The organism is Spirosoma luteolum, from assembly GCF_054778875.1.
This window is the reverse complement of record NZ_BAAGZE010000020.1, coordinates 57,672-115,342: the sequence shown is the minus strand read 5'-3', so window position 1 is coordinate 115,342 and position 57,671 is coordinate 57,672. Positions and strand designations below refer to the sequence as shown.

At 58.5% G+C, this 57,671-nt stretch carries 43 protein-coding genes and 1 pseudogene (2 of these 44 cut by a window edge); 32 read left to right on the top strand and 12 right to left on the bottom strand.

All coding sequences use genetic code 11. The features are described from left to right. The 19 genes from ACYVAC_RS17805 to ACYVAC_RS17715 all read left to right on the top strand — a co-directional run. Positions 1 to 2,185, top strand: the 3' portion of a protein-coding gene (locus ACYVAC_RS17805) for a glycoside hydrolase family 127 protein (RefSeq protein WP_461099209.1). Its footprint begins 35 nt before the window's first position; 2,185 of the gene's 2,220 nt are visible here — the last part of the coding sequence; the start codon falls outside the window, past its left edge; its stop codon occupies positions 2,183 to 2,185. A 120-nt stretch (positions 2,186 to 2,305) separates the two neighbouring features. Next, a complete protein-coding gene (locus ACYVAC_RS17800; protein ID WP_461099121.1) occupies positions 2,306 to 2,827 on the top strand; it encodes a VOC family protein in 522 nt (173 codons plus the stop codon). Positions 2,828 to 2,857: 30 nt separating this feature from the next. Further along, entirely contained in the window at positions 2,858 to 4,432 is a 1,575-nt protein-coding gene (locus tag ACYVAC_RS17795; RefSeq protein WP_461099120.1) for a glycoside hydrolase family 43 protein, read from the top strand. A gap of 8 nt (positions 4,433 to 4,440) precedes the next feature. Next, positions 4,441 to 6,399, top strand: coding sequence for a glycoside hydrolase family 97 protein (locus ACYVAC_RS17790; RefSeq protein WP_461099119.1), 1,959 nt, complete (start codon positions 4,441 to 4,443; stop codon positions 6,397 to 6,399). 46 nt (positions 6,400 to 6,445) lie between these two features. After that, a complete protein-coding gene (locus tag ACYVAC_RS17785) occupies positions 6,446 to 8,422 on the top strand; it encodes a family 43 glycosylhydrolase (RefSeq protein ID WP_461099118.1) in 1,977 nt (658 codons plus the stop codon). A 33-nt stretch (positions 8,423 to 8,455) separates the two neighbouring features. Next, positions 8,456 to 9,754: a glycoside hydrolase gene (locus ACYVAC_RS17780; protein ID WP_461099117.1), complete on the top strand. Its 1,299-nt coding sequence runs from the start codon at positions 8,456 to 8,458 to the stop codon at positions 9,752 to 9,754. A 43-nt stretch (positions 9,755 to 9,797) separates the two neighbouring features. Next, the gene (locus tag ACYVAC_RS17775) at positions 9,798 to 10,652 is read left to right on the top strand and encodes a sialate O-acetylesterase (protein ID WP_461099116.1); all 855 of its coding nucleotides are present in this window, start codon (positions 9,798 to 9,800) and stop codon (positions 10,650 to 10,652) included. Between the two features lie 44 nt (positions 10,653 to 10,696). After that, positions 10,697 to 11,623 (top strand): alpha/beta hydrolase, encoded by a 927-nt coding sequence (locus ACYVAC_RS17770; protein ID WP_461099115.1) that lies wholly within the window; start codon positions 10,697 to 10,699, stop codon positions 11,621 to 11,623. A 21-nt stretch (positions 11,624 to 11,644) separates the two neighbouring features. Then, entirely contained in the window at positions 11,645 to 13,321 is a 1,677-nt protein-coding gene (locus ACYVAC_RS17765; RefSeq protein ID WP_461099113.1) for a GH39 family glycosyl hydrolase, read from the top strand. Between the two features lie 16 nt (positions 13,322 to 13,337). Then, positions 13,338 to 15,425, top strand: a complete 2,088-nt coding sequence (locus ACYVAC_RS17760; protein ID WP_461099112.1) for an alpha-L-fucosidase — start codon at positions 13,338 to 13,340, stop codon at positions 15,423 to 15,425. A 106-nt stretch (positions 15,426 to 15,531) separates the two neighbouring features. Further along, a complete protein-coding gene (locus tag ACYVAC_RS17755) occupies positions 15,532 to 16,692 on the top strand; it encodes an alpha/beta hydrolase-fold protein (RefSeq protein WP_461099111.1) in 1,161 nt (386 codons plus the stop codon). Positions 16,693 to 16,705: 13 nt separating this feature from the next. Further along, the gene (locus ACYVAC_RS17750; RefSeq protein ID WP_461099110.1) at positions 16,706 to 17,848 is read left to right on the top strand and encodes an alpha/beta hydrolase; all 1,143 of its coding nucleotides are present in this window, start codon (positions 16,706 to 16,708) and stop codon (positions 17,846 to 17,848) included. An 83-nt stretch (positions 17,849 to 17,931) separates the two neighbouring features. Further along, the gene (locus ACYVAC_RS17745) at positions 17,932 to 19,038 is read left to right on the top strand and encodes an alpha/beta hydrolase-fold protein (RefSeq protein ID WP_461099108.1); all 1,107 of its coding nucleotides are present in this window, start codon (positions 17,932 to 17,934) and stop codon (positions 19,036 to 19,038) included. Between the two features lie 27 nt (positions 19,039 to 19,065). Continuing rightward, complete coding sequence (locus ACYVAC_RS17740; RefSeq protein ID WP_461099106.1) at positions 19,066 to 20,313, top strand: glycosyl hydrolase family 8; 1,248 nt, start codon at positions 19,066 to 19,068, stop codon at positions 20,311 to 20,313. A 124-nt stretch (positions 20,314 to 20,437) separates the two neighbouring features. Continuing rightward, positions 20,438 to 21,589, top strand: a complete 1,152-nt coding sequence (locus tag ACYVAC_RS17735; RefSeq protein ID WP_461099104.1) for an alpha/beta hydrolase-fold protein — start codon at positions 20,438 to 20,440, stop codon at positions 21,587 to 21,589. A gap of 28 nt (positions 21,590 to 21,617) precedes the next feature. Next, complete coding sequence (locus ACYVAC_RS17730; protein ID WP_461099103.1) at positions 21,618 to 23,543, top strand: alpha/beta hydrolase-fold protein; 1,926 nt, start codon at positions 21,618 to 21,620, stop codon at positions 23,541 to 23,543. Positions 23,544 to 23,630: 87 nt separating this feature from the next. After that, complete coding sequence (locus ACYVAC_RS17725; protein WP_461099208.1) at positions 23,631 to 24,695, top strand: endo-1,4-beta-xylanase; 1,065 nt, start codon at positions 23,631 to 23,633, stop codon at positions 24,693 to 24,695. Positions 24,696 to 24,729: 34 nt separating this feature from the next. Next, a complete protein-coding gene (locus ACYVAC_RS17720) occupies positions 24,730 to 26,679 on the top strand; it encodes a sialate O-acetylesterase (protein WP_461099102.1) in 1,950 nt (649 codons plus the stop codon). 41 nt (positions 26,680 to 26,720) lie between these two features. Next, complete coding sequence (locus tag ACYVAC_RS17715; RefSeq protein ID WP_461099101.1) at positions 26,721 to 28,259, top strand: glucuronyl esterase domain-containing protein; 1,539 nt, start codon at positions 26,721 to 26,723, stop codon at positions 28,257 to 28,259. Between the two features lie 65 nt (positions 28,260 to 28,324). Here ACYVAC_RS17715 and ACYVAC_RS17710 read toward each other — a convergent pair whose 3' ends face one another. After that, positions 28,325 to 30,841: a glycoside hydrolase family 95 protein gene (locus tag ACYVAC_RS17710; RefSeq protein ID WP_461099100.1), complete on the bottom strand. Its 2,517-nt coding sequence runs from the start codon at positions 30,839 to 30,841 to the stop codon at positions 28,325 to 28,327. A gap of 636 nt (positions 30,842 to 31,477) precedes the next feature. Between ACYVAC_RS17710 and ACYVAC_RS17705 the strand changes: the two genes are divergently transcribed. The 5 genes and pseudogenes from ACYVAC_RS17705 (at position 31,478) to ACYVAC_RS17685 (ending at position 35,143) form a co-directional block, all read left to right on the top strand. Beyond that, positions 31,478 to 31,813, top strand: coding sequence for a hypothetical protein (locus ACYVAC_RS17705; RefSeq protein ID WP_461099099.1), 336 nt, complete (start codon positions 31,478 to 31,480; stop codon positions 31,811 to 31,813). 61 nt (positions 31,814 to 31,874) lie between these two features. After that, positions 31,875 to 32,262 (top strand): annotated as a pseudogene (locus ACYVAC_RS17700) (transposase); the annotation flags it as partial. Positions 32,263 to 32,746: 484 nt separating this feature from the next. Then, positions 32,747 to 33,055 (top strand): barstar family protein, encoded by a 309-nt coding sequence (locus ACYVAC_RS17695; protein WP_461099098.1) that lies wholly within the window; start codon positions 32,747 to 32,749, stop codon positions 33,053 to 33,055. 29 nt (positions 33,056 to 33,084) lie between these two features. Further along, a complete protein-coding gene (locus tag ACYVAC_RS17690) occupies positions 33,085 to 34,032 on the top strand; it encodes an SGNH/GDSL hydrolase family protein (protein WP_461099097.1) in 948 nt (315 codons plus the stop codon). A 13-nt stretch (positions 34,033 to 34,045) separates the two neighbouring features. Further along, entirely contained in the window at positions 34,046 to 35,143 is a 1,098-nt protein-coding gene (locus ACYVAC_RS17685) for a lactonase family protein (RefSeq protein ID WP_461099096.1), read from the top strand. 11 nt (positions 35,144 to 35,154) lie between these two features. Here the strand turns inward: ACYVAC_RS17685 and ACYVAC_RS17680 are convergent, their stop codons facing one another. Next, positions 35,155 to 35,544 (bottom strand): DoxX family protein, encoded by a 390-nt coding sequence (locus tag ACYVAC_RS17680; RefSeq protein ID WP_461099095.1) that lies wholly within the window; start codon positions 35,542 to 35,544, stop codon positions 35,155 to 35,157. A gap of 847 nt (positions 35,545 to 36,391) precedes the next feature. Between ACYVAC_RS17680 and ACYVAC_RS17675 the strand changes: the two genes are divergently transcribed. Next, complete coding sequence (locus tag ACYVAC_RS17675) at positions 36,392 to 36,790, top strand: hypothetical protein (protein ID WP_461099094.1); 399 nt, start codon at positions 36,392 to 36,394, stop codon at positions 36,788 to 36,790. Between the two features lie 146 nt (positions 36,791 to 36,936). Continuing rightward, complete coding sequence (locus ACYVAC_RS17670) at positions 36,937 to 37,218, top strand: hypothetical protein (RefSeq protein WP_461099092.1); 282 nt, start codon at positions 36,937 to 36,939, stop codon at positions 37,216 to 37,218. 47 nt (positions 37,219 to 37,265) lie between these two features. Here the strand turns inward: ACYVAC_RS17670 and ACYVAC_RS17665 are convergent, their stop codons facing one another. The 6 genes from ACYVAC_RS17665 to ACYVAC_RS17640 all read right to left on the bottom strand — a co-directional run bounded on the left by ACYVAC_RS17665 (position 37,266) and on the right by ACYVAC_RS17640 (position 45,949). Beyond that, positions 37,266 to 38,180 (bottom strand): glycosyltransferase family 2 protein, encoded by a 915-nt coding sequence (locus tag ACYVAC_RS17665; RefSeq protein WP_461099091.1) that lies wholly within the window; start codon positions 38,178 to 38,180, stop codon positions 37,266 to 37,268. A 318-nt stretch (positions 38,181 to 38,498) separates the two neighbouring features. Next, positions 38,499 to 39,830 (bottom strand): TolC family protein, encoded by a 1,332-nt coding sequence (locus tag ACYVAC_RS17660; protein ID WP_461099090.1) that lies wholly within the window; start codon positions 39,828 to 39,830, stop codon positions 38,499 to 38,501. Between the two features lie 11 nt (positions 39,831 to 39,841). Further along, on the bottom strand, positions 39,842 to 42,931 hold the full coding sequence (locus ACYVAC_RS17655) for an efflux RND transporter permease subunit (RefSeq protein ID WP_461099089.1): 3,090 nt from the start codon (positions 42,929 to 42,931) through the stop codon (positions 39,842 to 39,844). Next, positions 42,928 to 43,989 carry an efflux RND transporter periplasmic adaptor subunit gene (locus tag ACYVAC_RS17650; protein ID WP_461099088.1) on the bottom strand — a complete coding sequence of 354 codons (1,062 nt, stop codon included), beginning with the start codon at positions 43,987 to 43,989 and terminating at the stop codon, positions 42,928 to 42,930. The genes ACYVAC_RS17655 and ACYVAC_RS17650 overlap by 4 nt, the downstream gene beginning before the upstream one ends. 338 nt (positions 43,990 to 44,327) lie before the next feature. Continuing rightward, positions 44,328 to 45,383 (bottom strand): patatin-like phospholipase family protein, encoded by a 1,056-nt coding sequence (locus ACYVAC_RS17645; protein ID WP_461099087.1) that lies wholly within the window; start codon positions 45,381 to 45,383, stop codon positions 44,328 to 44,330. Continuing rightward, a complete protein-coding gene (locus ACYVAC_RS17640) occupies positions 45,380 to 45,949 on the bottom strand; it encodes a hypothetical protein (RefSeq protein WP_461099086.1) in 570 nt (189 codons plus the stop codon). The genes ACYVAC_RS17645 and ACYVAC_RS17640 overlap by 4 nt, the downstream gene beginning before the upstream one ends. A 295-nt stretch (positions 45,950 to 46,244) precedes the next feature. Between ACYVAC_RS17640 and ACYVAC_RS17635 the strand changes: the two genes are divergently transcribed. Next, on the top strand, positions 46,245 to 47,189 hold the full coding sequence (locus tag ACYVAC_RS17635) for a ParA family protein (protein WP_461099085.1): 945 nt from the start codon (positions 46,245 to 46,247) through the stop codon (positions 47,187 to 47,189). Position 47,190: 1 nt separating this feature from the next. Then, positions 47,191 to 47,994, top strand: coding sequence for a hypothetical protein (locus tag ACYVAC_RS17630; RefSeq protein ID WP_461099084.1), 804 nt, complete (start codon positions 47,191 to 47,193; stop codon positions 47,992 to 47,994). A 156-nt stretch (positions 47,995 to 48,150) separates the two neighbouring features. On the opposite strand, the gene ACYVAC_RS17625 is transcribed toward ACYVAC_RS17630, so the two are convergent. Beyond that, positions 48,151 to 48,921 (bottom strand): SDR family oxidoreductase, encoded by a 771-nt coding sequence (locus ACYVAC_RS17625; protein ID WP_461099083.1) that lies wholly within the window; start codon positions 48,919 to 48,921, stop codon positions 48,151 to 48,153. Between the two features lie 255 nt (positions 48,922 to 49,176). On the opposite strand from ACYVAC_RS17625, the gene ACYVAC_RS17620 reads away from it, so the two are divergent. Both ACYVAC_RS17620 and ACYVAC_RS17615 read left to right on the top strand, forming a co-directional pair. Beyond that, on the top strand, positions 49,177 to 49,581 hold the full coding sequence (locus tag ACYVAC_RS17620) for a hypothetical protein (RefSeq protein WP_461099082.1): 405 nt from the start codon (positions 49,177 to 49,179) through the stop codon (positions 49,579 to 49,581). A gap of 512 nt (positions 49,582 to 50,093) precedes the next feature. Beyond that, a complete protein-coding gene (locus tag ACYVAC_RS17615) occupies positions 50,094 to 51,359 on the top strand; it encodes a replication initiation protein (protein ID WP_461099081.1) in 1,266 nt (421 codons plus the stop codon). 339 nt (positions 51,360 to 51,698) lie between these two features. On the opposite strand, the gene ACYVAC_RS17610 is transcribed toward ACYVAC_RS17615, so the two are convergent. From ACYVAC_RS17610 to ACYVAC_RS17600, 3 genes are all read right to left on the bottom strand, one after another. Continuing rightward, positions 51,699 to 52,319 carry a response regulator gene (locus ACYVAC_RS17610; RefSeq protein WP_461099080.1) on the bottom strand — a complete coding sequence of 207 codons (621 nt, stop codon included), beginning with the start codon at positions 52,317 to 52,319 and terminating at the stop codon, positions 51,699 to 51,701. A 1-nt stretch (position 52,320) separates the two neighbouring features. Next, complete coding sequence (locus tag ACYVAC_RS17605) at positions 52,321 to 54,132, bottom strand: ATP-binding protein (RefSeq protein WP_461099079.1); 1,812 nt, start codon at positions 54,130 to 54,132, stop codon at positions 52,321 to 52,323. Positions 54,133 to 55,235: 1,103 nt separating this feature from the next. Continuing rightward, positions 55,236 to 56,471, bottom strand: coding sequence for a GTP-binding protein (locus tag ACYVAC_RS17600; protein WP_461099078.1), 1,236 nt, complete (start codon positions 56,469 to 56,471; stop codon positions 55,236 to 55,238). Between the two features lie 293 nt (positions 56,472 to 56,764). Between ACYVAC_RS17600 and ACYVAC_RS17595 the strand changes: the two genes are divergently transcribed. Together ACYVAC_RS17595 and ACYVAC_RS17590 are read left to right on the top strand one after the other, a co-directional pair. Beyond that, on the top strand, positions 56,765 to 57,565 hold the full coding sequence (locus ACYVAC_RS17595) for a 2Fe-2S iron-sulfur cluster-binding protein (protein ID WP_461099077.1): 801 nt from the start codon (positions 56,765 to 56,767) through the stop codon (positions 57,563 to 57,565). Positions 57,566 to 57,581: 16 nt separating this feature from the next. Then, positions 57,582 to 57,671, top strand: the beginning of a protein-coding gene (locus ACYVAC_RS17590; RefSeq protein WP_461099075.1) for an FAD binding domain-containing protein. Its footprint extends 918 nt past the window's final position; the window shows 90 of its 1,008 coding nt (coding positions 1-90); it begins with the start codon at positions 57,582 to 57,584; its stop codon lies beyond the right edge, outside the window.

The following is a 57,671-nucleotide window of genomic DNA, read 5'->3' as shown; positions in this document are numbered from 1 at the left end:
GGATGGGCCCTTTAAAAACGCGCAGGATGTCGACCTGCGCTATATACTGGCCCTCGATCCCGATAAGCTGCTGGCCCCCTACCGCATCGATGCCGGCCTGCCCCTGAAAGCCCCGCGCTACGGCAACTGGGAAAGTGCGGGGCTGGACGGTCATATTGGCGGACACTACCTGTCGGCGCTGGCAATGATGTATGCCTCAACTGGCCAGCCGGAACTGAAAAAACGGCTCGACTACATGATTGCCGAACTGGCTGCCTGTCAGGCTAAAAACGGCAACGGGTACGTGGGCGGCATCCCGCAGGGTAAGGTGTTCTGGGAGCGGATTCACAAAGGCGATATCGACGGTAGCAGCTTCGGACTTAATAATACCTGGGTACCCCTCTACAACATCCACAAGCTGTTTGCCGGTCTGCGCGACGCTTACGTCTACGCCGGCAGCGAGCCCGCCAAAAAAGTGCTGGTGGGGTTGGGCGACTGGTTTATCGACCTCATCAGGCCCCTGTCCGACGAGCAGATTCAGCAGGTGTTACGCACCGAACACGGCGGCATCAACGAAACCTTTGCCGACCTGTATGTGCTGACCAGCGACCCGAAATACCTGCAAACCGCCCAGCGCATCTCGCACCGGGCGCTGCTGGAACCGCTGCTCGCCAGGCAGGATAAGCTCACCGGCCTGCACGCCAATACGCAGATACCGAAAGTGATCGGCTTCGAAAAAATCGCCACGCTGACCGGCAACACCGACTGGTCGGAAGCGGCCGTGTATTTCTGGCAGACCGTATCGCAGAAACGAAGTGTGGCGTTCGGTGGCAACAGTGTGCGGGAGCACTTCAACCCGACCACCGATTTCAGCCAGGTACTGCGATCGAATCAGGGGCCCGAGACCTGCAACTCGTTCAACATGCTGCGGCTAAGCAAGGCCCTGTTTCTCGATAAAAACGACGTTAGCTACCTCGACTTCTACGAACGCACCCTGTACAACCATATCCTGTCGAGTCAGCACCCCGAGAAAGGCGGTTTCGTGTACTTCACGCCCATCCGGCCCAACCATTACCGGGTGTATTCGCAGCCCGAAACCAGCATGTGGTGCTGCGTGGGGTCGGGTCTGGAAAACCATACCAAATACGGCGAACTGATTTACAGCCATTCGGCCCGCGACCTCTACGTCAACCTGTTCATTCCGTCGACACTAAACTGGGCCGAGCAGCACATCCGGCTTACCCAGCGTACCGGATTCCCGTACCAGAACCAGACCGAACTGACCGTCGACCAGACGCGTTCGCAGCCGTATGCGATCAACATCCGCTACCCTGCCTGGGCCGAAAACCTGACCGTGCTGGTCAATGGAAAACCCCAGCCCGTCGATGCCGGGACAACCCGTTACGTAGCCATTCGCCGGACATGGAAAAAGGGCGATACCGTTACGGTGCGCTTCAACACGTCGACCCGGCTCGAGTACCTGCCCGATGGGTCCAACTGGGCCGCCTTTGTCAACGGCCCTATCGTGCTGGCCGCCAAAACAACGACGGCCGACTTGACCGGACTTTTTGCCGATGACAGCCGCATGGGCCACGAAACAAAAGGCCGGCTCTACCCACTCACGCGAGCCCATGCACTCGTGGGTGACTCAGCCACCTACCTGGCGCAGCTCAAACCCGTTGCCCCCCTCCGCTTCAGCCTCGATTCGCTGACGCTGCAGCCGTTCTACGAAGTGCACGATGCCCGCTATCAACTGTATTTTCAGACCTTCACGCCGGCAACCTTCACCGAGCAGCAGGCCCGGCAGAAACAGCAGGAAGCAGCGGCCCTGGCGCTCGATGCCAACACGGTCGATAAGGTGAACTGCGGGGAGCAGCAGCCCGAAGTGGACCACCAGTACAAAGGCGAACGAAGCGAATCGGGCTACGATGACGAGCAGTTCTGGCGCCGGACCCGGTCGTATATGACCTACCAGCTCCAGAACAAAGGTCGGGCGGGTAAGTACATCGACATTGTTGCTTTAGGAGATAGCCCAACCGAGCATGCGCGCTTTTTTATCAATGAGCAACCCGCCCACATTGTATCGGTTTCGGGAAAAACGATTCGGCTCGAAGCCGCCAGTCAGGACGTAGTGACGATAAAAATCGTTGCTCAGAACGGGACCAGTACCCCACGCTTTAATCAGATCAGACTAGTAACAAACTAACGGGCAAGCTTCACGAACCTGCTCATTAAGGGGATTTTACACGTGTAACTAAAAAAGTGTCAAAATGACACCATTTTGTATCAGGTTGTCCGGATGGTCGACCTTTATCGCTCAAACCGCATGAAAAACACACGAACAGCCTGGGTGCTGCTGGCAGTCTGCCTGCTGCTTACCCGTTATACCTGTGCCCAGTCGAATTTCGCCAGCAAGGCCATCGGGGTAGGTGTGGTCGTGGCCGACCTCGACCGTTCCATCGATTTTTATGTAAACGGCATTGGTATGGTCAAAACGGGCAGTTTTCCCATCACCGAGGAGTTCGGCAAACGCTCGGGCCTGTCCAACGGCGTACCGACCACCGTTACCCTGCTGAAACTCGACAACAGCCCCGACGCCACCGACTGGAAGCTGATGAGCTTTGGTAAAAAAGCGGGCCACCCCAAACCCCGCCATATCCAGGACGATACGGGTATGCAGTACATCACCATTCAGGTAAAGGCCCTGCAACCCATCATCGACCGGCTCACCCGCATGAACGTACCGTTTCTGGGCAGTACCCCAACGCCCCTCAACGACAAAGCGCACTTTGTGCTGGTGCAGGACCCCGACGGTACGTTTATCGAACTGATTGGCCCCCTCCAGTAGTCGCCCCCAACCAACGTCTGTTCTTTTCGCATGAGCACCAACTCGTTACCATACGGCCTGCTGATCCTCCTACTGCTGCTGGGACGCCTGGCGGCTGTTGGCCAGTCGGCCCGGAACCCCATCCTCTATGCCGATGTGCCCGACATGGCCATGATCCGGGTGGGCAACACCTATTACATGAGCAGCACGACCATGCACCTGAGTCCGGGCCTGCCGATCATGAAATCGACCGACCTCGTAAACTGGCGGCTGGTGGGCTACGCCTACGATACCCTCGCCAGCGTCGACGCGCTGAACCTGACCAACGGCAAGAGCACCTACGGACGGGGCTCGTGGGCGAGCAGCCTGCGGTATCATAACGGCCTGTACTATGTCACGACCTTTGCCCAGACCACCGGCAAAACGTACATCTATACCACCCGGGACATCGAGAAAGGCCCCTGGAAAGAAACATCGTTCGCACCCTCGTACCACGACCACAGCCTGTTTTTCGACGATGATGGCCGAACGTACCTGATCTACGGGGCGGGCCGGCTGAAACTGGTGGAACTAACGCCCGATGCCTCGGGGGTGAAACCGGGGGCCACCGAGCAGGTGCTGATCGACAATGCCAGCACGCCCTCAGGAACGGGTGGCGGTCTGCCCGCAGAAGGGTCGCAGCTGTTTAAAGTGAAAGGCAACTATTACCTGTTCAACGTCACCTGGCCCAAAGGCGGCATGCGCACGGTAGTCATTCACCGCGCCGACAAACTGACTGGCCCCTGGGAAGGGCGCGTGGCGCTGCAGGATAAGGGCGTGGCCCAGGGCGGGCTGATCGACACGCCCGATGGCACGTGGTATGCATACCTGTTCCGCGACTCGGGCGGGGTGGGCCGGATTCCGTATCTGGTGCCGGTGCGCTGGGCGGATGGCTGGCCGGTATTGGGCGACAACGGGAAGGTGCCCGAAGCGCTGAACCTGCCCGCCAGCAAGGGTTTAATACCCGGCATCGTAGCGTCGGATGAGTTTACGCGCAAAACCGGCGATGCGGCCCTGCCGCTGGTCTGGCAGTGGAACCACAACCCCGACAACCGCCTGTGGTCGGTAAGGGAGCGGAACGGGTTTCTGCGCCTGAAAACCGGCCGCATCGACACCTCGTTCGTCATGGCCCGCAACACGCTCACCCAGCGTACTATAGGCCCCGCCAGTACGGGAGTCACCCGACTCGATGCGGCAAACCTGCACGAGGGCGACTTCGCCGGTCTGGGACTGTTGCAGAAAAACTACGGACTGGTGGGCATACAGGTCAGCAACGGCGCCCGGTCGGTGGTCATGGTCAGTGCCGCGTCAGGAAAACCGGTCGATGTGCAGCGGGTACCGCTCAACCAGCAGACGGTTTACCTCAAAGCCGAGTGCGACTTCCGCGACCGTACCGATACCGCCCATTTCTTCTACAGTCTCGACGGCAAAACCTGGACCGCCATCGGCGAACCGTTGAAAATGCCCTACACCATTCCGCACTTTATGGGCTACCGCTTTGGCCTGTTTACCTACGCCACCCAGCAGCCGGGCGGCTATGCCGATTTCGATTATTTCCGGATAACGCCCAGCCTGTCGGGTAAGTAACCCCTCACATGAAACACAGTACGCACTACCTGATTCTGATTTTCCTGCTCACCGTCGGCCGGGTAAAGGCCCAGCCGACGGGTACGGTCATTACCAGCCCCGATGGCAACCTGGTGGTCACGCTATCGCTCGAAGCCGGCAAACCGGCTTACGCGGTTTCGTTGAACGGCAAGCCCTATCTGACGACCTCTCCGCTGGGCCTTAAAACAAACGTGGGCGATTTTACCGAAGGGTTGACGCTCGCCGGGGCGCGCACGAGCCGCAAAATCGACACCACCTATGCCCTGCCGACCATCAAAAAAAGTCAGGTTCATTACGTAGCGAATGAGGGGGTAATTGCCTACTCGAAAGACAATGCGCCCGCCATCGACATTACGTTCAGGGTCAGCAACAACGATGTTGCGTTCCGGTACAAAGTCTACCCGCAGAAGGCCTCCCGGTCGTGCGTTGTCAATGAAGAAAAAACCGGCTTCGTGTTGCCGACCGGCACGACCACGTTTCTGTCGGCGCAGAGCAAAGCAATGGTGGGGTTTGCCCGCACCATGCCGAGCTACGAAATACCCTACACGGTCGATGATACACTGGGCGAGAACGGTCGTGGCAACGGCTACACCTTTCCGTGCCTCTTCAGGGTCAGTACCGGTGGCTGGGTGCTTCTTTCGGAAACGGGCGTCGACAGTCGGTACTGCGGCAGCCGGCTGATTGGGCATAGCGGGGGATTATACACCATCGGCTTTCCCATGCCCGACGAAAACAACGGCATTGGCACCCCGGCTCCCGGCCTTCCGCTACCGGGCGAAACACCCTGGCGCACGATCACCGTCGGCGAAACCCTCGCCCCCATTGTCGAAACCACCGTGCCCTTCGATGTGGTCGAGCCCCGCTATGCAGCTTCGCAACCGTACGAATATACCAAGGGCAGCTGGAGCTGGATCATCGGTATGGACGGTCGAACGGTGTATGACGAACAGATCCGATACATCGACTTCAGCGCGGCCATGGGGTACAAAACGGTGCTGGTCGATGCGCTCTGGGATACGCAGATCGGCCGCGCCAAAATTGCCGAGCTGGCCCGCTACGGCGCGGGCAAGGGTGTCAGCCTGTATCTCTGGTACAACTCCAATGGCTACTGGAACGATGCGCCCCAGGGGCCACGGGGTATTATGGACAACACCATTGCCCGGCGCCGGGAAATGGCCTGGATGAAGAGCATTGGCGTTAAAGGCATCAAAGTCGATTTCTTCGGGGGCGATAAACAGGAGACCATGAAGCTGTACGAAGACATTCTGTACGATGCCAATGATTATGGGATCCTGTGCATTTTTCACGGGTCTACCCTACCCCGGGGCTGGGAGCGCATGTACCCCAATTACGCAGCCAGCGAAGCGGTGCTGGCCAGCGAAAACCTGGCTTTCTCGCAACGGAGTTGCGACATGGAAGCCTTTAACGCGACTATCCACCCGTTCATTCGGAATACCGTAGGCAGCATGGATTTCGGCGGCAGTGCGCTGAACAGGTTTTACAACGCTACCAACACGCCGAATAAAGGTTCGAGACGCGTTACTTCAGATGTGTATGCCCTGGCAACGGCGGTTTTGTTTCAAAGCAGTGTGCAGCACTTTGCCCTGGCGCCCAACAACCTCACCGACGCACCGGCCTGGGCCATCAACTTCATGAAAACCGTGCCCACCACCTGGGATGAAGTCCGGTATATCGATGGCTACCCGGGCCGATACGTAGTGCTGGCCCGCCGGCAGGGCACGAAGTGGTACATAGCGGGTGTGAATGCCCAAAAAGAACCCCTGAAACTAAAAATTCGGCTGCCCATGCTCGCTGCCGGGAGCGAGTACACCCTGTACAGCGACGACGCCCAGCTGGCGGGCCGCGTGACCACGGCCAAACTCCCGAAATCGGGCGAGGTGCAATGGGTCATCCCGAGCAACGGCGGTGCCCTGCTGGTTCAATGAGCCGATTTAACAACTGATGCCTTCACGTTTTCTCTGCTGTAACACGGTGAACCAACCAACGATTCTGAACCGGCTCCGCTATCTGGTCCTGCTTCTGGCCACAGGTACGACCCTGCTGGCGCAGCGCCCCACTGCTGAGCAGGCAGCCTACAGCGAGGTAACGACCTACATGAACCCGGTGCTGCCCGGCGATCACCCCGACCCGACGATGCTGCGCGTGGGCGATGACTTTTACCACTGCGGTTCCAGCTTTCATTTTACCCCCTACCTGCCCATCTACCACTCCAGAGACATGGTGCACTGGGAGGTGATCAGCCGGGTGATACCGCCGACGGCCAGCTTCGTCACCGACCGGCCGTCGGCGGGCATCTGGCAGGGAGCCATCACTTATTTCTACGGCTCCTACTGGATCTATTTCTCGGCCAACGGGCAGTGGTTTTCGAAAGCCAGCAACCCCAAAGGCCCCTGGTCAGAGCCAGTGCGCGTGAAAGGTGACCCCAAAACCGGGCCGCTGGGCTACGACAATTCCATTTTTGTGGACGACGACGGCAAGCCGTACATGGTGATCAAAAATGGGCAGAAGACCAACCGTATTCAGGAGCTGGGCCGCGACGGACAGCTCACTTCGTCGGTCATAAACCTCGACTGGGTCAACGCCAGACTACAGTACAGCTGGGCCGAGGGGCCAGTGTTGTGCAAGCGCAACGGTTACTACTATTACTTTCCGGCGGGCGACGTGTCGGGCGGGCAGTATGCCATGCGGGGCAAAGCCCTGACCGCCGACTCGACCCAGTGGGAGCGGCTCGGCGATTTCTTCAAACCCATCAGCGACCCCAAAACGGGTTTTCGGCGGCCCAACCACATTTCGGCCCCGATCCAGCTGCCCGACGGTACGTGGTGGACCATCGGACAGAGTTACGAGAAGCCGCTGCAGGGCGCCGACTGGTCGGGTATGGGCCGGCAAACGAGTTTGTACCCGGTGATCTGGGAAGGCGACCGGCCCTGGGGTATGGCCCCCACCACCCAGCCCGTACAGAAACCGAACCTGCCGCAGGGCGGTATCTTGTGGCGCAGTGCCCAGTCCGACTATTTCGATACCCAGCCCCTGTCGTTGAACTGGCATTTTCTGAACAAGCGCGCGGCCAGCCGCTATTCGCTCACCGACCGTAAAGGCTGGATGCGGCTCGCACCCGACACCGCCCGGGTGCACCTGCTGCAGAAAGAAACCGATCATTACTATTCGGCCGTGACGCGGGTCGATCTCAACGCCAGCGCCCCTGCCGACAAAGCCGGCCTGTACCTCACCAACGGCAATCAGACGGTGGTTGCCCAGCTGTACAGCGGCTTCGACGGAAGTAAGCAAATCGTGTTCAAACTCGATACCGCCACCCGCACAGTGCCCAACACCGCTGGCAAGGTGGTCTGGTTGAAAGTAACGCGCTACGAGCATCAGCTGACGGGTTACTTCAGCGGTGACGGCAAGACCTGGACGGCCGTGGGTGCCCCTATCAGCGCGGTCGCGTTAGACAAGGTGCAACCCAACTACAACTCGTGGGTGGGTACAAGCCTGGGGCTATTTGCCGACGGGAAACCCGCCGACTTCGATTTTTTCGTGTGTAAAGATGGCTTTTCGAGCCTGCCGGCCGTGGGCTACAGCAATCAGTACGGCGTTGAAACCGTGGGCGACGGGCGGACTGCGGCCGTGACCAACACGACCGATCGGGGCGGGTGGTTCATGCTGTCGGGCGTCGATCTGGGCAGCGGCAGCACCGCAGCCAAACAGATTCAGCTGGAGCTGACAACAACCGGCGCAGGAACGCTGGAAATCTGGCTCGACGACCTGAAAAACGGCAAGAAGATCGGCAGTCTGAAACTCCAGTCGACCGCTGGTCGGGCAAGCTGGACAACGGCTAGCCAGTCACTCAGCGGTGTGACGGGGCATCACGATGTATTCATAAAGTTTCCGGCTGGTCAGGCCCGGCTGGCCACGATCAGAACCCTGCAGTTTTCGCCCCGACGCTAAGGGCCTTACGGCATGCCCAAAAACCAAAACCTCATGATAAGCCACCTGAAACCAACCGTTTACGCCTGCACGCTGAGCCTGCTGCTTACGGGTTGCCAGCGTGCTGCCGAGCCGGTTGCCGTTACGCCCAAACCCGCGGCAACCGTTATCGCCATCAACCCCCAGACCACCTACCAGACCATTGCAGGTTTCGGGGGCGCCAACCGCATGTGGGGTACCCAGTCGCTGCTGCCGGCCGACGCCCAAAAAGCGTTTGGCACGGGCGACAACGAACTGGGGCTAAGCATTTTTCGGGTACGTCTGTCGTCGAACAAAAGCGACTGGCCCATCATTGTCGAGGCCGTTAAAGAAGCCAACAAGCGCGGGGTAAAAGTACTGGCCTCCCCATGGTCGCCACCGCCCGCTCTGAAAAGCAACAACAGTGAGGTTCGGGGCTATCTGCTGCCTGACAACTACAAACCCTTTAAAGACTACATCAACGAGTACGTAACGTACATGGCGCAGCGGGGGGCCACCATCGATGTGGTCTCGATCCAGAACGAACCCGACTGGAAGCCAACCTACGAATCGTGCGATTATACCGCCGACGACTTTATTAGTTTCCTGCGGGCCCCCGGCACCATCGCAGGTGTCAAACTAGCTGCGCCCGAATCGTTGAATTTCAATCAGGGCCTCACGAACGCTATTCTGAATGACGCCGAAGCCAGTAAGAAAATCGACATCGTGGCCGGTCATATCTACGGCGGAGGACTGGCCCGATTGCCGCTGGCCGAGCAGCAGCAAAAAGAAATCTGGATGACCGAATACCTGCTGAACCTCGATACCGGCAACGCGGGGGCGCCTAAATGGAGCACCTACTCGGAAACCGCTAAATGGGATGAATCGCTCAAGATGCTGACCAGCGTGCACGATGCCATGTCGAACAACTGGAACGCCTACATCTGGTGGTATCTGCAGCGCTATTACTCGTTTATCGGCGATGGCGAGGAAGGTACGGCAACGGGAGCAATTCTGAAACGAGGCTACGCCTTTTCGCATTACGCCCGCTTCGTCAGACCGGGTTTCGTACGGATCAGTGTCGACAATACATCGGCGCCCCAGCTCCGGATAACAGCCTATAAAAAGGGCAGCCAGACCGTTGTCGTGCTCATCAACCCCGGCACCTCGGCGGTGAGCAACCTGCAGCTAAACGGGCTGACACCGGCTTCAGCCTCCGCCTACACGACCACGCTGACAGCCAGCATGGCCCCCAAAAACCTGACCGTTGCCGACAGGGCCACCTCCCTCGACATCCCGCCGGCCAGCGTGACCACGGTGATTATTAACCAATAAGCAAGCCCCATACCCGACAAACATCCCTTACCGACGCATTGATATGAAAACGGCCGTACATGGTTTCTTTTGCCTGGGTCTGCTCCTGCTGAGCCTGAATGCCCTGGCCCAGGACAAAAACTTTCACATCTACCTCTGCTTCGGCCAGTCGAACATGGAGGGCAACGCCCGCATTGAGCCGCAGGACACGGTGGGCGTAAACCCACGCTTCCAGGTGATGGAAGCGGTCGACTGCCCCGGCCTCAACCGGACCAGGGGTAATTGGTACACCGCCAAACCACCCCTGTGCCGCTGCAAAACCGGCCTCACCCCCGCCGATTATTTTGGTCGGGAGCTGGTGGCCAATCTGCCCCGGAAGGTTCGCGTGGGCGTCATCAACGTAGCCATCGGCGGCTGCAAGATCGAGCTGTTCGACAAGGACCACTACGAATCGTACGTAACGACGGTGCCGGGCTGGATGAAGAATTTCATTCAGGAATACGAGGGCAATCCCTACGGCCGACTGGTTGACATGGCCCGGCTGGCGCAAAAAGACGGCGTTATCAAAGGCATCCTGCTGCATCAGGGCGAATCGAATACGGGCGATACGCTCTGGACCAGAAAGGTAAAGGTGGTCTACGATAACCTGATGCACGACCTGAACCTGAACCCTGCCAACGTACCGCTGCTGGCCGGTGAGACCGTCAACGCCGATCAGAACGGCAAATGTGCAAGCATGAACAAAATAATCGCTACCCTTCCGCAAACGATTAAAAACGCCCACGTGATTTCATCGGCCGGCTGCACCGACTCGGCCGACGATCTGCACTTCAACGCGGCCGGCTACCGGGAACTGGGCAAACGATACGCCACGCAAATGCTGTCGCTGCTGGGTGTCAAACCCGCGGCAACGAACTAAGGCCGTTGCGGTCTCTACTCACCCGGTTATAAACCCCTGGCAACATGAAATTCTTTCGTTTACGCGCAACAGGCAGCAACACGCTGACCATCACCGCGCTGGCTGGCTGCCTGGCTGCGTTCACCGCAAAAGCCCAGGAAATCATGCCGCTCTACAGCGGAGCCGTGCCGAATGCAAAACCAGCCGACCTGGTGGAGACGGGCGCGGAAACGGGTGTGCTGAAGAACATTACGAACCCTACGCTGGCCTACTACAAGCCTGCGCCGGGCAAAGCGTCGGGCGCGGCCATCATCATCGTTCCCGGTGGCGGGTACGGCGTGGTGGTTTACAACGGCGAAGGCGTGAACACGGCGAAAGCGCTGGCCGAACAGGGCGTTGCGGCTTTCGTGCTGAAGTACCGCCTGCCCAGCGACGCCATCATGGCCGACAAGACAATCGGCCCTTTGCAGGACGTCCAGCAGGCCATTAAACGGGTACGGGAGAATGCCGCCAGCTGGGGTATCGATGCCCGTAAAATCGGTATCATGGGCTTTTCGGCGGGTGGTCATCTGGCCTCGACAGCGGCTACCAAGTTCGAGAAATCGTATGTGGAAAATCCTGAGAACACCAGCCTGCGCCCCGATTTTCAGGTGCTGGTTTACCCGGTCATCAGCATGCGAGACAGCCTCACCCATAAACCGTCGCGCACCAGTCTGCTGGGCTCTGCCCCGTCGCAGCAGACCATCGACCTGTTCTCCGGCGAACTTCAGGTGCGGCCCAACACGCCCCCAACCTACCTGACCCATGCCGCCGACGATAAACTCGTCGACGTAGACAACAGCATCCGGTATTTCGAGGCCCTGCGGCACCAGCAGGTGCCGGTCGAGATGCACATCTACCCCAGGGGTGATCACGGATTTATTTTCCGGCACCCGGGCTGGATGGAACCGCTGTTTGCGTGGCTGAAACAAAACAACTGGATCAACAAGTAAGCCATGCCAACGCCTGAGCCCATGAAACGACTTGCCCTTTTTTGTATGCTGCTGCTGGGCAGCCAGCCGCTAACCGCCCAATCGCCCGTGCCGGTTTCGATTCGGGTGGATGCCGGGAAACCCGTGGGCGAGATGCGGCCGTTCTGGGCGTTCTTTGGCTACGACGAACCCAACTACACCACCCGCGCCGACGGCCAGAAACTACTGACCGAACTCCAGCAGCTAAGCCCCGTACCGGTCTACGTGCGGGCGCACAACCTGCTGACCTCCAAAGGCGAAAGCCCCGGTCCCGACCTCAAGTGGGGCTTCACCGATGCCTACCGGGAAGACGCTGCCGGCAAACCCATCTACAACTGGCTAACGGTCGACAGCATCGTGGATTCGTACGTGAAACGGGGCATGAAACCGCTTATGGAAATTGGCTTTATGCCCCGGGCTCTTTCGTCAAAACCCGACCCCTACGCCCACACCTGGAGCAAGGGCGGTACCATCTGGACGGGCTGGACCTACCCGCCCAACGATTATGACAAATGGCGCGAGCTGGTCTACCAGTGGGCGAAGCATTCCATCGACCGCTACGGCAAAAAGGAAGTCAGTTCGTGGCTCTGGGAAGTCTGGAATGAACCCGACATCGGCTACTGGTCGGGCACGTTCGAGGAGTACTGTAAAACCTACGACTATGCCGCCGACGGCCTGAAACGGGCCTGCCCGGACTGCACCATCGGCGGGCCTCACACCACCAGTCCCCGCAGCGACAAAGCCTACACGTACCTGACCAGATTCATCGAGCATTGCCTGCGCGGCCAGAACTACGCGACCGGCAAAACCGGCTCCCCGCTGCAATACATCGGCTTTCACGCCAAGGGCAATCCGGAACTGGTCGATGGGCACGTGCGCATGAACATGGGTGTGCAGCTGAAAGACGTGCAGCGGGCTTTTGAAGCAGTCAACCAGTATCCCGAACTGAAAAACATACCGATCATCGTGGGCGAGTGCGACCCCGAAGGCTGTGCCGCCTGCTCTGAAACCCGCGAACCGAAATACGCCTACCGCAACGGTACCATGTATTCGAGCTACACGGCGGCTTCGTTCGCCCGCATCTACGAACTCATGGATCGATATAAGGTGAACCTGCGCGGAGCCGTGAGCTGGTCGTTTGAGTTTGAGGATCAGCCGTGGTTCGCCGGCTTTCGCGACCTGGCTACCCACGGCGTCGACAAGCCCGTGCTGAATGTGTTCCGGATGTTCGGGAAGATGAACGGGCAGCGACTGGCCGTCACGACCGGGCAGGGACTACAGGCCGCCGATATTATCGCCCACGGCGTTCGGGCCGCCAGCGACGTGAACGCACTGGCCAGCAAGGGAGCCAACTCGGTTTGTGTGCTGGTCTGGCATTACCACGATGACAACGTGACGGGCCCGTCCGCCCCCGTAAGCCTGACCATCGACGGGCTCGGCCGGAAACCCGTGACCGTGCATCACTACCGGGTCGATGACCGGCACAGCAACTCATTTGAAGCCTGGAAAGCCCTGGGCAGTCCGCAGCAGGTATCGCCCGACCAGTATAAGGCGCTCGAAAAAGCCGGGCAGCTTCAGGAACTGGGTCGCCCCACGGCACAGGCCACCCGCAACGGCAGCCTCACCACCACCTTCGACCTGCCCCGTCAGGGCGTTTCCTTACTCCAACTAACCTGGTAATTTACTACTGTCTGCGATGCCCGGAACGTACTGCTTTCGCCTGATCGTCTGTCTGCTAAGCGCGCTGTCTGCCGTTGCGCAGCCCACCGCGCCCAAACCCGAGGGACCACTGCCGAGCGCCAATCAGCTGCGCTGGCAAAAGATGGAATACTACGCGTTTATCCATTTTTCGATAAACACCTATACCGACATGGCCTGGGGACTGGGCAGCGAAGACCCAAAACTGTTTAACCCCACCCAACTCGACTGCCGGCAGTGGGCGCGTATCTGCAAGGAAGCGGGTATGACCGGAATCATTTTCACCGCCAAGCACCATAGCGGCTTTTGCCTGTGGCCGTCGCAGTACACCAACTATTCTATTAAAAGCACCCCCTGGCGCAATGGACAAGCCGACATTGTCCGCGAGCTGGCCAATGCCTGCAAGGAATACGGCCTGAAGTTTGGCGTGTATCTGTCGCCCTGGGATCGCAACCATCCCGACTATTGCAAGCCCGCCTACATCACGTATTTCCGCAATCAGCTAACGGAACTGCTGACCAACTACGGCGACATTTTCGAAATCTGGTTCGACGGTGCCAACGGTGGGTCGGGCTACTACGGCGGGGCCAACGAGACCCGAAAAATCGACGCCAAAACCTACTACGACTGGCCCAACACCTACAAACTGGTGCGTAAACTCCAGCCTAACATCGTAATCTGGAACGATGGGGGCGACCGGGCCGACCTGCGGTGGGTTGGCACTGAAGCCGGCTACGTGGGCGAAACCAACTGGAGTCTGCTGAATGCCACGGGCGATGTACCGGAAGCGCAGCTGCGCCACGGCCTCGAAACGGGCAATGCCTGGGTGCCCGGCGAAGTCAACACCTCGATCCGGCTCGAGTGGTTCTACCACGAGCGCGAAGACAAAAAGGTGAAAACGCTGCCGCAGCTGATGGATACCTACTACAACTCCGTAGGCCGGAACGCGACCCTGCTGCTCAACTTTCCAATCATGCCCAACGGCCTGATCAATCCCTTGGACGAGAAGGCTGTGCAGGCGTTTGCGAAAGCCACGAAAGAAGCCTTCGCCGATAATCTCGCGCAAAAGGCCACCGCAACGGCAACCCAGGTGCGGGGCAACAGCGCGGCCTATAACGCCGGCAAGGCCATCGATGCCGATCTGGCGAGCTACTGGGCGCCGGATGACAACGTGCGCCGGGCGGCCCTGACGGTGCAGTTTGGCAAACCCACCACCTTCAACCGGTTTCTGGTGCAGGAGCCCATCCAGCTGGGCCAACGGGTCAAAGCCTTTACGGTCGACGCGCTGGTGAATGGGCAGTGGAAGCAGGTGGCCAAAGAAACCACCATCGGCTACAAGCGCATACTGCGGTTCCCGACGGTAACGGCTACCCAGCTGCGGCTGACCATTCTGGATGCCAAAAGCTGCCCCCTCATTGCAAACCTCGAAGTATTCAATGCGCCCCTGATTTTGTCGTCCCCCGTTATTACCCGTAATCAGGCCGGCGAGATCCAACTCAACGCGGGCGATAGTGAATCGGAACTGTACTACACGCTCGACGGCAGCACGCCAACTGCCCGCGCAACCCGCTACACCACACCCGTATCCACCGGCACTGGAAAAGTCGGGGTAAAGGCAATTGCCTGGAATCCCTTTACGAAGCAGAGCAGCACGATGGGCGAGGAGCAGTTTGATGTGGCCCGCACCGACTGGAAAATCCTGACGGCAGAGGCCCGATCGGGCGCGCAGTTGCTGGACGGAAACCCCGGCACTTCCTGGCGTCAGCCCAAAGACCAGCCGCTACCGGCCGATCTGGTAATCGATCTGGGCAGCGAACAAACCCTGACTGGCTTCCGCTACCTGCCGCCCCAGAACTGGTGGGAAGAAGCGGGCATCGTTACGCAGTATCAGTTCGAAGTATCGGCCGATAATGCCAGCTGGAAACGGGTCAGCGACGGCGAGTTTTCAAACATCAAGAACAGCCCGGTCTGGCAAACCAAAACGTTTGCCCCTACCCGCGCCCGGTACATCAGGCTACGTGCCCTAAGAACCGTTGGGGAAAACTCCGCGCCGGGCTATGCCGAGATCGATATCATCACCCGCTAGTCTCGTTTTGCAACGGGCTGAACAACGATCTTTTTGTCGACAGCCAGGCCCGTTAACCAGCGACCTACGCAACACATTACCAGCCAATTCCTTAACCGCAAGCCCCATGATTAATCGTTCCATTCGTCGACCAGGCCTTGTCTGCGCCCTGCTGGGCCTGTGCAGCCTGGCTCTGGGCCAGCCCCCCCGCGGCCCGCAGGTGGTGTCGCCCCAGGTAAACCCCGACCATTCGGTTACCTTCCGCTACCTGGCCCCGCAGGCCCGGGCGGTTGAACTCAGTGCGCAGTTTGAGAAAGCAGCCCTGCCCATGCGCAAAGATGCGCAGGGTATCTGGAGCGTGACGACGGCCCCCGTCAAACCCGACATCTATCCCTACAGCTTCCGGGTCGATGGGGTTACGGTCATGGACCCGGCAAATGTCGCGTTTTTCCCTAACGAGCGGTTCAAAGCCAGTCTGGTCGACATCCCCGGCGATGGGCCGCTGGTGCATGCCCTGCGCGACGTGCCCCACGGCTCGATCAACTACGAATACTACCCGTCGGTGGCAGGCACAACGGGCTCGCTGGTGGTCTATACGCCACCGGGCTACGACCAGAACGCCCGCCAGAAATACCCGGTCTATTACCTCATCAGCGGTACTACCGATACCGAAGAAACATTCTACAAAGTCGGCAGGACCAACCTGATTCTGGATAATCTGCTGGCTGAGGGTAAGGTGAAACCGATGATCGTGGTGATGCCCTATGGCAACATTGCGGCCCGGCTGGCCGAGCAGCAGGGAGGCCCGAAACCCGCCGACCCAACCGTGCGCGACGGAGCCGATGCCGTCAGACGCGCCAACGAGTTCACGGCCGATCTGGTTGGCAACATTATTCCGTATGTCGAGAAAAATTACCGGGCCATCGCCAACCGGGAGAACCGGGCCATCGGTGGTTTTTCGCGCGGGGGCGGGCAAACGCTGCGCACAGCCTTCAACCACATGGACAAGTTTGCGTGGGTATGCGCCTACAGTTCGTACCTGTCGCCCCAGGAAATGGACGGTAATTTCAGCCAGATCGTGACCAAACCCGACCAGACCAACAAGCAATTGAAACTGCTGTGGGTGAGCGTGGGCAGCGATGATTTCCTGTACAAAGGCACGGTGGAGTTTATGGAGTACCTGAAAGCGAAGAAGGTGAACTACAAAAGCCTGATCACCGACGGGGGCCACACCTGGATGAATGTAAAAACGTACGTGGCCACTACCACCCCCTTGCTCTTCCGCTAAACCCCGCCGAACCATGAACACGTCAAAACAAATTAGGGCGAACTTCACCTACCAAATTGTCGCGCTCCGGAACGCCGGACCGTCACTCGTTCACTCGCTCGCTCTTTCACTCTTTCTTTCGCTGTCGGCCCTGGCACAGCAGCGCCCACCGGCCATCAGCTCGCCCGATGTGCACCCCGACCATAGCATCACGTTCCGGTATTTCTCGCGCACGGCCAGACAGGTAAGCCTGTCGGGCGAATTCCTGAAAGCGCCGGTTACCCTCACCAAAGACACCACGGGCATCTGGAGCGTGACGGTGCCGCCCGTCAAACCCGACATTTACCCCTACAGCTTTACGGTCGACAGCGTTTCGCTGGCCGACCCGAGCAACACGTACATTTTCGCCAACGAGCGCTTCAAACGCAGCATTGTCGACGTACCCGGCGATGGGCCGCTGGTGCATTCGTTGCAGAACGTACCCCACGGTAAGGTAAGTTACCGCTACTACAAGTCCGGCACGCTGGGCACCACCCGGCAACTGCTGGTCTACACCCCGCCCGGTTTCGACCCGGGCGGCAAAACCCGATATCCGGTGCTGTACCTGATCCACGGCGGTTCCGACACCGAAGAAACCTGGACCAAAGTGGGCCGCGCCAACCTGATTGCCGACAACCTGATTGCCCAGGGCAAGGCCAGGCCCATGCTCATCGTGATGCCCTACGGCAATGTGCGCCCCGCCCCCATGGCCGATTTTACCAAAGATATGGTGAACGACATTGTACCGTTTGTGGAGGCCAGTTACCCGGTCGTTAAGGAAAGTAAAGGCCGCGCCGTGGCGGGCTTCTCGGTGGGCGGTGGCCAGACGCTCAACATCGGCCTTACCAACCCAGAAACCTTTGCCTATGTGTGCGCCTACGCTCCCTACACGGCTACCGACGAGTTTCGGTCCAACTTCGGCAACTGGTCGCCCAATGCCGCGCAGCTGAACAAACAGCTCAGCCTGTTCACCATCAGCGTCGGTACCGACGATTTTCTGTATGAGCCGGTGAAGCAGAACCTGGCGCTGTTTCAGGCGAAAGGTGTAACGGCGAAACCCCTCATCACCGACGGGGGCCACACCTGGATGAACTGTAAACGCTACCTCGCCGATACCCTGCCGCAGCTCTTTCGGTAATCAGCGAGCTGCTGATGTCCGCATAGAGACCGTTCACTGAAGGTCAGTTAACCAACTTCATGTTTCCCTAAACCAATACCCAGATGAACCTCAAAACCATGGCTGCCTATGGGGCAGCCACCCTGCTGAGCCTCAGCAGTTTTGCCCAGTCGATAGTGGAGGATTTCAAACCCTCTGTCATGAACCAGCCGGGGCAGGAATACCCCCAGGTCAACTCGCAGGGATACGCCCGCTTTCGAATCCTGGCCCCCAAAGCCGACAGCGTCAAGGTAAGCCTGGGCCTGGGTGGGCGGGGCGGCACCAGACTGACCAAAGGCGCCGACGGCTTCTGGACCGGCACCACCGAAGGCCCCATGGACGAGGGTTTTCACTACTACAACGTCACCATCGACGGCGGCAAGTTTAACGACCCCGGTGCCAAAAACTACTACGGCTCGGTGCGCTGGGAAAGCGGCATCGAGATACCCGCCCACGATGGGGAGTTCTATGCCCTGAAAGACGTCCCCCACGGAAATGTGCAGCAGATTCTGTTCCCGTCGAAGAGCACCGGCACCCCGCGCCGGGCGTTTGTGTACACCCCGCCGGGCTACGAAAAAGACAAATCGAAAAAGTATCCGGTACTGTATCTGCAGCACGGCTGGGGCGAAGACGAAACCGCCTGGAGCAACCAGGGCCACGCCAACCTGATTATGGATAACCTGATCGCCGAAGGCAAAACAAAGCCATTTCTGATTGTGATGACCTACGGCATGACCAACGAAGTAAAATTTGGCAAGATCCGGGAGTTCAAGATCGATCCGTTCCAGACCGTGCTTGTCGATGAGCTGATTCCGTACGTCGACGCTAACTTCCGCACGCTGACCAACCGCGACAACCGGGCCATGGCCGGGCTGTCGATGGGCGGTATGGAAACCAAAATGATTACGCTCAACAAGCCCGATGTGTTTGGCTATTATGGCCTGCTGAGCGGTGGCCTCTATACCCCCGAAGACCTCACCGGCAAAGCCAAACCCAAAGCCGTTTTCCTGAGCTGCGGCAGTAAAGAACGGCCCGATGGAGTTGTCAAAGCAGCAACGGATCTGAAAGCCGCCGGCTACAACGCGGTATCGTACGTGTCGGACAAAACCGGCCACGAGTTCCAGACCTGGCGCCGGAGCCTGCACGAGATGGCCCCCCTGTTGTTCCGCTAAGGCGGTCTCCCCTTCCCTGACTAACCTATGACGACCCGACTGACCTTACCCCTCATCCTGCTGACCGGCTGCTGGCTGGCCGTGGCCCTGCCGGGCTATGGCCAGCTGGCCGGCAAGCCCCGCAATCTGTTCCGCGAACTGGGCTACAAACCCGCCGACATCGACGCCAAAGTGGCGAAGGCCTACCACGACATTTTCGAAGGGCCCAACAAGGTTTATTTCGAAGTGGGCGACACCATGGCCTACGTTTCGGACGTAAAAAACCACGACGCCCGTACCGAAGGCCTTTCCTACGGCATGATGGTAGCCGTGCAGCTCGACAAGAAAGACGTGTTCGACCGCATCTGGCGGTGGTCGAAGAAGTACCTGCAGCACCAGAGCGGCCCCCGGGAAGCCTATTTCGCCTGGAGCATCAACCCGCAGACGATGAAAAAAAATTCGGAAGGGTCGGCCTCCGACGGCGAGCTGTATTACATTACCAGCCTGCTGTTTGCGGCCAACAAGTGGGGTAATCATACCGGTATCAACTACTACGGCGAGGCCCGGCGGATTCTGGATGCGATGTGGACGAAAGATGGCACCGGCAACATCTACAACCTGATCAATACCGACGCCAAACAAATCTCGTTTGTTCCCGAAGGCAGCAACTACCAGTGGACCGACCCATCGTATCACCTGCCGGCTTTCTACGAAGTCTGGGCCCGCTACGCCAACGACGGTCACGAAGCCTTTTACCGGGCCTGCGCCGACACCTCGCGGGCGTTTCTGCACCGGGCCTGCCATCCGGTCACGGGCCTCAACGCCGACTACACCGAGTTCAGCGGCAAACCGCACGATACCCGCTGGTCGCCCTCGGCCTTTCGGTACGACTCGTGGCGGGTGCCCATGAACATCACCATGGATTTCACCTGGTTTGGTAAAGACAAGGCCTGGCAGAAAGACTATGCCACCCGGTTTCAGGCTTTCCTGCGCTCGAAAGGGATGGACACCTACGAGGATCAGTTTAATCTCGACGGTTCGCGCCCCGATTTTATTCTCCAGGCCGGCCCGGTCAAGAAACTGCGGCACTCGATCGGGCTGGTGTCTACCGCCGGCACCCTGTCGCTCATCAACCAGAATGAGCGCAGCCGCGATTTTGCGCGGGCGGTCTGGAACGCCAGACTCAAGCCCTTCGACGATGGCTACTTCGACCCCTACTACGACGGTCTGCTGTATCTGTTCAGCCTGATGCACCTGAGCGGTAAGTACCAGATCATTCCGCCATCGGGGAAATAAAAAATCCCGTCCACATGGCTGACGCTCGTGTAGAGACGCAAAATCTTGCCGGTCCGCCGGTGCAGTCTCTACTACGGGACCGGATGGTGGCCCATCAAAAACGAAACCCAGTAAACCCTTTCCTATGAAAACGTTAATCGCCCTCATTGCCTGCGCGGTATCGCTGAGCGGTATCGTCCGGGGCCAGACGACCGGCGTGCCGGCATCGACCAATATTCCGGGACAGAAGTACCCCCAGATTCTGCCCGACAATCGGGTCGTGTTCCGGGTGAAAGCGCCCGATGCCCACCGGCTGCAGATCGACCTGGTGAAGAAGTACGACATGGTCAAAGACACCAGCGGGTTCTGGACCGTTACGACCGAGCCCGTGGTCGAAGGCTTTCACTACTACTCGCTTATCGCCGATGGCGTTGCCACCACCGACCCGGCCAGTCAGACGTTTTATGGAATGGGCCGCATGGCCAGCGGTATCGACATTCCCGATAAAGACATGGCCTATTACCAGCCCCAACAGGTGCCGCACGGGCAGGTTCGTTCGGTTAATTACTACTCCGATATCACCAAAGCCTGGCGTCGGGCCAATGTGTATACGCCCCCCGGCTACGACCAGAACACCACCAAACGCTACCCCGTGCTGTATCTGCAGCACGGCTCGGGCGAAGATGAAACGGGTTGGGCCACGCAGGGCAAAATGGATTTTATTCTCGACAACCTGATTGCCGCCGGGCAGGCAACGCCCATGATTGTGGTGATGGAACGCGGCTACGCCACCGACCCCGCCAGACCGGTCAGCACCACCGCCACCGGGCCCGGCAGCATGAACAGCAACGTGTTTCCGGAGGTGCTGGTGAACGAGGTTATTCCGATGATCGACAAAGCGTTTCGCACGCTGACCGACCGCGATAACCGGGCCATGGCGGGCCTGTCGATGGGCGGTTTCCAGACGTTTCAGACCACGATGACCAACCTCGACAAGTTTGCCTACATCGGGGGCTTCAGCGGGGCCGGCCGATTGCAGCCGGGTGCCGACATCAAACAGGCCTACAATGGTGCCTGGGCCGATGCCGATGCCTTCAACAAAAAAATGAAACTGGTGTATGTGAGCATCGGCACCAAAGAACCCGAGCGGATGTACACCGGTGTGAAAGGCTTCCACGAAGCGCTCGACAAAGCCGGCATCAGGCACGTGTACTACGAGTCGCCGGGTACGTCGCACGAGTGGCAGACCTGGCGCCGGTCGCTGAAGCAATACGCCAGCCTGCTTTTCAGGAAATAGATCCAAAAACCCCCATCTACAGCCCCTTATGAAACGATCAATCAGCCTGCTGCTTGGCTTTGCCTTCGTGAGCGCAGGCGCTTTCGCGCAGACCATTCTGATGGAAGGCCCCAAAGGCTTCGACCAGGTTCGGCCGGGCATTGCCACCGGCAAACTCGACTCGGTTCAGTATGCCTCCTCTACCGTCGGCACCACCCGAAAAGCGCTGGTGTACACCCCGCCGGGCTACAGTAAAAAGAAAAAATACCCGGTGCTGTACCTGCTCCACGGTATCGGTGGTGATGAAAAAGAATGGCTAAAGGGCGGCAGTCCGCAGGTTATTCTGGATAACCTCTACGCCGACAACAAACTGCAACCCATGATCGTGGTCATGCCCAACGGCCGCGCCATGAAAGACGACCGGGCCATCGGCAACATCATGGCTCCCGACAAGGTGCAGGCCTTTGCCACCTTCGAGAAAGACCTGCTCACCGATCTGATTCCGTTCGTTGAGAAAAAGTACCCGGCGCTGACCGACCGCGAACACCGCGCCATTGCCGGGCTGTCGATGGGGGGCGGACAGTCGCTCAATTTCGGATTGGGCAATCTCGATACGTTCGCCTGGGTAGGCGGATTCTCGTCGGCCCCCAACACCAGGAAGCCCGAAGCACTGGTACCCAGTCCGGCCGAAGCCCGGCAAAAGCTGAAGCTGCTCTGGATTTCGTGTGGCGACGCCGACGGACTGATCCCGTTCAGCAAACGGACCCACGATTACCTCTACCAGAACAACGTTCCGCACGTGTACTACGTGGAGCCGGGCGGGCACGATTTCAAGGTCTGGAAAAACGGGCTGTACATGTTTTCACAGTTTCTGTTCAAACCTGTCGATCAGGCGTCGCTGACGAAATACACCGTGCTGGGCTCACCCGCCGAAACCAATATTCGCAACGCCCGTTACCCGCAGATTCTGCCCGACAACCGGGTCATATTCCGGCTGAAAGCACCCGATGCCCAAAAGGTACAGATCGATCTGGGCCGCAAGTACGACATGGTGAAAGACACCAGCGGGTTCTGGAGCGTCACCACCGACTCCATCAGCCGGGGTTTTCATTACTATTCGCTCCTGCTCGACGGCGTGGCCACGGCCGACCCCGCCAGCGAAAGCTTCTACGGCATGGGCCGCATGGCCAGCGGCATCGAGATTCCCGACCGGGACGGAGGCTACTACGCCCTCCGCGATGTACCCCACGGCGATATCCGCATCCGGCGCTACCTCTCCAAAGCCACCAACACCTGGCGCGACATGTACGTGTATACGCCACCCGGCTACGACGGGTCGACCGGCAACTACCCCGTGCTGTACCTGCTCCACGGCGGGGGTGAAGACCAGCGGGGCTGGGCCATGCAGGGCAAAACAGGTCTTATTCTGGACAACCTGATTGCCGATGGCAGGGCGAAACCCATGCTGATTGCCATGCTCGACGGCAATATCGGCATGGGCGGTGGGGTGGCCGGTTTCAACGAGAACGCACTGCGCGCTTTTGAGAACGAACTGAAACAGGGCGCCATTCCGTACGTGGAAAGCCAGTTTCGGGTAGCCGCCGACGCCAGCCACCGGGCCCTGGCGGGCCTGTCGATGGGCGGACTGCAAACGCTGCATGCGGGCCTGCGCAACACCGATCTGTTCTCGGCGCTGGGCGTGTTCAGCTCGGGCTGGTGGGCCAACAATACTGCCCTCTCCGACCCGCAGTATGCCTTTATGAAGGCCAATGCCGGCCCCATCAACACCAACCTGAAAACCTTCTGGATCTCGCAGGGCGGCAAAGAAGATATTGCCTGGCAGAACTGTCAGATTATGCTGAAGAAGTTCGACGACATGGGCATCAGGTACCAGTACAGCGAGTACGCCGGTGGCCATACCTGGCCCGTCTGGCGCCACGACCTGTTCGGCTTTGCACCCCTGCTGTTCAGGTAAACTGACGGGCTCATCAGACACAACCTCCAACCAACACTGTTTATGGTATCTGTTAAACAAGCGGCCAGTTTTGGCCTGGTAACCTGCATGGGTCTGGCGCTGACGCACGGGCCGGTTCGCGCGCAGGCCATCCCTTCGCTGAAAGACACGTTCAGAAACGACTTCGGCATCGGCACCTGCCTCAACAACGCCCAGATCGACGAGCGCGACCCGGCCACCACGGCCTTCATTGCGCGGCAGTTCAACATGGCCACGCCCGAAAACGTGATGAAATCGGCCCTGCTGCATCCGAAGTGGGATACCTACACCTTCGAAATGGGCGACAAACTGGTCGAGTTCGGCCGGAAACACAACATCAAAATAAACGGCCATACCCTGATCTGGCACAGCCAGTTGCCGCCCTTTATCCGGAGCATTAACAGTTCAGACTCGATCCGCACGTTTTTCACCGATCACATCAAAACCGTGGCCGGCCACTACAAGGGCAAGGTATTTTCCTGGGATGTGGTCAACGAAGCCCTCAACGAAGACGGCACCATGCGCAAATCGGTGTTCCTGCAACACCTAGGGCCCGATTTTGTGACGGAAGCCTTTCGGCTGGCGCAGCAGGCTGCCCCCAACACCGAACTGTATTACAACGACTACAACAACGAGCAGCCGGCCAAGCGGGCGGGCTGCCTGGCACTCGTCAAAAAAATCAAAGACGCCGGGGTACGGATCGACGGAGTCGGGATTCAGGGACACTGGCACGTGGGCAAAATTCCGCTGAAAGACATTGAGGAAAGTATTCTTCAATACTCAGCGCTGGGCCTGAAAGTGATGTTTACCGAACTGGACATCGAGGTGCTGCCGCGCAATGTTCAGGGCGCCGATGTGGGCCAGCGCATGACGGCCAACGCCCAGTCGAACCCCTACACGGCAGGCCTGCCCGATAGCGTGCAGACCCAGCTGGCGGCCGATTACGAAGCCCTCTTCAAACTATTTCTGAAGCACAAGGACAAGGTTTCGCGGGTGACGTTCTGGGGCGTCAACGACGGCGACAGCTGGCTGAACGGCTGGCCCATCCGGGGCCGCACCAACTACCCGCTGCTCTTCGATCGGCAAAACAAACCCAAGCCGGCGTTCTACAAAGTAATCGCAACGGCCCGGTAGTCTTTCAGCAACCACCCCCCTTTTTTGCCCCGCTATGAAACCGATTGCCCTTCTTGTCTGGCTCACCCTCCTGCTTCCCACAGCTACCCGGGCCCAGTTACGCCTGCCCACCCTGATCAGCGACGGCATGGTGCTCCAGCGCGACAAACCGCTCCGGCTGTGGGGCTGGGACAAAGCGGGTACGCCGGTCAGCGTGCGGATGGGCAGCAAAACCTACCGGGGCAAAACCGATGCGCAGGGCCAGTGGCGCATAACGTTGCCCCCCCAGCCTGCCGGCGGGCCCTATACGCTGACCATCACCGGCACCACCCAGCGCACCCTGACCGATGTACTGCTGGGCGATGTCTGGTTTTGCAGTGGTCAGAGCAACATGGTTCACCAGCTGAACATTCACGACGTGACCTACGCCCGCGACATCGCCGAAGCCAACTACCCCCAGATTCGGCAGTACTGGGTACCGACCCTGACCAGTCTGCAGGGCCCGCAGACCGATGTACCCAACGCGCAGTGGAAAAAAGCGGTCGGCGAGGAGGTACGTCCCTTTTCGGCAGTAGCATTTTTCATGGCCCGCCAGTTATACGACCGCTACAGGGTGCCCATCGGGATCATCAACGCCAGCGTGGGGGGCACCCCCATCGAAGCCTGGATCAGCGAAGCCGGCTTTACCGGCATGCCAGCCCAGCAGGCCATCATCGCCCGAAACCGGGATACCACCTACGTCAATAGCCTGACCCGCCGGGCCGCCGGTGCCCCCCGCCCCGCCCCACCCGTCGACCTGGGCACGGCCGGGCCCGTCAGCTGGGCCGACCCGGCCTACGTGCCCAAAAACTGGCGACCCATCAACGTTCCCGGTTACTGGGAGGATCAGGGCATCAGCAACCTGAACGGCGTGGTCTGGTACCGGCGCGAGATAAACCTGCCGGCGTCGATGGCCGATAAAGCCGCCCGGGTGTTTCTGGGCCGCATCGTCGATGCCGATGAACTGTTCATCAATGGTCAGTCGGTTGGACGTACCACGTATATGTACCCCCAACGGCGCTACAACGTGCCGGCCGGGCTGCTGAAAGCGGGCAAAAACCTGTTCGTGGTGCGCGTAACCAACACGGCCGGTAAAGGTGGTTTCGTGCCCGACAAACCTTACTGCGTATTTGCCGGTACCGACACGGTCGACCTGAAAGGCACCTGGCACTACAAAGTGGGCACCGTTTTCCGGCCCCTGACAACAGGGGGCAGTCCAGCCGGGGGCAATCCAGCCGGGGGCATCAACGCCCAGAACCAGCCCACAGCCCTGTACAACGCCATGGTTGCTCCCGAAATCCAGTACGCCATCAAAGGATTCTGCTGGTATCAGGGGGAAAGCAACGCGGGCCGACCCCAGGAATACCAGGCGCTGCAAACCGCCCTGATTACCGACTGGCGACAGCGCTGGAACCAGGGGCAACTGCCTTTTCTGTACGTGCAGCTGCCGGGTTTCATGGACTATACGTACCTGCCCGCCGAGAGTGGCTGGGCCCTACTGCGCGAGGGTCAGCTGAAAGCCCTGTCTGTACCCAAAACGGCCATGACTGTCGCCATCGACCTCGGCGAATGGAACGATATTCATCCCGACAACAAAAAAGCGGTGGGCGACCGGCTGGCGCTGGCTGCGCGCAAACTTGCTTACGGTGAAAACCTGGTCTATTCGGGTCCGCTTTACGAATCGGCCACCGTTGAAAACGACAAAATCGTGATCCGGTTTACGCATACGGGCGGTGGGCTGACAACCCAGGACGGCGAACCGCTGGGCGAGTTTGCGATCGCGGGCGCCGATAAAAAATGGGTATGGGCCAATGCCCGCATCGTCGACAATACGGTGGTGGTAAGCAGTACCGACGTTCAGTCGCCCCAATACGTTCGCTACGCCTGGGCCGACAATCCCGTTCAGGCTAACCTCGTCAACAAAGAAGGGCTGCCGGCCTCGCCGTTCCGAACCGATACCAACTAGCCGTTGCCGGCTGCTTCTTTCAACGCCTTACCTTCTGCCGTATGAACACGCTTTTAGCCTTGACCGGACTGGTGTTGCTGGGCAGCGCCGGCCGTGCCCAGCCAGTTGCCATCGACAGCAGCCGGTATCCGTCGCCCAAAACCCTGACGGCCGAACAGGATCAGGCGCTGATGCTCAATAAACTGGGCATCCGGTCGCTGCGGCCCGGCCCGAGCGGGAATGAGTCGGCCCCCAACCACGCCAACTACGACGAAGCGCTGGCCAACCCCTGCCCGCAACTGCCCGACATACTGACCACCCACGCCGGCAAAAAAATAACTACCGCCGATGGGTGGTGGTCGGTACGCCGGCCCGAACTGCTGGCCGATTTTGAGCGGGAGCTGTACGGGCGTGAGCCAAAACAAACGCCGGTCGTGACCTGGACGGCCAAAATCACCGACAAGGAGTTTGTGGGCCGCATTCCGGTGATTGCCAAACAGCTCGTTGGCCGGGTCGACAACCGGGCTTATCCCCTCATCGATGTAACGATCAACGCGGTGCTGGTGCTGCCCCAGAACGTGAAAGGCCCCGTGCCGGTGCTGATCATGTTTGGCTTCCCGACGCTGCCCGCCCCGGCCCAGCCCGCGCCCGCCGATCTGGAAAAAATCAACACGGCCTTCAAGACGCTGATGATTCAGACCGACCCGAGTTTAAAAGCCCTGTTCGATCGGTATCCCGCCTACCAGCCCATCACCCGGCTGCCGGGCCCGAACTTTTTTGCCCCCGCCCCCACCGGCGAATCGCCCCCGACCGAGCAGCTGCTGGCCGCCGGCTGGGGATACTGCACCCTTGAGGCCGGCAGCATCCAGGCCGACAACGGCGCGGGCCTGACCCGGGGCATCATTGGCCTGGTCAACCAGGGGCAGCCCCGCCAGCCCGACGACTGGGGCGCCCTGCGGGCCTGGGGCTGGGGTGCCTCGCGCCTGCTCGACTACCTGACCACCGAACCGCAGGTGAATATCAAACAGGTGGGTATCGAAGGCGTGTCGCGCTATGGCAAGGCTGCGCTGGTGACCATGGCCTACGATCAGCGGTTTGCGCTGGGGCTCATCGGCTCATCGGGTAAAGGGGGCACCACCCTGCAGCGCCGGGTATTCGGCGAGGCCGTGGAGAGCCTGGCCGGCAGTGGCGAGTATCACTGGATGGCCGGCAACTACCTGCGCTATGCAGCCGCCGGCGCCGGAGCCAAGACGGGCTGCGACCTGCCCGTCGACAGCCACGAACTGATCGCCCTCTGTGCCCCCCGGCCCACTTTCATCAGCTACGGTATTCCCGAGAAAGGCGATGCCCGGTGGCTCGATCAGACGGGCAGCTACAAAGCCACCGTGGCGGCCGGGTCGGTTTTCAGACTGCTCGGTGCCCGCGACCTGGGCCTCAGCAACGACTACAACCGCGAAACGATGCCCCCGGTGCTGACCGGCCTGCTCGATGGCCAGCTGGCCTGGCGCCAGCACGCCGGCGGCCATACCGACGCCCCCAACTTCGAGTACTTTATTCCCTGGGCAAACCGGCAGCTTGGCTATACCCGCCAGGCCAACTAAAACGGCCCTGCTCCGGGTCGAGCAGGGCCGATAATGAGTTGTCGAAAACCGGCACTGTTGCGCGATTAGTGATTGGCCTTAAGGCTGAATGTGCCGCCTTTGGTGGTTTTAACCGTGGTGAGATACCCTCCGGTTATGCGCCGTGTCTGGGCCGTGGCCCCGCTGACCGTTACGGGTACGCGGGTACGCAGCCGGCAGGTTTCCCCGTTGAGCGACTGAATACGGGCCGTTTTGAGCGCCCCGCCCGACCAGTCCATATCGACCACAAAGCCTTTTCGGGCTTTCAGGCCTTTCACGCTACCAGCCGCCCAGACCGATGGCAGGGCGGGCAGCAGCGCCACATGATCGAGGTGACTCTGAATCAGCAGTTCGGACATGCCGGCCGTACCGGCAAAATTACCATCGATCTGAAACGGCGGATGCGCATCGAAAAAGTTGGGGTAGGTACCGCCCCCCCGCGACATCTGTACCCCGCGCTCGTCGGTGTATTTCATTAGCTGCCGGATCAGTTTGTACGCGTGATCCCCGTCGAGGAGCCGGGCCCAGAAGTTTATTTTCCAGCCTTTGCTCCAGCCCGTACCAGCATCGCCCCGTACGTTGAGGGTTTTGCGCGCACCCTCAAAAAAACCGGGGGTGTCGGTCGAGATGCGGTGGCCCGGGTGCAGCCCGAACAGGTGCGATACGTGCCGGTGCAGCGTATCGGTTTCGTCGAAGTCGCGGTACCACTCCTGAATACGCCCGCGTTTGTCGAGTTTGAGGGGGTATAACTTCGCCCGTTTCTGCATCAGCAGCGTGCGGAACGCCGGATCGGTACCCAGCACATCCTGCGCTTCGATCAGGTTTGAAAACAAGTCGTAGATAATCGACATGTCCATGGTAGTCGCCACCGATACCGCAGCCTCACCCCCTTTCGGGTTTTTAAACTTGTTCTCGGGCGAGGTCGACGGTGCCGTCACGAGGTAGCCGTCCTTGTCTTCGACCAGCCAGTCGAGCGTAAACAGCGCGGCTTCTTTCATGATCGGGTAGGCTTTCTGCTGCAGAAAAGCCCGGTCGCCCGTAAAGCGGTAATGCTCCCACAAATGCTGACACAGCCAGTTGCCCCCCATGTACCAGTTGGCCCAGACCGGATCGCCATCGCCCACATCGCCCACCGGATTCGACTGGCCCCACAGGTCGGCATTGTGGTGGGCCACCCAGCCCGGCGCGTTGTAAAATTCACGGGCCGTCACTGCACCCGTTTTGGCCAGATCGCCGATCCAGTCGAGCAGTGGCTGGTGCATCTCGGAGAGATTGGTCACCTCGGCTGGCCAGTAGTTCATCTGGGTGTTGATGTTGATGGTATAGTTCGAACTCCAGGGCGCTCTCAGTTCCTTGTTCCAGATGCCCTGCAGATTGGCCGGCGGACCGCCCGGCACCCCTGCCAGCGCCGGGCGCGACGAGGAAATGAGCAGGTAGCGGCCAAACTGAAAATACATCGTCTCCAGCTCCGGATCGTAGGCCCCGTTCGAGTAGGCCTTCAGCCGTTCGTCGGCGGGTAGCCGGCGGGCCGGATTCGTTTTGAGCGTGTCGACCAGGGCCAGCGACATGCGGTTGAAGAGAGCGTGGTAATCGCGCAGGTGGTCGCCAACGAGTTTCGGGTATGGTTTGGCAGCGGCTTTGTCGAGATACCCCTTGGCCAGCGCTTTTTCGTCCTTGCCAGCGCTGTCGGGGCATTTGTCGAAGCCATTAAAGCTGGTGGCCGCTGTGAGATAGAGCACCGCCCGGGTCGCCTTACTGACGCTGATACCGGCGGTATCGGTCACAACGGTGCCGTCGGACTCCCCTACCCGCATCCGAAACTGGAATCGCATGCCGTTGCAACCCGCCGTATCGGCATACACGATGGGCGCCACATTGGGCGGATTGTAATAGTTGGGGTTCACATGGGCGGGGGCTTTCCCACTCAGCACCAGTTCACTGGCGGCTGCCCTGCCCGTTGTGTGCGTCAGCTGACTTCCGGCCGATACCCGGAACGACAAGGCACCCGCTTTCGACGCGGTTAGCCGCACAACCAGCACGTTGTCGGGGGCCGAGGTAAAGATTTCGCGAGTGTAGGTAACGCCGTCGACGGTAAACGTGGTGGTGGCGGTGGCATCCTGCAGGTTCAGCGACCGGTAGTAGCGGCTCGGCTGACCACTCCCAACCGACTGCTGGATGCGCAGATCACCCATGGGCAGATACGATTCTGTGTACAGCCCCTGCATCTTCTTCAGCAGCGTATTGGCTTTATCGTAATCTTCATCCTGCAGCAGCGCCTTCCGAACGGCGGGCAGGTAACTGGCCGAGTTTGGGTTGACGCCGTATTTCAGCGGCCCACCCGACCAGAGTGTACTTTCATTCAGCTGAATAAGTTCTTCGCCGACCCGGCCAAAGATCATGGCACCGATGTGGCCGTTACCGACGGGCAGGGCTTCGGTCCATTCGGTAGCGGGTTTATCGTACCAGAGAGTGAGGGGTGTGTTGGGCTGGGCCAGCGCAGCGTGGCCCGACAGCAGGAGGCCCAGGCCCAGCAGGGGCAGCCGGGCAAGACGGGTTAGGATCATGTAAGCAGGAAAGGTTTGATCAACAACGGAAGCAGTACCGGCCCGGTCTGGTATCGATGATCGGGCCGGTATTGCCCGCAAGATAAAACCGCCCGGCCAACTTGGCCCATTTTTAAACCCTCGCCCTCTGAATCCCTTTTATACGGGGAACCGGCAGGCCCGGGCGTTTTGGGCAGCGGAGCCGTAACCCGCTTCCGGGGCAGCGACCGTTCGCGGGTAAAAGGGGTAGTTTGTAAAACGAATTTTACAAACTACCCCTTTTACCCGCGAACGTGCCAATAACGGATGCCTCGAGGGCAAGCCTACTTGCGCAACTTATTATCTAACACCTGCGGGGAAAACTACATCAATCGCTTACCGATACAAGCGAGCAGACCCAAAACTGCAAAGTGTGACCTGACTGCTTTAGTACGCGCCTGGTAAAAACCAGACAATCTTTGCAAAGCCACCTCTACCCAGGGGGCTATATCCGAAGGGAACCAGGCCAGACCGGGCAGTAACCCTGATTGCAGCTCATCAAAAATGGTCGAAGGTGCCGAAGAGCATCCGGCTCAAACTCACAGACGAAACCTGACTGATACGGGTTACTTTTCATTCATATTGGCATTAATTGTATCGTTCCACGATCAATGCCTTATGGATACTACAGTCTATGTCGCACGTTTGGTGCTGATTTTTCCTATACCCCTGCTAGTTGCTTCGTTTCCCCTATTGGCATTACTCAAATTGACGAGTTTAGCATCTGTTAAGGATTCGGTACCACTTCTTTTCTTAAGTACGCTGGGTAGTGGGTTAATCGGTTGTTTAAGCACACTGCTGGCGTTTATGATTAGTTCTTATGGACTGAGGGTCGGTGTAGAAACAACGGGTTTATGTATAACAGGTGCCTTGACATTCTTAGTGTTTGGCGGATTTTTCACCGTTATCAGCTTGTTAATCGGTTTTTGTAAGTCTATAGATACTGCTCGATGAGCTGTGCCAGGCCTAGGGGTGAATAGAGGGGAGCAAGGGAAACCCCTTATTTTCACATACTATGACTGACCCATTTGACTTTGTGGCCTTCAAACAGGCGGCTATCAAAGGCTTCTACGAAGGAAGGCGCTTAAGAAGTGAGCAAGGCTTGTTCGCTCTTCTGCTCGTACATTTTTTTGAATCTACACCGGCGGCAGAGATGGAGAGCCATGTGCAAGAGACTCGCTAGACCCAGCAGAATCGCCGAAACGGTAAGACCGCAAGACCGTAATAAGTAGGGCTGGTCTCCTGGAGTTAACCACACCCTGTGACCGCTCGGGCAGCTATCAACCCCAATTGGTGCTCAAGCGACAAGTGGTGTTTACTCCACAGCTGGAACAGAAGGTTTTTTCGCGCAACGGCATGGGCAATAGCTATACGAAATCAGCCAGCATTTTCATGAATTGTACGTTACGTGAAAAAAGAAGTACTGGGATACCGTCCAGCCTAGCTGATCATACGGCACGGACCAGCAAGTATATCGTGCAAAACACCGGCTCTGTCTGGATAAAAAAAGACCTCGGTCGAGGTCTTTTTTTATCCAGAGCGAAACTATTTTTTTCGCTCAGCGTTGACTTTTTTTCGTATATATTCTTGATAATCAGCTATCAGATATATTGACAAGTGTATACATACTGAATCTGGCGGAGCGATTCAAAAGTAGAGTTACTATGTCCTCGTCCTTGGCTGGCCCGCTCCCCTAAAATAGGTTTATACGTAAATAACAGGTCGGGGGCGCATCGCCCCCGATGGGCCGAAACCGGGCCACGGGATGAGTATTGCCGGGCAGCCCCGCTGCTTTTTCAGCCAATCAGCCCGGCGCTACGCACCGCATCGACCCAGGTGCCCGGCGCTACAGTATGTCCATTCCAACCACTTCGTCACCGATACCCCATGACCATCGATCTTGCCGACATCACCACCAAAACCGCTTTTCACGAGCTGGTCAAAAAAAAGCTTCAGTTTCCCGACTGGTACGGCGTGAGCTGGGATGCCTTCTGGGACTGCGTGATCGCGGTAGTCGACATGCCCGACACACTGACGTTCATCAACTGGGAAGCATTTGCCGAAGCCTGCCCCCGCGACATAGACATTCTGCGCGACATTATGGTGGAATTTGCCGAAACGAAAGCCCCGAAGCAGATTGTACTGGGCCAGCCTGACCCGGATAGTCAGCTACGCCCGGCCATGCCGTCCTATTGAGTTTGCCCACTTTTTGCCTGCCTGCGCCCATGATCCGTTGCCTGTACCTGCTGTGTTTGCTCGTTGGCTTCCTGCCGGGAGCCGAAGCCGATGCACAGTCGGCTTCGCCCCTGCCCAACTCGATTCGCCGGGTTGTGCTGCTGGGCAACAGCATCACCTACCGAGGTACTTTCATCACCTACATCGACGCGTATTGTCGGCGCTACTTTCCCCGGCAGGCAATCGAATTCATTAATCTGGGACTACCCAGCGAAACCGTGTCGGGCTTATCCGAAGCGGGGCATGCCAACGGCCAGTTTCCCCGCCCCGATCTGCACGAACGGCTCAGCCGCATTCTTGTCCAAACCCGCCCCGACCTGATCCTGGCCGATTACGGTATGAACGATGGCATCTACCTACCATTCGATTCCGTTCGCTTTGGGCAATTTGTAGCCGGTATGCAGTGGCTGCACAAGGCGGTGCGGGCCACAGGAACGCCCATTATTCACCTGACACCCCCGGTCTTCGACGAGCAGCGGGGCGGCCATGCCGGCTACGACCAGGTGCTGGCTACCTATACCCGCTGGCTGCTCGGCCAACAGGCAGCGGCCCGGTGGCGGGTTATTGATATACACACGCCCATGCCGCAGGATCTGGTGGCCCACCGCGCCAGCGACACGGCCTATGCGCTGGCGCCCGATGGGGTGCATCCGGGCGAAGCCGGCCACTGGCTGATGGCCCGAACGATACTGGCAGAATTGGGCGAAACCTACCTGTTGTCGGTGCCCGATGCCCGGACAGCGCTGGGCGGGGACCCCTGGACACAGACGCTGCTCGATCTGGTGGCCGAACGGCAGCGGCTGCTGCGCGATGCCTGGCTCACCGCAACGGGACATACCCGCCCCGGCCTGCCTGTGGGCCGGCCGCTTGCCGAGGCTCAGGCGGCTGCAGCCGTGCTCGACACCCGGATTCGTACGCTGCTCAGGCGGCATCCCTAACCAATTCCTGCTTATGCGTGTATTACTTGCTACGCTCCTGGCTATCGCCATCCCAGTTAGCACCCTCGGTCAGCCGGTCATCCGGTTCTATGTCGGCTCGCTCCGGCCCGGGCCTGCCGCTCCCATCAGCACCTGCACGCTCGATCCGGCCACTGGCATCATCAGCCTGATCGATACTATGAGCCTGCTGCAGGGCCCCGGCTATCTGGCACTGGCACCGGCTACCCGGTCGCTCTACGCGGTCACCCAATCGAACGAGGTTGTAGCTTTGGCCATCGATACCCAGGGGCGGCTGACGATCCGAAACCGCCAACCGGTGGGCGCTGTCAATCCCTGCCACCTTTCCGTGGCGCCTTCAGGCCAGGCCGTATTCACCACGACCTACACGGGCGGTACCGTTGCTGTTTTTCCCCTTCAACCCGACGGGCAGCTGTCGCCCGCGTCGCAGCAGCTTCAGCTAGCGGGTACAGGGCCCCATCCCACCCGCCAGGATCGGTCGCATGCGCATTGCGTTGTCGCATCGGGGGAGTCGGTTTTCGTTACGGATCTGGGGGCCGACCGCATCATGAACTATCGCTTTCATGCAACCTCGGCAACGCTGGTACCCAACCCCGGACAGGCAGCCTTCTCGGGCGTGGCCGGGGCAGGCCCCCGGCACCTGGTTGTTCACCCCAATGGCCGACGGGCTTTTCTACTGAACGAGTTGTCGGGTACGCTGGTCTCGCTCCGGATTAGCCGGCACGGTGTACTCTCGGCGGTGCAAACGGTTTCGACCCTGCCGGTATCATTCACCCAGCCCAACACCGCGGCCGCCGTTCGACTGCATCCCAACGGCCAATTCGTGTACGTGTCCAATCGGGGGTTCGATGGCATTACCGCCTTCCGGATTCGGGCCGGGGGTACGCTGAAACAGGTCGATCAGCAACAGCAGGGTATTCACATGCCCCGCGACTTTGCGATCGACCCGTCGGGGCGGTTTATGCTTGTTGGGAATATGCAAACGGACGAGCTGGTCGTTTATGCCGTGAATCCGCGCACCGGTCGTCTCCGCTTCCGCCGGGTTCAGGCGGGGTTTGCCCGCCCTACCTGCCTTGTTTTTGAACCCCGGTAAGCCGCTTCCGACTAAACGTTATTACTGCTTTTGAGTGCCCAATAGACCAGCGCGGGCTGGAAGAGCAGCCGAACGAACCGTTTGCGATCGGTGTCGAGCCCAAACGCCGGCCGTTCGTTTACGTACTGGGAGATGTTGCCGGGGAAAATGGCGGTGAAGAACGAAGCGGCTACTTTGCCAACCGTTTTCTCGTATTTTTCGGGAGCCAGTACCAGACTGGCACCCAGTGCGATTTCGACCACACCCGAGTAAACCACCGTATCGTCGACGGGAAGGGGGACCCAGTCGGGCACCTGCGCTTTAAAGTCTTTTCGGGCAAACGTAAGGTGGCTGATGCCGGCAACTACAAGGGTACTTCCTAAAACGATGCGGGCCAGTTTTTTCGCGTTCTTCTCCGTCATGGCAGTGTCATTGATTCGTGGTCGACAGGCGGACAATAAGGTCCGCTATTCTACTCCTAACTGCTTTCCGACACGATGGTTTCGTCTATAACCCAACCAGGAGCTTGATTCCGGGCCTCTGTTTCGCCCCGTCTGACCGTTGCCCCTGGCCCCGGGCAGACACAAAAAAAACCTGCCGCCAAAGGCAGCAGGCTTTCTGCTTCTATCCACACCATTGTAGACCCTTTCGGGCTTACATAGTTGCGCAAAGGTAATTGAGTTTACATGAAAAGTCTTACAAGGTTTTTGACAAACTGACGAACCGGTATACATAGACCCGTTAGCCAATGTAACCAGGCTGTAACCGTCTTATATGATAAAATCCTTTCGCCGATTGAGGAACCCGGTTTTACGGACATGGTGTATGCCGAAAAATAGCTTATGTTACCAATCTAGTATTTTCAGAATCACCCCAGCGCAAATCTTCCTTCAAGGCATTGGTCGAATATTTTTGTCAGGACGGGTGGCAAAATGCATGTTTATACACCTATTTCGTCTACACAATACCCAATCACCATTTTACGAACTGATCACCCGAAGGCATACTGCAAGCGCTGAAACAGTGTCTATAAAATCGACATACTTCTATTCCTGCACGGGCCCGCTAAGCCGGCAACTGGTCTACACTACACGTTTGCCAGCGTGCCCGATTAGCTTGTTTAAAAAATTTAATAACTAACTGTCTTCACGACGTGTTGAGTACTTTCACGCAAGCTATCCGGCCGTTTTCAGTGGCACTATTTTTTTATCCAGGATTGAATAGCCAGTCAGAAGGTGCCCGTCAGCTCCCTGGGTCATTAGTTTTTTCATGGTTGCTAAATTCCTGATCATCTCGCTCGATACCGAGCCATCAATCCATACCTTCCTGGCGTATGCGGCCATGAGTAGTTTTCCGGATGCAATTATTATCGGCTTACACTCCCTGGAGCAGTTTCAGCACTACATCTCCGATGTTGAATCGCAGCCACCCAATCTCTTGCTGATCGATTCCGACTTGTCTGCCCCCGGCGGTATCAATCAACTTCTGGCCCGTCTGCGCGCTAATGCCCGGCTTGAGCAAACCCGGATTATTCTATTAGCAACTGCCCTCAACATGCACGACATGGTTGATTTTTACCAGGCAGGTGGTACACTGTATCGTGAAAAACCTAAAGCCCTATCGGATTGGCATGACCTTGTATTAACACTAAAGACCTACAAAGCCTAGAAAATTGGCTGTAGAGTTGGCCTTTTTCCACAAATGTTCATATAAATTTTACGATAAAAACAAAATTATTATTTACCTTTTAATAATTTTGGTATCAAAAAGTAATTCGGAACGAGTAGCTTGTGGCAGCATATCCGATTCACACCATGACTAAAGACGACATCCTGAAATCCGGGATGGGATTCAGAGAAAGCGAAAGTGGCACTGGTACCTTGCTCATACTACGCTTCAGCAGCGACCAGGCCGAACACTGGCTTATTTTGACGCAGCAAGTCGAAGGATTACCCTGGATGGTGAATTACCTCTGCAAATCCCGGACTCCCACCCACCTGGCCAACCTGCTGGCCGATACGACCCGACTTTGTACGCTCGATGAACTGGCTGGCTTCATTCGCGACAAGACCGGCAACAGCTTACCCTGCGCGTAACGTGCAGCCACTTTCTCTGGTCAGGAAGCTGCAGTGCTGGTCCGTCGTTACTTGCCACTGTGTTCGAGTTGCTCAACCGGGTCTGGCTGTATGGCCGGAGCCGCCGGGCCCACCATTCCTTTTGGCGTCAGGTAGAGGTGCAGACGATTTAGCTCCCGGCGCGCCCGGAGGCTGTAGGCTTTCGACAGGCTGCCGGCTTCCTGCAGTCGCCGGTCGCTGGTCCAGACCCGGGCGTTCAGCGAAGGTTCGCGGTAGAGCCGGCCTTTCTGGGTCAGGCAATAGGCCATCCAGCCGTCTTCACTACGCCCGGTTTTCCAGCGTTCCAGATCATGCCGGAACCCACCCACGGCCAGCCCGTCGGCCCGGCGAAAGCCAAAGTTGAACCCCATCACATCGACTACTTCCCGGTTCCGGCGCTTCAGGCGTTTGAACGTTTCAGAACTAAACTCATACAGACTCAGCGTAAAGCGGTTGCTGGCCTTGCCGGGTATAAACGAATACATACCGTAGGTGCAGCTGATGGCCGTATTGTGCAGTGGTTTGACAAGCGCATCGAGCCAGGTTGGCGGGTAGATACTGTCGGCATCGGCATTGAGCACAAACCGCCCCGACGCCAGTTCGAGGCCTGCCTGCCGGGCGTAGCTGATTCCCTGATCGGCTACAAATACCGAGCGCACCCCGCAGGCATCGAGCAATTCCTGCGTGCGGTCGCTCGAGTTGTTGTTGGCTACGATGATTTCGGTTTTATAGTGTGTCGACAGCCGCGACAACGACGACAGCATGGGCAGAATGGTTGCTTCTTCGTTGAAAGCAGGAACCACGATCGACACGTCGGGGCGGTTAGTCGAGACCAGTCGCAGCTGGTTGCGGATCGTTCGGATTGTCTCGCCGGTCAGACTGTCTGGAAAACCAGCCAGTGCCGCGTGGGCGTTGACCCAGCCGGGGGTTTGCCACTGAAACATGAGAAGCGTAATAAACGGGTTGGGCGAAAACGAACTGGATCAAATCGGTCGGGCACCTGCGTCGGGCATGCGCCAGCCCATCTGAGATAAACAGGCACTCTTGTTTACCAATCCAGCACAGATTATACCAACAGTTCGTTTTAGCCTACCAAATTGCATCTTTCGACGCAATGGATTATTCCAGGTAACAAATTTCCGGTTTTATTATACAACTCCTTCCGTCCATCCAATAGCTACGCCCCGGCCCGATCGTCTGAAGAGAGAGCCGTAAGAAAAGCCCCCGCTGCCGGCTGGGTTGATCAGTGGCTCCTCCGTCGATCACCGCCCGCTGAGTCGCTCCAGATCCGAAACGGCCAGCCGGTAAGCCAGCTGGGCCGAATACAGGTCGACCTCGGCCTTGCTCACCGCCTGCTGGGTTTCGAGCACGTCGCGCTTGAGGGCAAGGCCCGCAGCCAGCCGATCCTGCCTGAGTTTCAGTTCATCGCGCCGGTACTGAACCGCCTGGGTGGCAATGGGCAGCAGCGACTGGGCCTGCCGCGCTTTCCGGTACGCCTTCTGAATGTCGCCGGCAATGTGCTCGCGGGTGTACTGCTGGTTCTCGTCGGCCTGTTTCTGCTGCGACAGCCGTTGCTGGAGCGTCGATTTGCGCCGGCCAAAGTCGAGCAGGGCGTAGCTGAGCTGCAGGCCCAGGAAGTAATTGCTCTGCGGCAGATCGCCGATAACGTTTTGAAACAGGTAGCCCCCCATAGCACTCAGGTTGGGAATATATTCCTTGCGGGCGGCCTGTACGCCGAGCGTAGCCTTTTGCCGGGTCTGATCGGCTTCGAGCTGATCGGGGTTGCCGGTTTTGGCCGCGTCGAGATACGCGCTTTGTGCCGGCAGCTCTGGCCCTATGCCCCCCACCTCGGCCAGGGCCAGGGGCGTTTCGGCGGGTTGCCCCATCAACTCATTCAGATCGGCGGTATAGTCCTCAACCTGGTTTTGCAGCTGCAGCAGCTGTTGTTGCTGATTGGCCAGATCGGCCTGCAGCCCCACTTTATTGACCGCGTCGGTCTTTCCCGCGAGCAACCCACTCTCCACATCGTAGAGCCGGACCTTCGTCAGTTCGACCGATGCCTGGGCCTGCTCCTGCTGCTTGCGGGCAATTAGCAGGCCGAAATACAGTTTCTCGACTCCCTGCCGAATGGCGCGTTCGGCCTGACTGACCTGCGTTCGGGCGAGTGCCACATCGGTCTGCGCTACCTCGATTCCATCCTTGATCTTCCCCAGCTGACTGATGGGCTGAATGGCCACCACGTTGCCCAGAAACAGATTGTGTTTGGCTTTGAACAGCGTGAGATCCTGCTGCGGCAGGGCAACGGGCGTAGCCCCCGGCAGCACACCAATGGCCCCACGGGGCAGCGTCAGATCGCGGGTGACGCCGTTGTAGGTGTAAAAGCCGTTGGCCACCACAAACGGAAGGCGCCGGCTGCGGGCTTCCGTTACTTTCAGATCGGCCTCGTCGACCTTATACCGGGCAATTTTTAACCGGCGGTTTTGCAGCAGGGCCTGTTCCTGCGCCTGGGCCAGGGTCAGCGCGGTCGGTTGCGCTAGCAGCGGGTAACTGACACTGCCCAGCAGTACCAGCACCAGTATCGATTTTGGAAACATGAGCGAATGAATCAGGAAGCCGTTTCGAGCAGCGACTCCACTTGGTTGGGTTTAACAGCCATGACAAACAGTACGGGAATGACCAGCAGGGTCATCACCATCGAGACAATGACCCCCACCGCCAGCACACTGGCCAGCGGACTCCACATGGGCGACCCCGACAGAATCATGGGTACCACGCCAATGGCAGCCGCCATGGTTGTCAGAAAAATGGGGCGTAACCGGCGCTTGCCAGCCTCGATGGCAGCCGTTCGCAGGGGCATACCTTTGGCCATCAGCTCGTTGGTGTAGTCGACCAGAATAATGGCGTTGCGCACCACAATGCCCGACAGACTAATTAGCCCCATGAACGCCGTAAAGCCAAACGGATTACCCGTTACGAGCAGCCCCAGCAGGGCTCCGAACAGGCTCAGCGGAATGGATGCCATTACCACCAGCGACTCTTTGAGGTTCCGGAACTGAAACAACAGAATGAGGAAGATGAGCACGAGACTGATGCCCAGCGCGGTTGTCATCTGGCTGAAGGTAGCCCGGCGGTTTTCGTCCTCGCCCCCGTACTCGATGCGGTACCCAACCGGCAGCGCCAGCGCTGCCAGCTGCGGCCGAATCGCATTCAGTACCTCGGAGGGCAGGGTTTGCCCGCTTGTTTCCGACTGAACGGTGAGCGTCCGGACCCCGTTGCGGTGCATGATGCGGCCCGTTTGCCACTGCGAAAACAGATCGGCGATCTGCCGGAGCGGTACGCTGCTGCCCGTTACGGGCGAGCTGAGATACGTGTTTTCCAGATCGGTGAAGTTTCGGCGACTGTCCTCGTCGAGCCGCAACACCAGATTGATGGGCTGGTCGCCTTCGTAGATCACCGAGATGGGGGCACCCGAGAAGCCGGTATACAGGCTCGTTGCCACCCCCGTGGTGGTAAAGCCCAGCCGGTTGGCTTCTTCCTTCAGCCTCACCCCTACCCCATAGTAATCTTCCCGGAAATCAGTCCGCACCAGCCTACTCCCGGGTGCCTTCCGCACAATGGATTCGACCTGATGGCCTATCCGTTTGAGCGTGGTCAGATCGTTGCCGATAATACGCACCTCGACCGGCGCAATGGTGAGCGAGCCCTGCTGCATAAGCCGTACGCGCGGTATTCCCTCCGGCACGGCAGCCGCCACCTGTCCGATCAGGTCATCGGCCATGGCTTCGGTTTCTTCGTTGGTGTGCGTGTTGATCAGAATCTGGCCGAAGTTGGTGACGGGAGGCTCCGGCGAGAAATTATAATAGAACCGCGGGGCACTGGTACCCACAAAGGTGGCGTAGCTGGCCATCCGGCTGTCGCGCCGAATCAGGTTCTCCAGCTGCGTCATGGCCGCGCGGGTCTTCTCGAATTTGGTACCCGTGGGCATCCACAGCTCAACAACAAACTGATTGCGCTCGGCGGCCGGAAAAAACTTCTGCCGGATGCCTTTGAACAGCAGTCCCGATGCGCCGATCGACAGCACGGCAACGATCAGCGTGGCAGCCCGGTGGTCGATACACCAGCCAATGGCGGCATCGTAGCCATCCTGCATATAGTCGAGCAGCGATTTGCGTTTGGGCCGGGCGTCGGGTGCGGGCTCGCTATGGTCATGCAGCCCCTTCTTGATAAACGTATAGCACAGAAACGGGGTCAGCAGCATGGCCACCACAAACGAGGACGCCAGGGCGATGGAGACGGTGATGGGAAGCGAAAAAATAAACTCGCCAACCGAGCCGCTCAGAATGACCATGGGCAGAAACGACGCTACGATCGTAGCCGTGGCGGTCAGTACCGGTACCACCAGATCGCTCGCACTGCGCCAGGCTGCCGTCCAGCGATCGACGCCTTCGTCGAGCAGTTCCACGTAGTTATCGGCAATGACGATGGCATCGTCGACCACCATGCCCAGCACCACGATCAGGGCCGCCAGCGACACCTGGTGCAACTCGATGCCGAAAGTATGCAGCAGGGCGAACGTAACGGCAATGGTAACCGGAATCGCCATGGCCGCCACGGCCGCAATGCGGAAAGGCAGCAGTACGATCGTGACAATGACAACCGACAGAATGGCCAGAAAAAACTCCCGGATAAAGTCGCTTACGCTGTGCTGCACCACCTGCGGCTGATTCACAATGGTCGTCAGCCGGATCGAGCTGGGCATATTACGCTGCAGCTCCGTCAGCTTGGCCGATACATCTTCCCCAAACCGGACAATGTTGTTACCTTCCTGCATCTCTACCGACAGCATAAGGGCCCGGTGTCCGCCAACCGTAATGGCCGATGTCGGCTCGGCGTATTCGCGCCGGATGGCAGCCACGTCGCCCAGCCGGATAACCGAGCCCGCGGGGGTGGTGCCGATTACCTGCCGGGCCACCTCCTGCTCGGTATTATAGTAACCCTGCGCATAAAGCGGTACCTGGCTGTCGGCTGTTTTCACATTGCCGGTGGCCTTGATGGCGTTCTGGGCCTGAAGTACCTGCACCACCTGCGTCCAGCGGATGCCATACTGCGCCAGCTGCCCCGAATTGGCCGTAATAGTGACCTGCTCTTTCTGTTCGCCATAGCGCCGGATTTTCGAAACGGCTTTTACCGTGCGGAGCCCGTCTTCAATGCGCTTCAGGTAGTCATCGAGTTCGGCATAGGACAAGGCATCCGATTCAACGCCGATAAGCATGGCTACCGTGTCGCCAAAATCGGTGTTGACAATGGGGCCCTGTACGCCCTGCGGCAGATCGAGCGCCCTGGCCTGATTCAGATCATGACGCAGCTTCGACCAGAACACGTCAGGATCCTGGACATTCTCTTCCAGTTCTACGTTGATCACCACCGCCCCGTCGCGACTGGTCGAGTACGTTTTGTCTTTGCGCACTTCCGCATAGCCAAACAGATACTGTTCGAGTTTGCGCGTCACCTGGTCTTCTACCTGCGCCGAGGTGGCTCCGGGAAAGAAAGCGACCACCAGCCCCGATCGGATGGTGATTTTAGGGTCTTCGCGCCGGGGCATGGTCAGCAGTGAATACAGCCCCACCACCACGGCCAGGAAAACCACACTCAGCGTCACCTGTGGATATTTGAGCGATGCTTTGATGAGGTTCATAACGACGCTGAGTTATACTGAATCGATGCACCATCCTGCAGCTTCTGGCCTCCGCCCGTCACCACCAGCTCGCCGGCCGACAGCCCCGCGCTGATCTGCACGGCACTGGCCTGCACCGCACCCACGCTTACTTTTCGCCTGAACGCCTGTTTGCGGGGCGCGTCGACAACGTACACATACGTCGATCCGTCATCGTCGCGCAGGACAGCATTGCCCGGCAGCGTGAGCGTCTGCACCGTTCGGGCCGACTTCAACTGGGCATCGGCCACCATGCCCGGCCGGATGGTCAGGCCCGGATTGGCCACGTCGATTTTGACCGAGTAGGCCCGGGCTGTCGGGTCGGCCACGGCCCCGATCAGCGAGACTGTACCCGTTACGGTTTTGTTGATCGCCGGAATACTGACCTGTGCCGACTGGCCCAGCCGCAGCTGCCCTACTTCCGACTCCGGCACCGATACGCGCACTTTGATGGGCTGGATATCGGCAATCTGGAACAGCGGCTGCCCCTGCGGCACAATCTCGCCCGCGCTGGCCCCCTTGCGGGCCACAATGCCGGCGATGGGGCTGTAGAGCCGGGTTTCGTTCAGGTTCTTCTGCGCCAGTTTCTGCCGGGCTTTCACTTCGGCCAGGCCCGTTACGGCTTTTTCGTAATCGCTGGGCGTCAGGCTGCCGCGCTCTTTCAGAATGGTGAGCCGATCATATTCGTCCTGCACCCGGGCCACATTGGCATTGGCAATCGTAACACCCAGCTGGTAGTCGGTTGGTTCGATGGCGGCAATCAGCTGACCCGCCCGTACGGTCTGCCCCTCCTGAATGGTTACCCGGGCCAGCTTGCCCCCCACCATAAAGCCCAGGTTGACGGTAGTTTCAGCCTCTGTGGCCCCACTCAGCTGCAGAGGTGCCCCCGACTGGCTCGTCTGGACCCGGCTGACCACTACCGGGATAGCCGCGGGTTTTTCGTCGACGGGATCGCTGGTTTTGGCCGATTTCGACTGGCAACCGGCTAGCCAGGCGCACAAACCAATCCAGGCCAGATAGTGTGAAAATAATCGCTTCATAGCGGCACGTTTTACGTTTGTGTAGTCGGTGAACAGCGTTGATCGCCGGTGCCAGAACCCCATACGGGCGTAGGCAGTAACGACTGGCGCTGCATTCCTCTCAACGTGCTCCGCACCAAAAAGTTAGCTATGTAACTACTTGAAAACTAATCAGTTATTTGTAAAACAAGACGTATACATACGGGGGTTGCGCGTTGATAACGTTAGGTTTTTGCCTGATTATCAGATGTGTTTAGCCGGTTCAATCGGTTGCATAATCCGCAGCGGCCGGTTCCGTACTGCCAGCCCGCCCGGGTGTGGCACGCCAGCAGCGAAACAGTCTTTGTTGCGGTCTTTTCTCAGACCAGCACGTCGGGCGGTACGCCACTGTTCTGATCGACCCGCTGGAAATAAGCGGCTGCATCGGCCTCGCCCCGACGCATCATGGCCTGCATCTCGGCGGGTTCGAAACGCAGCCCGCCCGGCCCGCCCCCCAGGGGTGTCTGGGGCCTGATGATGTGAATCTGACTGGCTGGTCGGCCGTCAAATGGATTGCCCGGGTCCAGCACCGCACTGATCTGAGCCGGCGACAATCCGGCGGCACTGAGCCGGCCCCGGAGCGCCTGCACATAAGCCGCCCCCCGGCTCAGCAGATCCGGAACCCGTACATCGTTCAGGCCCACATCGTTGGTGAAAATATCGATGGTGCGCTCCAGAACGCCGATCAGATTCGACGGATTGAGGCCCGGGGCCGCTTCGGGCTCGGCTGGCGAGAGCAGCACCGCCACCACATCGGTGGCCCCGGCATCGAGAGCTGCCTGGATGGGCGCATATTCGCGCACGCCCCCATCGACATAGTGCCGCGGCTGCGGGCCGGCGTCGGAACGGAACCGGACGGGCTGAAAGAAAAACGGCTGGTGCACCGACGCCCGAATCGCATCGATCAGATCGGCCCGCGTGGTCAGCTGCTGCGTCGTATAGTGCGGCCGATTGGCGGGTAATGGCCGGGTCGAAAACACACGCAGCTCGCCCGTTTGCAGGCATACAGCGGCCAGCCCAACCTGCCGGCCGCCAGCCAGCAGGATCGCAAACCGGTTGGCATCGAACACCTGATCGATAAGTCCATCGAGCCCGGCACTGTTGAACAGAAAGCCCGTCTGCAACAGCCGCAGGGCATCGTGCATCACCAGCAGCCCGGCCGTTTGCTGACCGCTGTAGAAAGCGTTGAGCATGGCCAGATCACCGGTTGCGGCCAGTGGCACCACGAGCGCTCCCGTGCTGGTTCCCCAGTAGCTGCCGAACGTAAACTGCCCCTGGCTGAAATAAGCGGGCCGATTCGCTTTCAGGTAGTTGAGTACACCTACGGCATAGGCTCCCTTGCTCCCTCCTCCGCTTACGACAAGTGCTTTACTCATGGCTGTGTCGGGTTAAAACTGGGTTCACGTCGGGGTCGAATCAAATTGTAGTGCAGGGCCAGTTGTCCCCAGGTAGCCTGATGCTCGTAGTCCCGGTGGGCTTTCAGGCTAACCCCTACCGTCTTGAGCAGCTCAACCGTCAGCCCCCCGCCCACCAGCCGGATCGCGTGCGCACCCCACAGGTGCTCGGCAAAAAGCTGCACATTACCGAAGGCGATGCCCCCGGGCAGACCTCCCAGCGCAGCTGACAGTGTTTTCAGTCGGAGCGCCAGCCGGGGCCCGGCATACAGGTGCCACGGGTGCTGCGGCTCCGCCGTCCGTTCAGTATAGGCAATGCCCGCCGTTGCACCCAGCCGAAGCTGGTGGTCGATCAGGGTGAATTGCGGACAGGCTTCCAGCGCGAGCAGGGCCCGGGCGTCGCGCGATACAAAGCCCAGACCTGCCGACACGGGCAGCACCGCCCGCCGGTTGAACTCGGCAAAATCGAGCGATGGGCCGCTCTGCGCGCCCGCACTGCCGACAAAACCGACGGTTGCGCATACGGTGGTCATTAGCCACCTGATCATTCGTTTGTTCATCGGGTCTGTCTGCCTCGTACTTAGTAAAGGTCGCCTGTTAAAGGACGCCTGTTAAAGGTCGCCCGGCCTGCGTCCATTCACAAGCGTATGAGTCCCCTACTTCATAAGCGGTAGCCACCAGCACAATTTGAATAACTAAAAACTTAGTTATTCGCTGTACAGGTTAGCGATCCGGCCACTGGCGCGGTATTCGGCCCATGCCACAGAAATAAAAGGCGTTTCGTTTTGGGTAAATTTTGTTCTTTCTACCTTTACAAAAGATAAATAATTACCTGTTTGGCGCATGCTCTCACACGATAAGCTGGTCCGTTTTCTGCGGTCCAAGCCAGCCCTGAACGTTTCGCAGCTGGAGAAAGAAGCGGGAATTCCGGCCCGTACGGTTCATAAAGCCCTGTCGGATGGCAAAGACATTCCGGCAAAACACCTGCCCGCGCTGGAAGTAGCCCTGCGTGCTTACGGGTATTCGGAAGCCCTGTTTGATAAAGCCACGGTTCTATCGGTAGTCAATCACAAAGGCGGAGTTGGCAAAACCACCACCACCATCAACGTGGGCAAAGCGCTGAGTCTGCTCGGCAACCGGGTGCTGCTGGTCGATATGGACTCACAGGGTAACCTCTCGCAGTGCTTCGGCATTCACGAGCCCACCGAGCAGGTCATCGATGCGCTGCTGGGCAACAGTCCGCTGCCGCTGATCGAAATCACCCCTACCCTGTTTCTCTCGCCGTCTGACATTCGCATGGCCTACCGCGAGTCTGAACTGGCCAACGCCATCGGGGCCGACCGCCGGCTGTCGCTTCGGCTCGAAGATCTGCGCGAGCAGTTCGATTTCATCCTGATCGACTGCCCGCCCAGCCTGGGTATCTGTACAACCTGCTCCCTGGTTGCTTCCAGCAGTTGCCTGGTGCCGATTCAGCCCGAGGCATCGGCCTACCACGGCGTCGAAAGCCTTTTCAATCGCATTGCCGAAGTACGTACTTACCTTAACCCGGCGCTGACCGTAAAAGGGATCGTCTTTACGATGGTGCACAAAAACCAGAGCGTACACAAGAGCATGATGAGCCACATCCGGGAAACCTATGATAACTTCCGGATTTACGACCCGATCATCGAGGTATCGACGGTTATCAAGCAATCGCAGGTGGCTAAAGAAGATTTGCATACCTATTCGCCCAAGTCCCACTCGTGGCAGCAGTATTACCAGCTGGCCCGCGACATCATGACGATCTGATATGAAAAAAGACTTTATGGGGGCGCTGAAAGCAAAAACGGCTGATCTGCGCCCTTCCCTTCTTTCGACCGAAGAAAACATCAAGAAACAGGTGCAGGTACTCGACAGCCTGCGCGATCTGATTCCGCCCCTGACGCCCGACGAGGTCGGGCAGCTCGAGCAGAACGTGCTTCGGTACGGCATCAAAGATCCGCTGACGGTCTGGGAAACAACCGTCCAGACGGCGGGTCTAGGCGATTCGTCCGATCCGGTTTATATTCTCATAGACGGCCACAACCGCTACCGCATCAGCCAGCTCCACCAGCTCGACTACCGCATCAGCGTGGTGCAGTTTCCCTCCCTCGAGGATGTGCGGACCTATATGATCGATTACCAGCTGGGCCGGCGTAACCTGACGCCCGAGCAGGCATCCTACCTGCGGGGTATGCGCTACCAGCAACAGCGGAAAGCCCGGGGCAGCAACCTGAACACGGATGAGCCGCAGCAAAACATTGCCGAACTCCTGGCTACTGAGTATGGGGTAAGCAGCCGCACCATTAAACGCGATGGTGTTTTTGCCGCCACCCTCGGGCAGCTGTCGCCCCAGGAGCGGCAGGACGTGCTGGCGGGCAAACGCAAACTGCCCCGGAGCAGCCGCTCTGCCGGTACCGATACAGCCGCTGCCGACACGCCCGATACCGAGACACAACTCCGGCAGCTTCAGGATACGATACGGGCGCTGGCCAACGGAAAACTCTCGCGCCGGAGCTGCCAGCAGCTCATTCAGCAGGCAACCGAGTGGCTGGCGCTTCAGCCGACGAAGTGACAGCGTGTCCCTTCGTCGGCATACTCATGCTGACGGAGTAAACCCAGACACCAGCGCTGTCCGGAAAAACAACTTGCTTGTGGTGTTACAGCCAGTACTGAAAGCCGACTTTATCACGAAGGGACATCGTGTCCCTTCGCATAACCGGGTCTGCCGCTAACGACCCATCCAGCCGCCGTCGACCGTCAGAATGGTGCCGTGTACGTAGCGCGACGCGTCGGACGCCAGAAACAGCGTGGGGCCTTTGAAATCGTCGGGTTCGCCCCAGCGGCCGGCCGGAATACGGGCCAGAATACTCTGGCTCCGTTCGGCATCCTGCCGCAGGGCTTCGGTGTTGTCGGTAGCGATGTAGCCGGGGGCAATGGCGTTTACGTTGACGCCTTTGCTGGCCCACTCATTGGCAAACGCTTTGACCAGACTCCCGATGGCGCCCTTGCTGGCGGCATAGCCCGGCACCGTGATGCCCCCCTGAAACGTAAGCAGCGAGGCCGTAAAAATCACTTTGCCCGCTCCTCGCTCCACCATGCCGCGACCGATCTCGCGGGTCAGGATAAACGGTGCGTTGAGGTTGGTGTCGATTACGGTATCCCAGTAGTCGTCCGGATGTTCGGCCGCCGGTTTGCGCAGAATGGTGCCGGCGTTGTTCACCAGAATGTCAATAACGGGCCTCTCGCGGGCGATCTCCTCCAAAAAGGCATAGATAGCCGTCCGGTCGCTTAAATCGCACTGGTAGGCTTTAAACGAGCGACCGTGGGCTGTTACGGCCTGCTCGGCCTGACTGCCGTGTAGTTCGAGCGATGCCGACACGCCAATGATGTCGGCGCCGGCTTCGGCCAGTGCTTCGGCCATGGCCAGGCCAATGCCGCGTTTGCAGCCGGTAACGAGGGCCGTTTTGCCCGTCAAATCAAATTGTGAACGTAGGGACATGAAGATAGCTAGGTTCGGGGTGTTCAACCGTACACCCCTCGATGGTTGTTTCAGCGGGAAAAGACCCAACCCGGTAAGGAGCTACTGCTGCATCGGCCGGGGTCGGCCCCGCCATGGGTCACCTACCCGTCGGGTAGGGAGGGGCCAGGCCGGTACCAGAACCGGTGGTGGCAACTGCGAGGAAAGTACCGTCGGTCTACTGGTTGCAGCCGGGTAAGGTGCACCGACAACCGGCTGGACCGGGGGGGCGCAACTATGATGACCGTACCGTTATCCGTTTATCCCCACTCCACGGAACTGCGACAAAAGTACCGTCGTTGGAACCTTCCCGATTCAGAACTACGACAAAAGTACCGCCGGCGGCAGAAGCTCATTCAGCTGCGAACTGCGACAAAAGTACCGTCGGTGGCAGAACCCATTCAGCTTCGAACTACGATAAAAGTACCGTCGGCGGCAGAAGCCTATTCAGCCATTGATGTGCGAGGAAAGTACCGTCAAGTCGGTTTTGCGGCTTCGCCGAACTACGACAAAAGTACCGCCTGGCCAAAGGCCTCTGTTTTCGTAACGCCATTGGCCAGGCGTCAGCCTGGTTTCTTTTTTTATTTTAAACCAACCCGCCTTTTACTTAATTGGCTGGTATTCTTTTTTTTAACCTATTAACTATTAGGGGCACTGCAACATACTGAAAATCAATTAGTTATAATGGTTAATTACGAGGAAAGTACCGTTAACTGCGAGGAAAGTACCGTTGAACTACGAGGAAAGTACCGTTAACTGCGAGGAAAGTACCGTTGAACTACGAGGAAAGTACCGTCGAACTACGAGGAAAGTACCGTGACTGCGAGGAAAGTACCGTTAACTGCGAGGAAAGTACCGTTTGCTGCGAGGAAAGTACCGTCGAAGGCTATTTCTGGCGCATATAGGGGGTTTTTGTCAGGCAGGTAATCAGTGTCAGGCGATTAACTACGATAAAAGTACCGTCGGGCCCGGGAGGCCGTTATGAAGGGCGAGTAAAGTACCGTTGAACACCGAAATCAGGTGTCGGCGGGCTCGAAAAAAAGGCGTTGAGTGGCCCGATGGGCGGGTTGACGGGCTTTTACTCGTAAATGGCCTCCGTAGCTCGGGAAATCAATACTACGGGATTGGTGTGGGGGGCAAAAACCGGTAGATTTGTGTACGACACCCTGGTGAATCGATTCCCCAACATGACCAGAAAGAAAAATGATAGCGACGAGCTGCTGGATGGGTCCGGTGTAATGCTGGAGCCGGTAGCACCCGAAACCCGGCCCGATCGGGTCGTGGCGCAGCATAACGACCTGATCAAGGCACAGTACGATATGTCGCTGCTGGAGATGCGGCTCTTCATTGCCATGCTGGCCCGTATCAACCGGGGCGACAGCGAATTCTCGACCTGCCGGATTCCGGTGAGCGAACTGTATCCTGATGACAAGGTGGGGGGCAAAACGTATTCGCAGGTCAAAAAGGCGGTAGTCAGGCTGGTCGGGCGTGCCATTACCGTCGAAACCAAAGATGAGCGTGGTATTCGGGAAGTGGTCAGCAATCCGCTCATGGCCACCTGTCGCTACAAGGAGGGGACGGGCTATGTGGTGGCCCAGTTCAATAACTTCGTAAAACCGTATCTGCTGGAACTGAAGGGCGATTTTACGGTGGCTCAGGAACTGACGCTGCTGAATTTCCGCAGTTTTTATTCGTTTCGGGTGTATCTGCTGCTCAAACAATCGGCTTTCCACAAGGATACGATCGTGCTCGATCTACCGCTGATCAAGCACATGCTCAACCTGACCAATCGCTACAACAACTTCGCGGATTTTAAACGATCGGTACTCGACATCACCCAGAAGGAAGTGGCCACGACCGATATGGCGTTTGAGTTCAAGCCGGTGAAAGAGGGGCGGGCCGTAACGGGTATTCAGTTTCATCTGCTGCGGCCAGCGATCGTGTCGCAGGCCGATACCGAACTGCCGGAGGGCGTACAGCAGAAGCTAAACGAAATCGGCATCACGCTCAAGTCGCTGCAGGAGATAAAGGCGCGGTTTCAGCAGGGCAAACTTTCCGAAGAATACTTCCGGTTTGTGCTGGCATATTACGAGCAGTCGAAAGCCAAGGGTAAAATCCGGTCGCTGGCGGGGGCCGTTTACAAGGCGCTGACGACCGAGCAACTGTCGATCGAATTCGAGCACTGGAAAGTCCAGCAGCCCGTTTATAAAGCTCCGGCGCCCAAACCGGGGCCAAGCGTGCATGAAGATATTATTCCGCTCGATGAACTACGGAGTGGGTGGGAAATCATGCATGCCAAAGGACTCAGCGCCCACGCCACCTTCGAGGAAAGCCTGCAAAGCTACCAGCAGGACCCCGCCTACAGCATCGAAGAGCGAAACGGGGTGCAGTATCTGATCTACCGAACCACTAGAAACTAATTCGCTAAAAAGGTGGCGGCAAAACGCATTTATTTTCACGAAGGGACACGGTGTCCCTTCGTGAAAAATTAATCGTAAATCGTCGGTCGATATCACCGGGAGTCGCTTCTGTCATTGATGGGGATAGTTATCTGATTTTTGGTAAATCATTGACTGATAGCGCATTGTTTCTGCCGGTTTACGAAGGGACACGATGTCCCTTCGTAAACAGATGAGTCATACTTACGCGATCGACCCGAACCAGCTATCGGATGGGGTAATTGGGCGGGGAACCTGGCCAAAGCGGGTGATGGGCAGTCGATACCAGGTGAGAAACCAGATCGGTTTGCCGGGCGGGCATCAGGTCAGTGTATCCAGAAACGTGTGTAATTCGGTCTGGGTGCTGAAGGGAAGCTTCTGCGTGATGTTTTTGCGGTGGGTCTGAACCGTGAGGTAAGTAAGCCCCAGGTCGTCGGCGATCTGTTCGGAGGTTAACCCTTGCCCAACACGCCGTAAAATCTCGATTTCCCGCTTGGTCAGGCCATGAGTCGAAAGGGTGGAGAGTTGCCCTGCCGGCAAGGACCGGGGAACGGGATCGGTCTCGATTACCACGTTTCCCTGCACCACCTCCCGAAGCAGGAGCAGCAGCCGGTCGGCCGTAACGGTTTTGGCAATGTATCCATCGATATTGAGCGCGCTCAGCCGGCTGATTTCCCACTTATCGGCATACATGCTGACAATCACTACCCGGCCTGGTATCTGCAACTGCCTCAGCTGTTCGACGACGGCCAGCCCGTCGTAATGGGGCATGTTGAAGTCGATCAGGATTAGATCGGGTCGATGCCGGGCGCAGCTACCGCAGGCAAGGCGACTGTCATAGACCTGGTCGACCACGACAAAATCGGTTGTTTTGCGCAGGATCAGACTCAGTCCGTCGTTGAAGAGCCGATGGTCGTCGATGAGAATGGTTCTAATTGGCATGTCAGTTAGGCGGTGTGCGGGATGAAGTGGTGGTTTGCAGTAGTACGGTGGTGCCACTGGGGGCCGGGTCGAAGCGCACCTCGATGCCCGACAGAGCCGCCCGTTTGTAAATAGTCTGGATACCGATGCCTTTGGTAGCATCGCCAACCAGATCGAAACCAGCCCCATCGTCTTCTACGCTGATGTCGATTTGGTCGCCTTCACAGAAAAACTGGACACTGGCCTGCGTTGCACCCGAGTGGCGGATCACGTTGGTCAGTAGTTCCTGAATGATGCGGTACAGGCTCTGCTGCGTCAACGGGGGTAACCGATCAATCTGTTGCTGGGTGTAGTCCATAAACGTCAGCTGAATGGTGGTGAAGTCGTTGAACCGGCTCACGAGCCCATCGATCTTGCTGCTCAGCGGCCGGTCGTCGTCCTGCACCAGATTATGGCTTAGAAACCGGAGCTCCCGGATGGCAGTCAGCAGAATCTGCCGTAGTTTGTCGTGATTGATCAACGGATGGCCCAGATAACTCAGCGCGGTGGCCAGGGTATTGCCAACCTGATCGTGCAGGTCGCGCCCGATGTTGGTGATTTCCTCCCGGCGTAGGGTTTCGTTGTAATCGCCCAGCGCCCGCACCTGGTTTTGCATACGCTGCCGGGTCACCAGTTCTTTCCGAAGCTGGTCGTAGGTGAGGTAGCTCAGTAACAGGACGATATAAGCCGGGCTCGGTGGCGACTGCCGGTACGTGTCATGCTGACCCTGAATAAGCGCAATCAGATGCCCCAGTAGCAGGGGACCCGCGCCCAGCAGCGCGATGATCAGGGGCGACCAGATCTGTGCGCGGTAGGCCGCCAGCCCGCCCCAGATCAGTAGCCAGCCGATGTTGACGAGCGACAGCGACACCATACCGATATTGATGCCGTAGTTAAGGGCATCGTAGTAAGGAAGAGGCAGCAGATGCAGACCCATCAGCAGCAGGTTCAGTCCACAGCAGACCGCTATTACCGTCTTGTACCGCCTTTTGTTCCGAACGGCAGGTTCGACCAGGACGTAAAAGAAAGGGTGTACCATGATGTTGATCAGCAGCCGGCAAAACGTGCCGATCGTGTCGGCATTGAGGGCCAGACCAGCGGGGTAGGGGAGCCGGCTGAATAAGCCAGCGTGACTGGCACACATGATACTGAACGAAAGCAGCGCAAACCCAAACCACCGCAGTAGCCGGCTCTGGGAAAGCCACCCGATCAGCAGCGACACGGCCGCCAGCATCAGAAAAATCAACACCTGAGCCCCGTCGCGAATGCTGCCGGTGTAGGCCAGTTCGGCGTAGAAACGCTTCTGAGACAGCCGTACGTCGACCTCGTGGTAACTGGCGTAGCTCTGGGTCCGGAGCAAAAGCGGTAACGTAGTGCGGGGTGGAATCGTGATGGGAAACGCGTAGTTGAGGAAGGGGTAAAAGCGGTCGCCCAGGGGCGAGGTGTTGCGGAGAGTACCCACCAGCGAAAAATAACCGGCCCGCCCAACCCACACCGAGGCCTGGGTGCACCGGTACTGGGGCATCGACAGCACGAGATAGCGGGGCGCGGGCCCCGTATTGCGCAGTTCGACATACGCCCAGCCAACCGGTACGTGGGCCGCATTGCCGTGCAGAATAGCCATCGGGTCCGGATTGGGGCGAAACGACTGCCGGATAGCGGGCACTAACCGGGCGAGCGGCTGAGCGGAGCTGAACCGGAACCCCTGACTGATGCGCATCTGGCTATTCAATAACGCCGTATCGAAGCCATCGGGCAGCGTATAGACAAACCCGTTCGTTTGAGGCAACGGCATACTGGGCTGTTGCTGGCGCCCGGTAAGAAGCCAGATACCCGCAGCCGCCAGTATGATAAACCATATCCCCACGGTGATCCACCTGGTCATAACAAAGGGCAAAACGACACGCGTCTTTCGACGTTGTCCGGGTTGAGGGTAACGAGGTGCAAAGCTGACCACTATGGCGGTGAAGGGAAATACCTCGACCGAGGTATTTTTTGGTCAGAATGGGCAAAATATGACCTGGAAAGTGGGGTAACAAGCCCCCGGGGGGCTGATGGAACAGATACGGAATGCTCCGGGTCTGCTCGGGCCTGCCAATAACGAAGGGAATTTGCAGGCTGGTCGGGGTGCTGGTGTTCATCGGCCCTAAGGCGTCGGTTACGCAGGATAGTTGCCTGATAAAAATGATTTGTTTACTAAACGGTAAGTAAGTGGCCGTTTTTAGCCAAAAAATACCTCGACCTGGGTATTTTTTGCGCCGGCTGCGCGCTGTTGTTTTGCAGTCGTCCGAGAGGGCACATTGTACAACTCGTTACCTATCCACACCATACTTTTCGTTATGACAACCAAGCACTGCGTTCGGCATACCAGCGCGACTACCCGACCTGCCCCGCCCGCCGGGGGAATTTTTTCTTTTAACGTTAGAAATGAAGTTACCGGATTGCGAACAAGCATTCGGTTTACTAACCAGAGTAAAGATCGAGAAATCAACGTCAAGACTGCGATAACTGGTTGAGGACGTGCCAGAAACAAGTCAAAACACCGAAGAGAAACTGGCCGCTAGTGACGCGGTCGGAACGGCCAGGCTTCGCCACAGCCGGCTGGTGTGCTGCTGCTGCGCGTCTGCACGCCGACCCAGCAACAAACGATCAAGGTGCTGAAAGTGGATTGAGATTGACTGGACGCAGGTAGTCAGCAAAGCGGTTTGGTCACGAAGGGACACGCTGTCCCTTCGTGACCAAACCGCTTTGCTTTAGGCGGGGTCGGGGCGGGCGTTGTCGCGATGGTGAGCCAGTACGACACCACGGTAGGCAGACAGACAGGGGGAGCCGGCTACGGTCGCTCAGCAATCAGCCAGCCCGGAACACGTTGATAGCGAATGTGTTGCGTCTGGTGGTTTATGTCCAGACAGGAAACGGATCGCTGAATTTGCCCCACCGTTGCCCGTGCCGTAGTTCGGCCTCGGTGCAGAGGCAGGCCTGGAGCTCGGCTGTAATCTGGTCCGGATTCAGCTCCTGACCGATAATAACCAGCTCGTTGAGCCGGTCGCCGAACTGCCGGTCCCAGCGCGCTTCGATCTGAGTTTGATTCTCCAGGAAGGCACCGTACTGGATGCGCTGGTTAAACGGCATCGACGCCCACCAGACCCCGGCGGCTTCGGCCCGCAAACTGCCCCCGGCCTGACTGAAATTGAGGGCATCGTCGGGGCGGGAAGCCAGCCAGAACAAGCCTTTGCTGCGCAGAATACCGGCCGGAAAGCCTTCGTTGAGGTACGCCCAGAAGCGGGTAGGGTGGAAGGGACGATGATCGCGAAACACAAACGATCCGATTCCGTATTCGTCGGTTTCGGGCCGGTGCCCTTCACCATTCTGCTGCTTGGTCAGTTCATCGATCCAGCCCGCCGATTGCGAGGCTTCGTCGAAGTCGAAGCGGTGGGTGTTCAGGATCTCGGCCGGGTCGATCCGCCCGAACGAACTCGTAATCAGTCGGGCTTTCGGGTTCAGGCGGTGCAGCAGCGCCCGTAGTTCGCCTAGCTCGGTTGCCGGCAGCAGGTCGGTCTTGTTCAGGATAAGCACGTCGGCAAACTCGATCTGGTCGATAAGCAGATTGACAATCGGGCGCGTATCGTCCGGATTGGCCGCCGGGGTCTGCCGGCTTAAATCGCGGCTGTAGACAGTGTCGATCGAACCGAAATCATGGGCAAAATTAGCCGCGTCGACCACCGTCACGAGGGTATCGAGCCGGGCAAACCGCGACAAATCGATGCCACTGGCTTCGTCGACAAAGGAAAACGTCTGGGCTACGGGCAGAGGCTCTGAAATGCCGCTCGACTCGATGAGCAGGTAATCGAATCGATTTTCCCGGGCCAGATTCGCCACCTCCCGCAGCAGATCATCGCGCAGGGTGCAGCAGATGCAGCCGTTACTAAGCTCGATGAGTTGCTCTTCGGTGCGGGAGAGCGTGTGCTGGCTGTCGATAAACCGGGCGTCGATGTTGACGTCGCTCATGTCGTTGACGATCACAGCGACTTTCAACCCCTGCCGGTTGTGCAAAACGTGGTTGAGGAGGGTGGTTTTGCCGGCCCCCAGAAAACCGCTCAGAACGGTTACGGGCAATGGCGCTTGTGCGGGCATTAGTCTACTTTTTAAATGCAACAATGTTGCAAATAGAAACAAACAGCGGCAGTTTGGCAAGCCGGCACCGTAAATAAAGACCGCTATGTTGCAGAAATGTAAGCTGGACGGGCGGGGGAAACGATTAAGCAGGGTATTCGTATAGGCACAACCGTTCGCCAGCTGGGGGATGGTACCGGCGCTGGCCAAACTCATCGTAACAATCGGTTACTACGATTGGTTTAACAACCTTGGGCCGCGCTGCGCGTATCACCAGCGGGCCCGGCAACTCCGCAACCTATTTCCCAACCGGTATGCTTGACGATCACGAAAACCCGGATCTGACCGACGACGAGAAAAAACTGTTTGCCGACATGATGCCCGAAGAGCTGGATGAGATTCTGGACTCGGGCGTAAACCGCCGGCACTTCATGAAACTGCTTACCCTGGCGGGGGGCGGGCTGCTGGCGTCGCAATCGGCGGTGGCCGAGCAACTGCTGATGCGGCCAGTGCCGGTACCCGTCGATCTGGCGCCGGCCACGATCGAGAATGGCGTTAGTGTGTCGCTCAATGTGAATGGCGCAGCCCGCAAACTCACGGTCGATTCGCGCATGACGCTGCTCGACACCCTGCGCGAACGGCTCGAACTGACCGGCTCCAAAAAAGGCTGCGACCACGGGCAGTGCGGGGCCTGCACGGTGCTGGTCGACGGGCAACGGGTGCTGTCGTGCCTGACGCTGGCGGCATCCTGCGAAGGCAAAAAGGTAAAGACCATTGAAGGGCTGGCGCAGCGCGGCCCGGGTCCCGACGGCGTTCGGCTGCACCCGGTGCAGGAAGCTTTTCTGAAGCACGATGGCTTCCAGTGCGGCTTCTGCACACCGGGGCAAATCTGTTCGGCGGTGGCCGTGCTCGACGAAGCCCGGCGGGGCGACGGCAGTTACGTCACGGCCGACCTGCGGAAAGCAGGCGAGCCGGTGCAACTGTCGGCCGACGAAATCCGGGAGCGCATGTCGGGCAATCTGTGCCGCTGCGGGGCGTACCCCAATATTGTGGCCGCCATTCAGGAAGTGCACAGTGGCAAACCCGTCGAACAAACCTTCCGTTTCTCGTCCTAACCCGTTTCAACGCCTTATGAGACCCTTCACCTATAGCCGCGCCAGCGATCCGGCCGCGGCCCTCAAGCAACTGGCTGCCAACCCACAAGCCAAATTTCTGGCGGGG

Excerpts from the sequence above, each read along its gene's own strand:
- ACYVAC_RS17800 (WP_461099121.1), top strand. The coding sequence starts at position 2,306 with ATGAAAAACACACGAACAGCCTGGGTGCTGCTGGCAGTCTGCCTGCTG.
- ACYVAC_RS17795 (WP_461099120.1), top strand. The coding sequence starts at position 2,858 with ATGAGCACCAACTCGTTACCATACGGCCTGCTGATCCTCCTACTGCTG.
- ACYVAC_RS17790 (WP_461099119.1), top strand. The coding sequence starts at position 4,441 with ATGAAACACAGTACGCACTACCTGATTCTGATTTTCCTGCTCACCGTC.
- ACYVAC_RS17780 (WP_461099117.1), top strand. The coding sequence starts at position 8,456 with ATGATAAGCCACCTGAAACCAACCGTTTACGCCTGCACGCTGAGCCTG.
- ACYVAC_RS17775 (WP_461099116.1), top strand. The coding sequence starts at position 9,798 with ATGAAAACGGCCGTACATGGTTTCTTTTGCCTGGGTCTGCTCCTGCTG.
- ACYVAC_RS17770 (WP_461099115.1), top strand. The coding sequence starts at position 10,697 with ATGAAATTCTTTCGTTTACGCGCAACAGGCAGCAACACGCTGACCATC.
- ACYVAC_RS17765 (WP_461099113.1), top strand. The coding sequence starts at position 11,645 with ATGAAACGACTTGCCCTTTTTTGTATGCTGCTGCTGGGCAGCCAGCCG.
- ACYVAC_RS17760 (WP_461099112.1), top strand. The coding sequence starts at position 13,338 with ATGCCCGGAACGTACTGCTTTCGCCTGATCGTCTGTCTGCTAAGCGCG.
- ACYVAC_RS17755 (WP_461099111.1), top strand. The coding sequence starts at position 15,532 with ATGATTAATCGTTCCATTCGTCGACCAGGCCTTGTCTGCGCCCTGCTG.
- ACYVAC_RS17750 (WP_461099110.1), top strand. The coding sequence starts at position 16,706 with ATGAACACGTCAAAACAAATTAGGGCGAACTTCACCTACCAAATTGTC.
- ACYVAC_RS17745 (WP_461099108.1), top strand. The coding sequence starts at position 17,932 with ATGAACCTCAAAACCATGGCTGCCTATGGGGCAGCCACCCTGCTGAGC.
- ACYVAC_RS17740 (WP_461099106.1), top strand. The coding sequence starts at position 19,066 with ATGACGACCCGACTGACCTTACCCCTCATCCTGCTGACCGGCTGCTGG.
- ACYVAC_RS17735 (WP_461099104.1), top strand. The coding sequence starts at position 20,438 with ATGAAAACGTTAATCGCCCTCATTGCCTGCGCGGTATCGCTGAGCGGT.
- ACYVAC_RS17730 (WP_461099103.1), top strand. The coding sequence starts at position 21,618 with ATGAAACGATCAATCAGCCTGCTGCTTGGCTTTGCCTTCGTGAGCGCA.
- ACYVAC_RS17725 (WP_461099208.1), top strand. The coding sequence starts at position 23,631 with ATGGGTCTGGCGCTGACGCACGGGCCGGTTCGCGCGCAGGCCATCCCT.
- ACYVAC_RS17720 (WP_461099102.1), top strand. The coding sequence starts at position 24,730 with ATGAAACCGATTGCCCTTCTTGTCTGGCTCACCCTCCTGCTTCCCACA.
- ACYVAC_RS17715 (WP_461099101.1), top strand. The coding sequence starts at position 26,721 with ATGAACACGCTTTTAGCCTTGACCGGACTGGTGTTGCTGGGCAGCGCC.
- ACYVAC_RS17710 (WP_461099100.1), bottom strand. The coding sequence starts at position 30,841 with ATGATCCTAACCCGTCTTGCCCGGCTGCCCCTGCTGGGCCTGGGCCTC.
- ACYVAC_RS17705 (WP_461099099.1), top strand. The coding sequence starts at position 31,478 with ATGGATACTACAGTCTATGTCGCACGTTTGGTGCTGATTTTTCCTATA.
- ACYVAC_RS17695 (WP_461099098.1), top strand. The coding sequence starts at position 32,747 with ATGACCATCGATCTTGCCGACATCACCACCAAAACCGCTTTTCACGAG.
- ACYVAC_RS17690 (WP_461099097.1), top strand. The coding sequence starts at position 33,085 with ATGATCCGTTGCCTGTACCTGCTGTGTTTGCTCGTTGGCTTCCTGCCG.
- ACYVAC_RS17685 (WP_461099096.1), top strand. The coding sequence starts at position 34,046 with ATGCGTGTATTACTTGCTACGCTCCTGGCTATCGCCATCCCAGTTAGC.
- ACYVAC_RS17680 (WP_461099095.1), bottom strand. The coding sequence starts at position 35,544 with ATGACGGAGAAGAACGCGAAAAAACTGGCCCGCATCGTTTTAGGAAGT.
- ACYVAC_RS17675 (WP_461099094.1), top strand. The coding sequence starts at position 36,392 with ATGGTTGCTAAATTCCTGATCATCTCGCTCGATACCGAGCCATCAATC.
- ACYVAC_RS17670 (WP_461099092.1), top strand. The coding sequence starts at position 36,937 with ATGACTAAAGACGACATCCTGAAATCCGGGATGGGATTCAGAGAAAGC.
- ACYVAC_RS17665 (WP_461099091.1), bottom strand. The coding sequence starts at position 38,180 with ATGTTTCAGTGGCAAACCCCCGGCTGGGTCAACGCCCACGCGGCACTG.
- ACYVAC_RS17660 (WP_461099090.1), bottom strand. The coding sequence starts at position 39,830 with ATGTTTCCAAAATCGATACTGGTGCTGGTACTGCTGGGCAGTGTCAGT.
- ACYVAC_RS17655 (WP_461099089.1), bottom strand. The coding sequence starts at position 42,931 with ATGAACCTCATCAAAGCATCGCTCAAATATCCACAGGTGACGCTGAGT.
- ACYVAC_RS17650 (WP_461099088.1), bottom strand. The coding sequence starts at position 43,989 with ATGAAGCGATTATTTTCACACTATCTGGCCTGGATTGGTTTGTGCGCC.
- ACYVAC_RS17645 (WP_461099087.1), bottom strand. The coding sequence starts at position 45,383 with ATGAGTAAAGCACTTGTCGTAAGCGGAGGAGGGAGCAAGGGAGCCTAT.
- ACYVAC_RS17640 (WP_461099086.1), bottom strand. The coding sequence starts at position 45,949 with ATGATCAGGTGGCTAATGACCACCGTATGCGCAACCGTCGGTTTTGTC.
- ACYVAC_RS17635 (WP_461099085.1), top strand. The coding sequence starts at position 46,245 with ATGCTCTCACACGATAAGCTGGTCCGTTTTCTGCGGTCCAAGCCAGCC.
- ACYVAC_RS17630 (WP_461099084.1), top strand. The coding sequence starts at position 47,191 with ATGAAAAAAGACTTTATGGGGGCGCTGAAAGCAAAAACGGCTGATCTG.
- ACYVAC_RS17625 (WP_461099083.1), bottom strand. The coding sequence starts at position 48,921 with ATGTCCCTACGTTCACAATTTGATTTGACGGGCAAAACGGCCCTCGTT.
- ACYVAC_RS17620 (WP_461099082.1), top strand. The coding sequence starts at position 49,177 with ATGATGACCGTACCGTTATCCGTTTATCCCCACTCCACGGAACTGCGA.
- ACYVAC_RS17610 (WP_461099080.1), bottom strand. The coding sequence starts at position 52,319 with ATGCCAATTAGAACCATTCTCATCGACGACCATCGGCTCTTCAACGAC.
- ACYVAC_RS17605 (WP_461099079.1), bottom strand. The coding sequence starts at position 54,132 with ATGCCGTTGCCTCAAACGAACGGGTTTGTCTATACGCTGCCCGATGGC.
- ACYVAC_RS17600 (WP_461099078.1), bottom strand. The coding sequence starts at position 56,471 with ATGCCCGCACAAGCGCCATTGCCCGTAACCGTTCTGAGCGGTTTTCTG.
- ACYVAC_RS17595 (WP_461099077.1), top strand. The coding sequence starts at position 56,765 with ATGCTTGACGATCACGAAAACCCGGATCTGACCGACGACGAGAAAAAA.